Consider the following 56,860-nt stretch of genomic DNA (forward strand, 5'->3'; position numbering starts at 1 on the left):
ACTGAAACGTAATACCGGAACTTCAATTCAAACTCGACAAGGGCCTTGCCGGTGCACTCAACGATCAGCATCACGTAGTGAGCCTTGTGAACATTGTTGATTGCGTAGGCCAGTTGACGACGGCCCCAGTCTTCCAGGCGGTGGATCTTGCCACCATCTTCTTCGATCAGCTTGGTGTAACGCTCAACCATGCCGCCGACTTGTTCGCTCTGGTCCGGGTGAACCAGGAAGATGATTTCGTAATGACGCATGAATGCTCCTTACGGGTTAGTAGTCTGCCAGTGAATCTGGTCAGACAAGGAGTGAATGACACTGTATGTCTTGCACGGAGGGGAGGCACATGAGCGCCTGCCAGCTCGGCAAGGGGCGCAATTGTAGAGAAGCCGGGGCGTACAAGCAAGGTGATTGGTGAATATTTGAACAGCCTGAAACATATTCACAAGCTGATGGCCTCTTCGCGGGTAAACCCGCTCCTACAGGGGAACGCAATCCCTTGTAGGAGCGGGTTTACCCGCGAAGAGGCCGGTACAAGCTGAAGATCAGCGCTTGGCCTGCCGCTGACGCACGGCTTCAAACAGGCAAACCCCGGTCGCCACCGACACGTTCAGACTGCTGACACTACCGCCCATCGGCAATTTCACCAGGAAATCGCAATGGTCGCGGGTCAGCCGGCGCATGCCCTTGCCTTCCGCGCCCATGATCATCACCAGCGGACCGGTCAGGTCCTGCTGGTAAATCTCCTGCTCGGCTTCGCCGGCAGTACCGACCACCCACAGGCCACGCTGCTGCAACTTCTCCAGGGTGCGCGCCAGGTTGGTCACCGCCACCAGCGGGATCACCTCGGCGGCGCCGCAAGCAACCTTGCGCACCACCGGGGTGAGGGTGGCCGACTTGTCCTTGGGCACGACCACTGCCGTGGCGCCGGCCGCATCGGCGGTACGCAGGCAGGCACCGAGGTTGTGCGGGTCGGTCACACCGTCCAGCACCAGGATCAGCGGCGGCGTTTCAGTGCGTTCGAGCAGTTCTTCGAGCATCAGCTCGCCCCACACCTGGCTCGGGCTGATCTCGGCGACCACGCCCTGGTGCACGCCTTCGACCCAGGCATCCATCTCGCGGCGCTCGGCCTGGCCAACCGCCACGCGGTTTTCTGCGGCCAGGGCCAGCAGCGCCTGCAGGCGTGGCTCGCTGCGCCCTTCCGACAGCCAGATCTGCTTGACCCGTTTCGGATGGTGCTGCAGCAACGCCTGCACGGCGTGCACGCCGTAGATCTTTTCCAGCTGACTCATGACTTGCTCTTGCTCTTGCGTGGCGCACCGGACTTCGGCGGGCCTTTACGATGCTTGGTCGGCTTGCCGGAGCCGGACGACTTGCCGCCTTTCTCCGACTTGCTGCCGGCGCTGCTGCGCGCGTCGGTCATCAACGCCTTCTTCATTTCGCGGCTTTTACGCACCTCGGCGTTACGCTGCACAGCATCTTTCGGGAAGTACGCCTCGGACGCTTCGCTCTTGCGGCTGCGCGGTTTGGGCGTGGCCTTCGCTTCGGTTACCGGCTGTTGCTCAACCTTGTCGGCTGCAGGCGCGGCACCGCGCTGCTTGCGACCGATCGGTGCGGCCAGGGTCTTGTCAGCCACCTCGAAGTCGATCTTGCGCTCGTCCAGGTCGACGCGCATGACCTTGACTTCGATGGTGTCGCCCAGGCGGAAGCTGCGCCCGGTTCGCTCGCCGGACAGGCGGTGGTGCACCGGGTCGAAGTGGTAGTAGTCACCCGGCAGCGCACTGACGTGCACCAGGCCTTCCACATAGATGTCGGTCAGTTCGACGAACAGGCCGAAACCGGTCACCGCGGTAATTACGCCAGGGAAGGTCTCGCCCACGCGGTCCTTCATGAACTCGCACTTGAGCCAGTTGACCACGTCACGGGTGGCTTCATCGGCGCGGCGCTCGGTCATCGAGCACTGCTCGCCGAGTTGCTCGAGGGTGTTCTCGTCGTACGGGTAGATACGCGCCTTGGGGATGCTCATGGCGCCGGCACGCTTGACGTGCGGGGTATCGACCTTGGAACGGATGACACTGCGGATGGCGCGGTGCACCAGCAAGTCCGGGTAACGACGGATCGGCGAGGTGAAGTGGGTGTACGCCTCGTAGTTCAGGCCGAAGTGGCCGTTGTTCTCGGTGCTGTACACGGCCTGGCTCAGCGAGCGCAGCATCACCGTCTGGATCAGGTGGAAGTCCGGGCGCCCGGCGATGCTCGCCAGCAGGGCTTGGTAGTCCTTCGGCGACGGGTCCTTGCCCTTGTGCAGGCTCAGGCCCAGCTCGCCGAGGAAGGCGCGCAGTTTTTCCAGGCGCTCCGGCGGCGGGCCGTCGTGCACGCGGTACAGGGCTGGCACGCCGTGCTTCTGCAGGAACTCGGCAGTGGCGACGTTGGCCGCCAGCATGCATTCCTCGATCAGCTTGTGGGCATCGTTGCGCACGGTCGGGCGGATTTCCGCGATCTTGCGCTGGTCGCCGAAGATTATGCGGGTTTCCTGGGTTTCGAAGTCGATGGCACCACGGGTGTGACGCGCATCCACCAGCACCTTGTACAGGTTGTACAGGTTCTTCAGGTCCGGCACGACCTCTTTGTACTCTTCGCGCAGCGCCTTGCCCTCACGGGTACGTGCGTGCTCGAGCATGCTGCTGACCTTGTTGTAGGTCAGGCGAGCGTGGGAGTGGATCACGCCTTCGTAGAACTGGTAGTCGACCATCTGGCCGGCTTTGTTCATGGTCATCTCACAGACCATGGCCAGGCGATCGACGTGCGGGTTCAGCGAGCACAGGCCGTTGGACAGCTCTTCGGGGAGCATCGGCACCACGCGCTCGGGGAAGTACACCGAGTTGCCGCGCTGCTGGGCTTCGACGTCCAGGGCCGAGCCCAGGCGCACGTAGCTGGACACGTCGGCGATGGCCACATACAGGCGCCAGCCACCGGAGAACAGGCGCAGCTTGCCCAGCGGTTCGCAATAGACGGCATCGTCGAAGTCGCGGGCGTCCTCACCGTCGATGGTGACGAACGGCAGGTGGCGCAGGTCGACGCGCTTCTCTTTGTCCTTCTCTTCTACCTCAGAGCGGAACTTGCGCGCTTCCTTGACCACATCGTTTGGCCAGACGTGCGGAATGTCGTAGCTGCGCAGGGCAACGTCGATTTCCATGCCCGGCGCCATGTAGTTGCCGATGACCTCGACCACGTCGCCTTGCGGCTGGAAGCGCGGGGTTGGCCAGTGGGTGATCTTGATCTCGACGAACTGGCCGATCTTCGCGCCACCGTTGCGCCCGGCAGTGACCAGCACTTCCTGCTGGATCTTCGGGTTGTCCGGGGTCACGTAGCCGATGCCGCCTTCTTCGAAGTAGCGGCCGACCACGCTTTCGTGGGCGCGGGAAATGACCTCGACGATCACGCCTTCACGGCGGCCACGGCGGTCGGTGCCGGAAACCCGCGCCAACGCACGGTCACCATCGAAGGCCAGGCGCATTTGCGACGGGCTCAGGAACAGGTCGTCGCTGCCATCATCGGGGATGAGGAAGCCAAAGCCATCGCGGTGGCCGGAGATACGGCCACAGATCAGGTCCAGCTTGTCTACCGGGGCATAAGTGCCGCGCCGGGTATAGATGAGCTGGCCGTCGCGCTCCATGGCACGCAGGCGGCGGCGCAGGGCTTCGATCTGGTCTTCTTCATACAGACCAAACTCTTTCGCCAGCTCCTCGCGCGCAGCGGGTTCGCCACGGTCGGCAAGGCGCTGCAGGATCAGCTCACGGCTGGGAATGGGGTTGTCGTATTTTTCCGCTTCGCGAGCGGCCTCGGGATCGAGGGATTGCCAATCGGCCATCAGAAGGGGTTCACCTTGGGGTATATAGATATGAATTCTGGCATAGGCGTATTGAAACCGGAAATGTCGGCCTTGGACAGCCCCTGCTGCAGTGCATAAACAGCAGGAATAGGCCTGTGGAATCAACAAGTTGAATTTTTTGAAATTTTTTTTGCTCGAGGGGTTTACAGCCCCCCGGACCGTCCGTATAGTGCGCACCACAACGACGGACAAGCCCGAAGTTGTAGTAGAGATTAGCGACGCTGTAAAGCATCAAATAATCTCGAATGTGTGCCCAGGTGGCGGAATTGGTAGACGCGCTGGTTTCAGGTATCAGTGACCGCAAGGTCGTGGAAGTTCGAGTCTTCTCCTGGGCACCAAATATTTTTAAGTAACAGATGACCAAGGATCTGTTACTGCTGTGTGAAAGCGAACGTTTTTCGCCTTCATCAGATGATTCAAAGCTTTGCCCAGGTGGCGGAATTGGTAGACGCGCTGGTTTCAGGTATCAGTGACCGCAAGGTCGTGGAAGTTCGAGTCTTCTCCTGGGCACCATACAAAAAACCCACTAGCTTGCTAGTGGGTTTTTTCTTGCCTGCGATTTTGTCTCGCCCTCCTCGTCTGCCGGGAATGCTCTGGCGCCTAGGAGATCGAGCGCCGCCCGCGCGGCGCATCGCGGATAAATCCGCTCCTACATTTGTTGCAACGTGGCCATGCCTGTGAGGCCATGGTTGTCAGCCGGTTTGCAAGACTCAAGACATGCATCAGGGCAGGCAACCATGGCGTCACAGGTTCGGCACGTTGCAACAAATGTAGGAGCGGATTTATCCGCGATGCGCCGCGCGGGCGGCGCTCGATCTCACAGGCGCAAAAAGGCCCAAGCCGATCTGACCATGAATTTCTCGTCACCCGGCCACTTGAGAAACGATTTCGTTTACCATTGTTTCCAAATATGTAGCCGTAAGCGAGGAAGTACCCGCATGACGATCCGCCCGCAACCGCTGATGCGCACTTTGGCTGCCGCCGTGCTAAGCCTGGTCATCGGCGCTCCGGCCGCCATGGCAGACGCACCGGTCACCCTGACCATGTACAACGGTCAGCACAAGGAAATCGGCGAAGCCATCGCCAAGGCCTATGAGGCCAAGACAGGTATCCACATCAATATCCGCAAGGGCAGCAGCAACCAGCTGGCCAGCCAGATCATCGAGGAAGGCGACCGCTCGCCGGCCGACATCATCTACACCGAAGAGTCGCCACCGCTGAACAACCTTGGCGAGCTGGGCCTGCTGGCGAAGATCGACGACGCCACGCTGAATATGCTGCCCAAGCAATACGTAGGCGCCAACGGCACCTGGATGGGCGTTACCGCACGTACCCGCGTAGTGGTCTACAACCCGAAGAAGATCGACGAAAAAGACCTGCCGACCACCGTCATGGATTTCGCCGACCCCGAGTGGGAAGGCCGCGTCGGTTACGTGCCGACCAGCGGCGCCTTCCAGGAACAGGCGGTGGCCATCCTGAAAATGCACGGCCGCGAAGCCACCGAAGAATGGCTGACCGGCCTGAAAGCCTTCGGCAAGACCTACACCAACAACATGGTCGCGCTGAAGGCCGTGGAAAAAGGCGAAGTTGCCGCGGTGCTGGTGAACAACTACTACTGGTACGCCCTGGAGCGTGAGCGCGGCAAGCTCGACTCCAAGCTGTACTACCTGGCCGACGGTGACGCCGGCAACCTGGTAACCATCTCTGGTGCTGCCGCGGTCAAGGCCAGCAAACACCCGAAAGAAGCCCAGGCCCTGCTCAACTGGATGGCCAGCGAAGAAGGCCAGCGCGTGATCACCCAGACCACCGCCGAATACCCGCTGCACAAGGGCATGGTTTCCGACCGCGGCCTGAAGCCGTTCGAAGAGCTGCGTCCGCCACAGATCTCGCCGGCCGACCTGGGCAATGCCGAGGAAGCCATCGAGCTTGAGCGCGAGGTCGGCCTGCTCTAATGACCGCCGCCCTGTCCCAGCCTGCGCCGGTACGCTTCGTACCGCGCCGCAAGCGCCCTTCCATCTGGGTGCTGCTGCCCGTACTGTTCCTGGTGGCGATGAGCTTGCTGCCGCTGGCCTACGTCGCCATCAAAGCCTGGGAAGCCGGCTGGCGCGAAGCCTTGCACCTGCTATGGCGGCCCTTTGTCTGGGGGCTGATGCGCAACACCCTGCTGCTGATGGTCGGGGTGACGCTGACCTGCATGGTGGTCGGCCTGGCGCTGGCCTGGCTGCTGGAGCGCAGCAACCTCGCGGGCCGCCGATTGTGGGGCGTGGTGTTGTGCCTGCCGTTTGCGGTGCCATCGTTCGTCAGCAGCTTCACCTGGGTGTCGCTTAGCTCCGACTTTGAAGGGCTTGGCGGGGCGATCATGGTCATGGCGCTGTCCAAATACCCACTGGTGTTCCTGCCGGTGGCCGCTACCCTGCGCAACCTCGACACCTCGCTGGAGGAGTCGGCGCGCACCTTGGGCTGCAGCCGCTGGGGGGTATTCGTCAAAGTCACCCTGCCGCTGCTGTGGCCGTCGATGCTCGGCGGCGCGCTGCTGATTGCCCTGCACATGCTGGTGGAGTTCGGCGCACTGTCGATTCTCGGCCTGCAAACCTTCACCACGGCGATCTACCAGCAGTTCGAACTGGAGTTCAGCAACGCCAACGCGGCGATGCTGTCTGCCGTGCTGTTGGCGATGTGCCTGGTGATGCTGTGGCTGGAATTGCGCGTACGCGGCAAGGCCCGCCATGTACGCATCGGCCAAGGCGTGGCACGCCGTGCACAACCAGTGCGGCTGCGTGGCTGGGCGGTGCTGGCGCAACTGTTCTGCGTGGGCCTGGCGGTGCTGGGCAGCGGTATTCCGCTGGCCATGCTCGGTTACTGGCTGAGCGTTGGCTCGTCGGCGGCATTCCCGGTGGCGGCCATCTCCAAGGCGCTGTTCACTTCGCTGTCGGTGTCGCTGGGTGGTGCTGGCTTCTGTGTGCTGCTGGCACTGCCAATCAGCTTCCTGGTGGTGCGCTACAAGGGCCGCCTGGCAATCTGGGCCGAGCGCCTGCCGTACCTGCTGCACGCCCTGCCCGGCCTGGTGATTGCCTTGACCTTGGTGTTCTTCGCCCTGCACTACGTGCCCGCGCTGTACCAGACCACGGCCTTGCTGCTGCTGGCCTATGCGCTGCTGTTCCTGCCGCTGGCGCAGTCGCCAGTGCGCACTGCGCTGAACAAGGCCTCGCCAACGCTGGAAGAGGCCGCTCGAACGCTGGGTGCAAGCAGCTTTGCGGCGTTCTGCCGGGTGACCCTGCCGATCATATTCCCGGCCATGGCCGCGGCTTTCGCACTGGTATTCCTGGATGCCATGAAGGAGCTGACTGCCACGCTGCTGCTAAGCCCGACCGGGATGACCACGCTGGCCACCGAGGTGTGGGCGCACACGGCCAACGTCGAGTTCGCGGCAGCGGCGCCTTACGCGGCGTTGCTCATCGTGGTGTCGGGGTTGCCGGTTTATCTGCTGACTACGCGGATGTATCTGAACAAAGCTTGAGGTGCATGCCTTGGGCTTTGAGGTGGAGCAGAAATCGAGCGCCGCCCGCGCGGCGCTTCGCGGCACAAGGCCGCTCCCACATCTGTTTAAGGCCAGTTACTCCTCCCTCCTTCGCACTCGCACCCTAGGTGCATGGCTGGAAATTGACAAAGAGCAACTTTGTCACCTTCGATATCAAAGGGAACAAACAAGGCGGCCAGAGGTGACCTCAAAGGAAGGACTGGCCCGAAACAGATGTGGGAGCGGCCTTGTGCCGCGAAGCGCCGCGCGGGCGGCGCTCGATCTCACAGGCGCCAGAAAACCCACGACAAACACCCCACCCCAACTCAGGCTCTGAACTGACCTAAGCTGGCCCGCAACTGCGCGGCCAGATCATCCAGTACCTTGCTGCTGGCCGTAGTCTGCATCACCACCTCCGCCGAGCGCTCAGCCTGGGCATGAATGGTTTCTACCCGTCCCCGCACCGCCTGCGCACCGCTCGCCTGCTGCTCGGCGGCGCGGGTAGCCAGGCCAATGGCCGCGTGCACCTGCTCCACGGCCGCTTGCACTGACTGCTGTCGGCGCTCGTTGTCACGCAGCACCAGCAACCCTTCGCCAGCTTTGAGCCCAGCCTGGCTGATGGTGGCCACGGCTTCCTTGGCGCCCTTCTGCAGCGCGGCAATATGCGCCTGGATATCCCCGGTGGAGCTTTGCGTCTTGCTCGCCAGCGCCCGCACCTCATCCGCCACCACAGCAAAGCCACGCCCGGTTTCACCCGCACGGGCCGCTTCGATGGCGGCGTTCAGGGCCAGCAGGTTGGTCTGCTCGGCAATGCCGTGAATCACCGTCAACACCACTTCGATCTGCTCGCTCTGCTTGGCCAAGCGCTCGATCACCTGGGAGCCAGCATCCACCTGCCCAGCCAGGTTCTCGATCAAACCAGCCAGTTGGGTCGAGGTGCGGCTGTTCTCGTCCGTGGCTTGGCGGATATCCACCACTTGCTGCAATGCCGCTTGCATCGCGTGGCTTTCGGCCTGCGCCTCATCGGCCATGCTCGACAGGTCACGCAGGCTGGCTGCCACTTCATCTCGCTGCAGCGCAGCGGCGGCATCGGCACCGGCATTACGCTTGGCCATGGCGCCAATCTCCACGCCCGTGCGCTGCGCCACTTCGCCCGCCTCACGCACGATTGGCTGCAACTTGTCGACAAAGCGGTTCACTGCCGAGGCCATGTCGCCAATTTCATCGCGGCTGTCGAGCGGCACGCGCTTGGTCAGGTCACCCTCGCCCGCCGCAAGGTCATTCAGGGCAGTGATCAACAGGCGCAGCTTGCTCAGTACCCGGCGGCCGAGCACCACGGCCACGACCAGCAGCACACCGAGCCCTACCACCACCAGCCCCAGGCCGATGCGCCAGCGCAACTCGGCAGCGGCCTCGCGCACGGTCTGGGCGGTGTTGGCCTGCATTGCCGCGGCGCTGCCCTGTGCTTTTTCCAGGCGTTCGCGAAGGGTTTTGCCACTGTCGGCGGCAGCACCGACCAGGCTATCGCCAACCAACTGCTCACCACTGGCAATCAACGCCGAAAAGCGTTGGTCGAGGGCCTTGAGCTCCTGTTCGATGCCAGCGGTGGAAACACCCATTACCACCTTGCCGATTTCCGCACCATTGGGGTTGATCGGCGCTTCGACGAAGTACACCGCCGGATCACGGCGGGCTGCGTCAATCACCTTGTCCAGCGCACGCTCGCCCTGGCCTTTCTCCATCAAAGCCTGGTTGATCGGGTTTTGCCGATTCAGGTAGCGGGTCAGGTGCTGGCCCTGAGCATCGTCGTAGACCACGAACAGCACGTTGGGGTTACGCTGGGCGCGACGGGCGAAGTCGGAGAGCACCGGCACGTCGTTGTCCCAGATCGCCCGCGGGGCGACCGAGGCCAGCAGTTCGGCCATGTCGTTGGCGGAATCCTTGAGGTTCTTCTCCAGGGTGCTGCGCAATTGCTGCTGCTCGCTTTGCAGGCGCGTAGACAAACCCGCGCTGAGGCGCTGGCGAGTGCTATTGGACAGGCCGTCAAGGCCCGAGCGTACATCTTGCCCAGCTTGCTCCAGGTCGTTGGCGAGTTGGCGGCTGTCATTACCCAGGCGCTCGCCCAAGTCGGCCTCCAGGGCGGTGACCGTGCTGCGGGTGAGCGCAACGGCAACCAGCACCTGCACCAAAAGAGCGATACCAAGGGCAACAAATACAGGCCGCAAAAGGCGGCTTCGTAACAGTGAGAGGATGGCAGACACGGTGTAACCCTCGTGTTTTCTGGCGCCACTATTTTGATGGCATCGTCAGACGTTTCTTACAGCAAGGGTTGTGCCGGGGGTGGCGGGGATAAGTGCCAAGATTGAGCAATGGGGTTGCCTGTGCTGGCCTCTTCGCGGGTAAACCCGCTCCTACAGGGGATCGCACTCCCTTGTAGGAGCGGGTTTACCCGCGAAGAGGCCAGCACAGGAGAACACAAACAAAAACGCCGCAGCCCCTTTCAGGGCCACGGCGTCAGATCAGCCTGGAGGGCAGATCAGGCGAACGGGTGACGCAGCACGATGGTCTCGTTGCGGTCAGGGCCGGTCGAAATGATGTCGATCGGCGCGCCTACCAGCTCTTCGATGCGCTTGATGTAAGCACGAGCAGCTTCTGGCAGCGCTTCCAGGGTCTTGGCACCCAGGGTCGACTCGCTCCAGCCTGGCATCTCTTCGTACACCGGCTCCAGGCCGATGTAGCTGTCGGCATCGGAAGGTGCGTCGATCACAGCACCGTTCTCGTTCTTGTAGCCAACGCAGATGTTGATGGTTTCCAGGCCGTCCAGTACGTCCAGCTTGGTCAGGCAAATGCCCGAGATGCTGTTGACGTCGATGGCACGACGCAGAATGACGGCATCGAACCAGCCGCAACGACGGGCACGGCCGGTGGTGGAACCGAACTCATGGCCACGCTTGGCCAGGGTAGCGCCAGTCTCGTCAAACAGTTCGGTCGGGAACGGACCGGAACCGACACGGGTGGTGTAGGCCTTGGTGATACCCAGGATGTAGTCGAGGTACATCGGGCCAACGCCGGAACCGGTGGAGATACCGCCAGCCGTGGTGTTGGAGCTGGTGACGTACGGGTAGGTACCGTGGTCGATGTCCAGCAGCGAACCTTGGGCGCCTTCGAACATGATGTCCTTGCCGGCGCGGCGCAGGTTGTGCAGCTCGGCGGTGACGTCGAGCATCATCGGCTTGAGCTGCTCGGCGTAGGCCATGCACTCGTCCAGGGTCTGCTGGAAGTCGATGGCCGGCTCTTTGTAGTAATTCACCAGCTGGAAGTTGTGGTAGTCCAGCAGCTCACCCAGCTTGGCGGCGAAACGCTCGCGGTGGAACAGGTCGCCCACGCGCAGGCCGCGGCGTGCAACCTTGTCTTCGTAGGCTGGGCCGATGCCACGGCCGGTGGTGCCGATCTTGGCTTCGCCACGGGCTTTTTCGCGGGCCTGGTCCAGGGCCACGTGGTACGACAGGATCAGCGGCGCAGCCGGGGAAATGCGCAGGCGCTCGCGCACCGGTACGCCCTTCTCTTCCAGCTTGGTGATTTCACGCATCAGTGCATCCGGGGCAACGACCACGCCGTTGCCGATCAGGCACTGTACGCCTTCACGCAGGATGCCGGACGGAATCAGGTGCAGAACGGTCTTTTCACCGTTGATCACCAGGGTGTGGCCCGCGTTGTGGCCACCTTGGTAGCGCACTACGGCGGCAGCATGTTCGGTCAGCAGATCGACGATCTTGCCTTTGCCCTCATCACCCCACTGGGTGCCCAGGACGACGACATTCTTACCCATTACATTGGTCCTCATTCACGCAAACTTGGTTGCCGGCCTTTGCCGACGCAGAAACTCACTGGGCCAGCGGCAGAACCTGCCAGCGCCCGTCTTGCTGAATCAATTGCCGATCACAATCCGCCTCGAGAGCAGCACTCAACGGCTGGCCAGGCAAAGCCTGGACCACACGCTGGCCCTCGTTGCGCAACTGGCAGACTTGCTGCCAGAGGGCCGCGTCGCCACTGTCCGGCATCCAGATGCCGCCAGTTGGCAATACGACCTCCGCTCGCCCCAGTGTGACCAGGGTCTTCAAATCCGTGGAGAAACCGGTAGCCGGGCGCGCCCGGCCGAAGTCGGCGCCGATGTCGTCATAGCGCCCGCCCTGGGCGATCGATTGACCTTCGCCCGGCACGAACACGGCGAACACCACGCCGGTGTGGTAGTGGTAACCGCGCAGCTCACCGAGGTCGAAGTACAGCGGCAGCTCCGGGTAGCGCGACGCCAGGCGGTCAGCGATCGCCAGCAGGTCGTCCAGCGCGGCCAGCACGCTGGCCGGGGCACGGCCCAGGCGCACGCGGGCTTCGTTCAGCACTTCGCGGCCGCCGCACAGTTCGACCAGCGCACGCAGCATGTTGCCCAGGTCTTTCGGCAGGTCGGCAGTCAGTGCTTGCACTTCGTCGACCGACTTGCGCTGCAGGGCGTCGAACAGCTGCTGCTCGACCGCACCGGACAGGCCGGCAGCACGGGCCAGGCCGCGGTAGATACCGACGTGACCGAGGTCCATGTGCACGTCCGGCACATCGGCCAGTTGCAGCGTGGCGAGCATCAGGCTGATGACTTCGACGTCGCTGGTAGGGCTGGCATCGCCGTACAACTCGGCACCCAGCTGGATCGGGCTGCGCGAGGTGGACAGTGCACGCGGCTGGGCGTGCAGCACGCTGCCGGCGTAGCACAGGCGGCTTGGGCCTTCACGGCGCAGGGTGTGGGCGTCGATACGCGCCACCTGCGGGGTGAAGTCGGCGCGGAAGCCCATCAGGCGGCCGGACTGCGGGTCCACCACCTTGAAGGTGCGCTGATCCAGGTCCTGGCCGGCGCCGGTCAACAGCGACTCCAGGTACTCGATATGCGGGGTAACGACCAGTTCGTAGCCCCAACTCTGGAACAGGTCCAACACCTGGCGGCGCGCAATCTCGATGCGCGCAGCCTCAGGTGGCAGTACTTCCTCGATGCCATCTGGCAGCAGCCAGCGGTCTACCGTTGCCATTACGCCATTTCCCCTCTGGTCCGGGCGGCTTGCCAGCAGGCGAGCCGTCAGTAAAGCCGGTATCGCGCACAGCAGCGGGCAGCACTGATCCCAGCGCAGCCACCGTACCCGACACCCTCGAATTGCCTTGCGAGCTGACCAAACGGTCAATTGGCGCTGTGCCAATCAACCTTGCAGACGCAAAAAAGCCGGGAAATTTCCCGGCTGCCTCATCATACACCCCTTTTCATTCAGGATGCACCCCGCCTGGCGTTTTAGCTGCCAGGCGGGGCGCCGCTGCATGAAAATCAGGGCCTGAGCATCACGGCCTGCTCTTGTCCAGGTAGCGGAAGAACTCGTTCTTCGGGTCCAGGACCAGCACGTCGCTCTTGCTCGAGAAGCTCTCGCGGTACGCCTGCAGGCTACGGTAGAACGCATAGAAATCAGCGTCCTGGGTGTAGGCCTTGGAGTAGATGGCAGCCGACTGGGCGTCGCCGTCACCGCGGGTTTCTTCTGCTTCGCGATAGGCTTCGGCCAGCAGCACACGGCGCTGACGGTCGGCATCGGCACGAATACCTTCAGCCAGCTCGTTACCCTTGGCACGGTGTTCGCGCGCTTCACGCTCACGCTCGGTGCTCATGCGGTCGAATACGCTGCGGTTGACTTCCTTCGGCAGGTCGATGGCCTTGACGCGTACGTCGACCACCTCGATACCCAGCTCCTTGTTGGCCATGCGGTTCAGCGATGCAGTGATGTCAGCCATCAGCGCGTCACGTTCACCGGATACCACTTCGTGCAGGGTACGTTTACCGAACTGGTCACGCAGGCCGCTTTCCAGGCGACGCGACAGACGCTCGTCGGCGATCTGCTTCATGCCGGAGGTGGCAGTGTAGAAGCGTTCGGCATCCTTGACGCGCCACTTGGCGTAGGCGTCGACCATCACCGCTTTCTTCTCCAGGGTCAGGAACCGCTGGGTCGGGGCGTCGAGGGTCATGAGGCGGGCGTCGAACTTGCGCACCTGGTTCACGTACGGAATCTTCACGTGCAGGCCAGGCTGGACATCTGCCTGGACCACCTTACCAAAGCGCAGCATGACTGCACGCTCGGTCTGGGACACGATGTAGAAGCTGTTCCAGGCCACGATGGCCAGGACCACGGCGGCGATCAGGGCGATCAGCGATCTATTGCTCATCAGCGGCTCTCCCTAGTACGCAGCTGCTGCTGTTGCTGTTGCAGGTCCTGCGCGGCACGCGCGGCGGCATCGTTGGCCGATGGCGACACACTGGTGGCTGGCGCGGACGTATTGCGGCTGCCTTCGACCATCTTGTCCAGTGGCAGGTAGAGCAGGTTGTTCTGCCCGTCCTTGGTCGCCACCATGACTTTGCTCGAGTTGCTGTAAACCTCTTGCATGGTTTCGAGGTACAGGCGCTGACGGGTCACGTCAGGTGCCTTGCGGTACTCACCCAGCAGTTTGGTGAAGCGGTCAGCCTCACCCTTGGCACGGGCGATGACCTCGTCGCGGTAACCGTTGGCGTCCTCGATGATGCGCTGCGCCTGACCACGGGCTTCGGGCACCACGCCATTGGCGTAGGACTCGGCCTGGTTGCGGGCGCGCTGCTCGTCTTCGCGGGCACGGATCACGTCGTCGAAGGCTTCCTGCACTTCACGCGGGGCTGCCGCGCTCTGTACGTTGACCTGGGTCACGGTGATACCGGTACGGTAGTTGTCGAGGAAGCGCTGCAGGCGTTCGCGGATATCCACGGCCATCTGCTCACGGCCTTCGGTCAGCACCTGGTCCATCGAGGTGGAACCCACCACGTGGCGCAGGGCACTGTCGGTCGCGTGTTGCAGGCTCACCTCAGGCTGGTCGACGTTGAGCACGAAGTCCTGCAGGTTGCTGATCTTGTACTGGACGGTCAGCGGCACCTCGACGATGTTCTCGTCTTCGGTCAGCATCTGGCCCTGCTTGGTGTAGGCACGCTCACGCGTGACGTTTTCCATGTACTTGCGATCGAACGGCGGGAAGTAGATGTTCAGGCCGGGACCGACCGTCTCATAGTACTTGCCGAAGCGCAGCACCACGGCCTGCTCCTGCTCGTCGACCACGTACACGGCGCTGTACAGCCAGATGGCAGCCAGCACCGCCAGGCCAATGCCCAGCAGGCCAAGGCCACCGCCCTTGCCGACATTGCGGTCACCGCCGCCACGTTTCTTTTTACCGCCGAACATGCCGTTCAGGCTGTCCTGCAGTTTGCGGAAGGCCTCGTCCAGATCCGGCGGACCTTTCTTGTCACCACCACCGCCACCGCCACCACGGCGGCCGCCCCAGGGATCCTGATTGTTCGAGTTGCCACCCGGCTCGTTCCAAGCCATAGCGCTCTCCATCTGATAAAGCAAAGACGCGCCCACGGCGCGCCGTCCAATGCTACAGAATGCCTGTCACTGCTGCCCGGCGACCTCGACGGGCATTTATTGCAAAGTGTGTTGCTCGACAAACACTTGCGGCTCCATGCCTTCGCGGCTGACCAGGCGATTCAGTTCGACCATGGGCAGTCGCACGCTCAGCAGGCTGCGCCCTTCTTCATCATGCTCTTCACCCTGCACCGCCCCCAGGGCAAAGAATTGCGCGCGCAAGCGGGCAAAACGCTGCTCCAGGCAAAGGGTACCGACAAACAGATCTTCCCCCAGCAATTCGGCAATCGCCTGGCCAACCAGCTCCAGGCCACGCCCATCGCGTGCCGATACCCAGACCCGTTCCGGCTTGCCATCGGCATTGCGCTGGATCTGGGGCTCGACATCTTCAAGCAGGTCGAGTTTGTTATACACCTCGAGGATCGGCAAGCCTTCGGCGCCAATCTCGCCCAACACCGCCAATACTTGCTCGATCTGTTCCATGCGCTCAGGCTCATGGGCGTCGATCACATGCACCAGCAAGTCGGAGTTGCTCGACTCTTCGAGCGTAGCCCGAAATGCCTCGACCAGCTTGTGCGGCAGGTGGCGGATGAAACCCACCGTGTCGGCCAGCACGATTGGCCCCAGGTCGTTGAGTTCGAGCCGGCGCAGGGTCGGGTCGAGGGTAGCGAACAACTGGTCCGCGGCGTACACCTCGGATTCGGTCAGGGCATTGAACAGCGTGGACTTGCCGGCGTTGGTATAACCCACCAGCGACACTGACGGGATGTCCGCGCGCTTGCGCCCGCGACGCGCCTGCTCGCGCTGGCTGCGCACTTTCTCGAGGCGTGACTTGATCTGGCGTATGCGCACCCGCAACAGGCGGCGGTCGGTTTCCAGCTGGGTTTCACCCGGGCCGCGCAGGCCGATACCGCCTTTTTGTCGCTCAAGGTGAGTCCAGCCGCGCACCAGCCGCGTGCTCATGTGGTCCAGCTGGGCCAGTTCGACCTGCAGCTTGCCTTCATGGGTACGCGCCCGCTGGGCGAAGATATCGAGGATCAGCCCGGTACGGTCAAGCACACGACACTCGAACACACGCTCGAGGTTGCGCTCCTGACTGGGCGTGAGGGTGTGATTGAAAATCACCAGGTCTACCTGTTCGGCATGGACCAGGTCGTGCAGCTCTTCGACCTTGCCGCTGCCAATCAGGTATTTGGCGGAAGGCTGATGCCTTGTCACCGTGACCAGCGAAACGATGTCGGCACCGGCCGACAATGCCAACTCCTGAAACTCCTGCGGGTCTTCGCGCGCCTCAGGGTTGTGACCTTCCAAGTGAACGAGCAACGCCCGCTCACCACCACCGTGGCGCTCAAAGAACAATGCAGGCTCCTATCAGGCGTTGCCTGGCTCGCTGTCGCCATGTTCGCCGTCGGTCGGGCTTGGCAGGCGGACTGGACGGGCCGGCACCACGGTCGAAATGGCGTGTTTGTAGACCATCTGACTTACGGTGTTCTTCAGCAGCACTACGAACTGGTCGAACGATTCGATCGAGCCCTGCAGTTTGATGCCGTTGACCAGGTAGATGGAAACCGGGACCTTTTCTTTTCTCAAGGTGTTCAAGTAAGGGTCTTGTAGCGAATGCCCTTTTGACATATGCCGCACTCCTGTAAGGATAAATAATAGAAAATCAATAAAATCGATAAATTAGGCCGCCCCTTCGCAAGAATAGACGGCAATCAGCAGGGACTCAGCTCAATATGGAGATGGCCCCAAGGTATTTCAAGGTGCGGGACAGATTGTCGCAGGCCATGCTGTCAAGCCAGTGTACGCCAGGCCAGCCACGCAACCAGGTGAACTGCCGCTTGGCCAGCTGCCTGGTTGCAATGATACCGCGTTCACGCATCTCATTCTCAGTCAGCTTGCCGTCCAGGTAATCCCAGACTTGCCGATAACCCACTGCCCGTATAGACGGTAGCCCGGCGTGCAAGTCACTTCTGGCTCGCAGCGATCGGACCTCGTCAACGAAGCCCTGTTCCAGCATCTGCGAAAATCGTAACGCAATTCGCTGATGCAAAATGTGACGATCTGTAGGAGCAATCGCCAAACTGGCGACAGTATAGGGCAAATGCCCGTCAGCGCCTGCGTCTGCGCCGCGACTTTCCGCGAATTGACGTTGACGATGCGCTGTCATGCTCTCGCCACTCACCCGGTACACCTCCAGCGCCCGGATCAGCCGCTGCGGGTCGTTGGGGTGGATGCGCGCCGCCGACACCGGGTCGACCTCGGCCAGTTGCCGGTGCAGCTCGGCCAGGCCCAGCGCTTCGGCCTGGGCCTCCAGCTCGGCGCGCACCGCGACATCGGCCGCCGGCATGTCGGCCAGGCCATCGATCAAGGCCTTGTAGTAAAGCATGGTACCGCCGACCAGCAGCGGGATCTTGCCGCGCGCAGTGATCTCGGCCATGGCCTCCAGGGCATCGGTGCGGAACTGCGCGGCCGAATAGCTCTCGGCCGGGTCACGAATGTCGATCAGCCGGTGCGGGTGGGCGGCGAGGATTTCTTTCGATGGTTTGGCCGAACCGATGTCCATGCCGCGGTAGACCAGCGCCGAGTCGACGCTGATCAGCTCGCACGGCAGCACGTTGGTCAGTTCGATGGCGAGGTCGGTCTTGCCGGCCGCCGTCGGGCCCATCAGGAATATTGCAGGGGGCTTGCCACTCATTTCATCGACCGCGCAGGAAAAGTTTGTCCAGGTCGTCCAGGCCCATCTGGGTCCATGTAGGACGGCCGTGGTTGCACTGGCCGCTGCGCTCGGTGTTTTCCATGTCGCGCAGCAGGGCATTCATCTCGGGAATGGCCAGGCGCCGGTTGGCGCGCACGGCGCCGTGGCAGGCCATGGTCCCGAGCAGCTCGTTGAGGTGCGCCTGGATACGGTCACTGGTGCCGTATTCCATCAGGTCGGCAAGCACATCCTGCACCAGGCGGTTGGCCTCGGCCTGCTTGAGCAAGGCCGGGATCTGGCGGATTGCCAAAGTCTCCGGGCCCAGGCGCTGCAGTTCGAAGCCCAGGCGCTGGAACCACTGCGCGTGCTCTTCGGCGCAATCGGCTTCGCGCTGGCTCAGGGCCAGGGTTTCCGGCACCAACAGCGGCTGGCCGCTAAGGCCTTCGCTGGCCATGGCCACCTTCAGCCGCTCGTACATGATGCGCTCGTGGGCGGCGTGCATGTCCACCAGCACCAGCCCGACAGCATTCTCAGCCAGGATGTAGATACCCTTGAGCTGGGCCATGGCATAGCCCAGCGGCGGGATGTCGCCCTGGCTTTCGGGTAACGCCGAAGGCGCAGCCACGCCATCGTCCATGGGTTTGTAGAATTCGCGGTAGACCGCCTGCGCTTCGGCTGCTGGCAGCGGCTGGGACGGCCGCGGGCTGTACTGGGACTGATAACCCGCGCCACTGCCACCATTGGAAATGGAAAACTGTGGTGCCCGGGGCTGCTCCAGCACCGGTGAAGCCAGGCGCATTTCACCCTGCGGGCCAAACTCGCCGGCCTGCTGGCCTGTCGGGCGGATCGCCTCAGGCAGAGCAGCAGGCGCGGCCAACTGGTCTTCCGGGCGCACATCGGCCAGGGCACGGTGCAAGGTGCCGTACAGGAAGTCGTGTACCGAGCGCCCCTCGCGGAAACGCACTTCATGCTTGGTCGGGTGCACGTTGACGTCGACGCCGTTGGGCTCCAGCTCCAGGAACAGCACGAAAGTCGGGTGCCGGCCATTGAACAGCACGTCACGGTAGGCCTGGCGCACGGCGTGGGCGACCAGCTTGTCGCGCACCGCACGGCCATTGACGAAGAAGTACTGCAGGTCGGCCTGGCTGCGCGAGAACGTCGGCAAACCTACCCAGCCCCACAGGCGCAGGCCGTTGCGCTCGACATCGATCGGTAGCGCCTGCTCCATGAAGCCCGGGCCGCAGATGGCGCCCACGCGCCGCGCACGGGCGGTTTCGTCGTGAGCTTCGTGCAGGCTGAGGATGCTCTTGCCGTTGTGACGCAGGTGGAAGCCGACATCGAAACGCGCCAGCGCCAGCCGGCGGATCACTTCCTGCAGGTGATCGAACTCGGTTTTCTCGGCCTTGAGGAACTTGCGCCGTGCCGGGGTATTGAAGAACAGGTCGCGGACTTCCACCGAAGTGCCAACCGGGTGCGCCGCCGGCTGCACCCGCGGGAGCATGTCGCGACCCTCGGTTTCCACCTGCCAGGCTTCGCTGGCACTGGCAGTGCGCGAAGTCAGGGTCAGGCGTGCCACCGAGCTGATCGAGGCCAGGGCCTCGCCACGAAAGCCCAGGCTCAATACGCCTTCAAGGTCTTCCAGCTCCCGGATCTTGCTAGTGGCGTGACGGGCCAGGGCCAATGGCAGGTCGTCGGCAGAAATACCGCTGCCATCGTCCCGCACCTTCAGCAGCTTGACGCCGCCCTGCTCCACGTCCACATCGATGCGCCGGGCGCCGGAGTCCAGGCTGTTTTCCAGCAGCTCCTTGGCCACAGATGCTGGCCGCTCGACCACTTCGCCGGCGGCAATCTGGTTGGCCAGCCGCGGGCTGAGCAACTGAATGCGCGAACCACCAGTCATTATTGCGAGGCCAGGGTGGTGGCGGGTACATCGAGGCGCTGGCCAACCTTCAGCTCATCGGTCTTGAGGCTGTTGGTGCTGCGCAGGCTGGCCACGCTGACCTGGTAGCGCACGGCGAGCATCGCCAGGGTTTCGCCAGGGCGAACCGTGTGTTCGCGCGGGCCAGCGGCAATCTTGCCGGTGTCACGCAGCCAGGCGATGTAGGTGCCTGGTGGCGGGTTCTGCTGGAAGAACTGACGCACACCGGTATGGATCGAGCGGGCCAGCGCCTGTTGATGGCTGCGCGTGGCCAGCTTGGCCGCCTCGTTGGCATTCGAGATAAACCCGGTTTCGACCAGGATCGATGGGATATCCGGCGATTTCAGCACCATGAAGCCTGCCTGCTCCACGCGCTGCTTGTGCAGCGAGGTGATGCGACCCATGTTGCCCAGCACCTTTTGCCCGACGTTCAGGCTGGAGCTGAGCGTGGCGGTCATCGACAGGTCGAGCAGCACGCCCGCAAGCATGCGGTCCTTGTCGTCGAGGCTGACGTTGCCGGCACCACCGATCAAGTCGGAACGGTTTTCCGTGTCTGCCAGCCAGCGCGCTGTCTCGGAGGTGGCCCCGCGGTCGGACAGGGCGAACACCGAAGCACCAAATGCAGCTTTCGATGGCGCTGCGTCGGCGTGGATCGAGACGAACAGGTCGGCGCCCTTCTTGCGGGCAATCTCGGTGCGTTTGCGCAGCGGGATGAAGTAGTCACCGGTACGGGTCAGCTCGGCGCGGAAGCCCTTTTCGCTGTTGATCTGGCGCTGCAGTTCCTGGGCAATCTGCAGCACGATGTCTTTTTCATGCTGGCCGCGCGAGCCGGACGCCCCCGGGTCTTCACCACCGTGACCGGCATCGATGGCGACAACGATGTCACGCTTGCCGCTTGGCACCGGTGGCAGCTTGATGGCTGGCTGGGCCGGCGACACAGGCACGGCAGGCGTGGTCGCGGGCGTTTGCACCGGGGCCGGCGCCGGAGCAGGCGCAGTGGCCGCGATTGCATCGGCCTCCTGATCGTACAGGTCGACCACCAGGCGGTTGCCGTACTGGGCGTTGGGCGCCAGCGTGAAGCTTTTCGGGGTGACCGACTTTTTCAGGTCGACCACCACGCGCAGGTCGGTCGGCGTGCGCTGTGCCGAACGCACGCTGCTGATCGGCGTGTTGGAGGTGGCCACGTTCAGCGGCGCGGCCAAGGTCGCACCATTGATGTCGATGACCAGGCGATCGGGCGCGCTCAAGGTGAAGACGCTGTGCTGCACGGGGCCAGACAGGTCGAAGACCAGCCGCGTGTTGTCTGGCGCGCGCCACAGGCGCATGCTCTTGACTTGAGTGACGGCCAGAGCGTCAACGGTCACCGTTGTCAGCAGCAGCCCAACGATCGCGACCAGTGCGCGTATGCGCATACCTACCCCACTTACTGTTTATAGTGTTCGGCCAGTGCCACGCACCAGGCCTCGCCGCGAGCCCCCTGCGGCGAAAGGTTCAGCGAGCGTCCGCCCGCTTGGGGGCTTATGGTAATGGTCAGGTCAGGCTTTGGCAAAACGCCCGCACCGTTTTGTGGCCACTCGAACAGGCACAACGGGTCGCCCTCGAAATAGTCACGAATGCCCATGTACTCCAGCTCCTCCGGATCGACCAGGCGATACAGGTCGAAGTGAAAAGCTCGGACCTCGCCAATCTCGTAGGGTTCGACCACGGTGAAGGTCGGGCTTTTCACTGCACCAGTATGGCCCAGGCCGCGGATCAGGCCACGCGACAGCGTGGTTTTGCCTGCCCCCAGGTCGCCTTCAAGAAAAATCACACCGCGACCGCCGGTCACCTCGGCCATTTTTGCACCGAAGGCAACCGTGGCCGCTTCATCGGCCAGAAACAGATTTAAGCCAGACACGCAGAATGCTCCTCCAACAACTCACGAATGACCGGCGCCAGATCACTGGCTGCCAGGCCTCTACCTTTTACCCCCAGGCGCTCACCGGCACAGGCGTGCAGCCAGGTGCCCAGGCAGCCAGCATTCCAGGCGTCCAGCCCCTGGGCCAATAGTGCCGCCAGCAGGCCGGTCAGCACATCGCCCAGGCCGGCGCCGGCCATCGCTGGGTGGCCGCGCTCGCACAGCATCAACTGGCCGCCCGGGTCTGCCACCAGCGTACCCGCGCCCTTGAGCACGCAGACACTGTTGTAACGGCGCGCCAGCTTACGTGCCGCCCCCGGGCGGTCGGCCTGCACCGCCTCGGTGGAAATGCCCAGCAGCCGCGCCGCCTCGCCCGGGTGCGGGGTAAGGATGCTGCCACTGGGCAGGGCCAACGGGGTACGCGCCAGCAGGTTCAGGGCATCGGCGTCCCACACCTGCGGCCGCTCGGCGTTGGCCACTGCCGACAACAGGCTACGGCCCCACGCCGCCTGCCCAAGGCCGGGGCCTACCACCAGCACCGTGGCGCGTTCGAGCACGCCCATCAGCTGGTTGGCCGAACTGGCACCCAGGCACATGACCTCGGGCAACCGCGCCAGGCTGGCGGCCACGTGCTCGGGCCGGGTTGCCACGCTTACCAGCCCGGCACCGCAACGCAGGGCGGCTTCGGCGCTGAGCAGCACAGCGCCGCCGGTGCCGAGATCGCCACCGACCACCAGCACGTGGCCAAAGTCGCCTTTATGGGCATGCGCATGCCGTGCCGGCAGGTGCGCGACGGTCACGCTGCTGAGCAGTTGCGGGGCATTGCCGGGGTGTTTGGTCTGCGGCATAGGTCAAAGGCTCCAATGTCTGGCAGAATTATACGCACCTGAGCCCGTATTGCCTTGCCCATCCATGTCCGCCTCAACGCCTGACCTCGCCCAACTGGCCCAATCGATCAAGATCTGGGGCCAGGAACTCGGTTTTGCCCACGTTGGCATCGCCGGGGTCGACCTTGGCGAACACGAACACCACCTGCAGCGCTGGCTCGACGCCGGCTACCAGGGCGAAATGGAGTACCTGGGCGCCCACGGCAGCAAACGCTCGCACCCCGACCAGTTGATCCCCGGTACGGTGCGCGTTGTCTCGCTGCGCATGGACTACCTGCCCGGCGACACGCAAATGGCCCAACGCCTGGCGCAGCCAGAAAAAGCCTATGTGTCGCGCTACGCCCTGGGCCGCGACTACCACAAGCTGGTGCGCAAGCGCGTGCAGTTCCTGGCCGACCGTATTCAGGAAGCCATCGGCCCGTTCGGTTACCGCGCCTTCGTCGACAGTGCCCCGGTACTGGAAAAGGCCCTGGCCGAGCAGGCCGGGCTGGGCTGGATCGGCAAGAACACCCTGCTGCTTAACCGCAAGGCCGGCAGCTACTTCTTCCTGGCCGAACTGTTTGTCGACCTGCCGTTGCCGGTGGACGAAGCCGCCACCCGTGAACATTGCGGGCGTTGCACCGCGTGCCTGGACATCTGCCCGACACAGGCGTTTGTCGGGCCTTATGTGTTGGACGCGCGGCGCTGCATCTCGTACCTGACCATCGAACTGCGCGGCCCGATCCCCGTCGAATTGCGCTCAATGATGGGCAACCGGGTTTTCGGCTGTGATGACTGCCAGATCGTCTGCCCGTGGAACCGCTTTGCCAAACACAGCCAGGAGCAGGACTTCCAGCCACGGCACGGGCTGGAGAATGCCGAGCTGGCCGAGATGTTCCTGTGGGATGAGCGCACGTTCCTGCGCAAGACCGAAGGCGGGCCGTTGCGCCGGGCGGGGTATGAGCGATGGTTGCGCAACCTGGCAGTGGGGCTGGGCAATGCGCCGTCGACCATTCCGGTGATCGAGGCGCTGAAGGCGCGGCGCGAGGATGCGTCGGAGCTGGTGCGCGAGCATGTGGAGTGGGCGCTGGCCCGGCACGGCATTGGAGTGGATGAAGGCCACTAGGTGCCTGTCTTGGCTCTTGTAGGGGCCGTGAGATCGAGCGCCGCCCGCGCGGCGCTTCGCGGGGCAAGCCCGCTCCCACATCTGTTCCGGGCCAGTCCCTCCTGTGAAGTCTCCTCTGTCCGCCTTGTTTGTTCCCTTCAAAATCGAAGGTGACACAGTTGCTTTTTATCAATCGCCAGCCAGGCACCTAGGGTGCGAGTGCGGAGGAGGCAGAAGTAACTGGCCCGAAACAGATGTGGGAGCGGGCTTGCCCCGCGAAGCGCCGCGCGGGCGGCGCTCGATCTCACAGGCGCTGCACCCCTCAAGGCGAGCGCACTTACTGCTGATCGTTATAGTGAAACTTGGGCATTTCCCAGTGGAAACGAATCGCCAGCAAGCGCACCAAAAACCCGCCAAACAAGGTCAGCAGCATGGCCTGCTCCGCCGGCACCTTGAAATACACGCAGCCCAGATAAAACCACGCGGCCGCGAACGACACGCTGGCGTACAGCTCACGGCGAAATACCAGTGGGATGTCGTTGCAGAAAATATCGCGCAAGATCCCGCCAAACACGCCGGTGATCACCCCGCTGATCGATGCCACCAGCATGCCCTGCCCCATCTCCAGCGCGGTCATGCAGCCAATCAGGGTAAACGCCACCAGCCCCAGGGCATCCAGCACCAGGAACAGTGAGCGCAGGCGGCGCATCATCGGCGCGATGAAAATGGTCAGCAGCGCGGCAAAACTGGTGAGCACCAGGTATTCCGGGTGCTTTACCCAGGTCAGCGGGTAGTGCCCGAGCAGCACGTCGCGCACCGAGCCGCCGCCCAGGGCGGTGACGCAGGCGATCAGCACCACGCCGAACCAGTCCATGCCGCGACGCCCGGCAGACAGCGCGCCAGTCATGGCTTCGGCGGTGATAGCGATGAGGTAGAGCATCAACAACATGGTGCGGGTCCGTGCGAGAAAGGCGCGCAGTCTAACCAGTTGCCCAAGGCACCAAAAGGGGGCGCAGATACAATATCTGCGCCGTTCCGGCTCACACCTTGATGAAGTGCTCGCGATAGTGGCGCAGCTCGGCGATCGATTCGCGAATGTCGTCCAGTGCCAGGTGGGTATTGCCCTTCTTGAAGCTGTCACGCACGTCCGGTGCCCAGCGCGCAGCCAGCTCCTTCAAGGTGGAGACATCCAGGTTGCGATAGTGGAAGTAGTTTTCCAGGTTGCGCATGTGGCGGTACAGGAAGCGGCGGTCCTGGCAGATGCTGTTGCCGCAGATCGGCGACTTGCCCTTTGGCACCCATTGCTCGAGGAAGGCGATGGTCTGTGCCTCGGCTTCGGCCATGCCGACCTTGCTTTCACGCACGCGCTGGGTCAGGCCCGAAGCGCCATGGGTGCGGGTGTTCCACTCATCCATGCGCGCCAGCACTTCGTCACTGTGGTGAATGGCGATCACCGGGCCTTCGGCCAGGGTGTTCAGCTGGCTGTCGGTGACGATGGTCGCCATCTCGATGATGACGTCGCTGTCCGGATCCAGGCCGGTCATTTCCAGGTCGATCCAGATCAGGTTCTGTGGGTTTTGCATGCAGGCACTCCTCATATAGGCCCTCATAGTAGCCTAGGCTCTGCGTGAAAAGCCCGGCGTGCTAAACTGCGTGCCGTTTTCAATGCCCCGCCCGGGCCACTCTCACGGTACTTTCATGGCCAAACGCCAGCTCAATCGCCGCCAGAACTGGCGGATCGAAAAAATCCAGGGTGAACGCGCCGCTCGCGCCGCCAAACGGGAGCAGCACGCGCTGCAGGAACTGGAAGGTGGTGACCTGGGGCCGGAGCAGTTGGGCCTGGTCATTGCACACTTCGGCGTGCAGGTAGAGGTTGAAGCCCAGGACGGCGAAACAGCAGGCCAGGTGTTCCGTTGCCACTTGCGCGCCAACCTGCCAGCGCTGGTTACCGGCGACCGTGTAGTGTGGCGCGCGGGTAACCAGGGCATCGGCGTAATTGTCGCGCAAATGCCGCGCAGCACCGAACTGTGCCGGCCGAACAACCATGGCCAGTTGAAGCCGGTGGCCGCCAACGTCGACCTGATCGTGATCGTCTTCGCACCGGCCCCAGAGCCGCACCCGAACCTGATCGACCGCTATCTGGTAGCAGCCGAGCACGCCGGCCTGCGCCCACTGCTGCTGCTGAACAAAGCCGACCTGATCAACGACGAAAACGGCCCTGGCCTGCATGCGCTGCTGGAGGTCTACCGCGAACTGGGCTACCCGCTGCTGGAAGTTTCGGCGCACCACGGTGACGGCATGCAACGCCTGCAGCAACAGCTGGATGGCCACATCAGCGTGTTCGTCGGCCAGTCGGGGGTGGGCAAGTCGTCGCTGGTCAACAGCTTGCTGCCAGACGCCGGCACCCGCGTCGGCGACCTGTCGGAATGGTCGGGCCAGGGCACGCACACCACCACCACAGCGCGCCTGTACCACTTCCCCAATGGCGGCGACCTGATCGACTCGCCGGGCATCCGCGAGTTCGGCCTGGGCCACGTCAGCCGCGATGACGTGGAAGACGGCTTCATCGAGTTCCGCGACCTGTTCGGCACCTGCCGCTTCCGCGACTGCAAGCATGACCGCGAACCCGGCTGTGCATTGCTCAAGGCACTGGAAGATGGCCGGATCAAGCCGCAACGCATGAACAGTTACCGTTCGATCATCGCCAGCCTGACGGAAGACAGCTACTGATTGTGCTGTAGGAATTTTTACCGAGCGGTGTAGGGCGCTTCTGGTTTTGCCGTCATCTATTGCCCGCGCCGCTCCTTTCCCTGATGGTCAGGACTTCTATCAGGGAGGGTAACCGCCATGCCGGTTCTTATCAGCTACCGCCACGAAACGCGGCTCGACGCCTTCATCATCAACGAGCGGCTGTTGCTCGAAGGCATTAGCACCCAGCTGGTACAGCTCGACTGCGACGGGCAGACCCACGACGACCTATACGGCAGTTTCTGCCAACAAATGAACGATGCCACCCACTGGATCGGGGTGCTGCCGGCCGACACCGGTGATGGCTGGTGGACCGCCTGGCTGCTGGGTACGGCGGCCATGACCTGCCGACGGGTCAGCTTCTTTTGCAAAGGGGCAGGCGAGTTGCCGGAAGGCCTGGGCCGCTGGCCGATCATGCGTGAGCGTGCGCATATCGACCTGTTCGTGCGGGGCTACCATGACGAGCGCACATTCGCGCGGGCCATGCAGCTGCCGCTGGGGCGTAGATCAAGTACAGACAGGGATAATGCAGACTTCTTTCATGCTGATCTCAAGGCCAAGATCAGGCGGGGGTTCTGAGGCAGACGCGGTCATCATGTGGCAACTGTCTTGCCTATCTCTCTTGGCCAGCACTGGTCCTTGTAGGAGCGGCCTTGTGTCGCGATGGGCTGCGCAGCAGCCCCAAGGTTTGCGCGCAGTTGCACAAATTGCCGGGGCTGCTGCGCAGCCCATCGCGACGCAAGGCCGCTCCTACAAGGGGACCGCGCGAGGCTTACTGTTCCTTGGCCTCATCCATCTTCAACGTCCCCTCCTCGAAGATGTTCAGCTTCTGGCGCAGCTCACGCGGCTGCATCGGCGCCTGATCAGCCCCGGCCGCCGGGGCTGCTGGCGCAGCGGGTGCCGCAGCCCCCGGCGCACCACCACTGGCCGGCGGTGCAGCAGGCTCGTTGGCCGGCGCCTCCGGCGTACCCTGCTCACCCTCGATGTTGCGCTGGGCCTTCTTGGTCAGCACGATGATGTCGATACGACGGTTGACCGGGTTGAACGGGTTCTTGCGGTCGAACAGCGACGACGAGGCGTAACCCACCACCCGCGCCACCTGGCCATCCGGGTAACCACCGGCTACCAGCGCACGGCGCGCGGCGTTGGCGCGGTTGGCTGACAGCTCCCAGTTGCCGAACTCGCCCGTGCCGGCATACGGCTTGGCATCGGTGTGGCCGCTGACGCTGATCTTGTTCGGCACAGCCTTGATGGTGTCGGCCATGGCCAGCAGGATATCCTCGAAGTACGGCTGCAGGCGTGCACTGCCAATGTCGAACATCGGCCGGTTCTCGGCATCCATGATCTGGATACGCAAGCCGTCCTGAGTGATCTCGAACAGGATCTGGTCCTTGAACTTCTGCAGCTGCGGGTTTTCTTCCACCTTGTTCTGCAGCTCTTGCAGCAACAACTCCAGGCGCTCACGCTCGACCTGCTCGGCCATGGTCTCGACCTGGTCCTTGTTCAGCTGCGTGGGGGACTGCTGCGTCGGCTCGGTCTTCACTTCCGGATTGATGGTTTTATCTGGCGCCATCTCCGGCGAACCGCCCAGGTCGATGACATAAGGCGTGCCACTCTCGGAAAAACCGATCGGGTCCTGGAAGTAGCCGGCAATGGCGATCTTCTGCTCTGGCGTGGCCGTGGACAACAGCCACAGCACCAGGAAGAACGCCATCATCGCCGTGGCGAAGTCGGCAAAGGCGATTTTCCAGGCGCCACCATGGTGGCCGCCGCCAAAGCGCTTTACGCGCTTGACGATAATGGGCTGGTTGTTCTCCATGACTCAGCGACCGCGAACCGCTTGTTCCAGCTCGGCGAAGCTTGGGCGGTGCTTGGGGTACAGCACCTTGCGCCCGAACTCGACCGCCAGCGAAGGCGGCATGCCCGAAGCCGAGGCCACCAGCGAGGCCTTGATCGACTCGTACAGGTTCAGCTCTTCCTTGGCGTCGTGCTCCAGGCACTTGGCCAACGGGCCGAAGAAACCGTAGGCCGCCAGGATACCGAAGAAGGTGCCGACCAGTGCCGCACCCACGTGCATGCCGATGGCCGCCTGGTCACCATCGCCCAGCGATGCCATGGTCACCACGATACCCAGCACCGCCGCGACGATACCGAAGCCGGGCATGCCGTCGGCAATGCCGGTCACCGCATGGGACGGGTGCTCAAGCTCTTCCTTCATGCTCAGCAGTTCCATGTCGAACAGGCCTTCGAGCTCGTGCGGGGCCATGTTGCCGGTGGACATGATGCGCAGGTAGTCGCAGACGAACGCGGTCATGCGCTCATCGGCCAGTACCGTCGGGTACTTGGCGAAGATCGGGCTGGCTGCAGCGTCTTCGATGTCGGCCTCGATGGCCATCATGCCTTCGCGACGGCTCTTGTTGAGGATCTCGTACACCAGGCCCAGCACTTCCAGGTAAAAGCCATGACTGAAGCGCGAGCCGAACATCTTCATCGACTTTTTGATGACGTGCATGGTCATGTAGCCAGGGTTGGCCTGCAGGAATGCACCGAAGGCCGCACCGCCGATAATCAGTACTTCGAACGGCTGGATCAGCGCCGCGATCTTGCCGTGGGAAAGCACGTAGCCGCCGAGCACGCTCGCGAATACGACGATGATGCCGATAATTTTAGCCATAGGTTCAAAGCACTTGCTGTCGTGGTCAGGGGATGAGACGAGAGCTTTAAAACTCTTCTTCTACTTATCGGCAGAACTGCGCCAGACTATAGCCACATAATGCGAAAAGCCAGTTCGGACTGATGTCAAAATGCCAATTGAAACCAAGGTGCCCGCTCAGGCTCCGCGTACGCTAGAGGCCTGGGTCAAGCTGCTCGAGAGTGTTCGCATCCCCGTTCCGAAGCACAGCTACGACCGGGTCATGGCCGCCATCCACGATAGCCGCCGCTCGCTGCGTGACATCGCCGAACTGATGCAGGATAGCCCGGCCCTGGTGCTGTCGGTGATGCGCGAAGCCAATCACCCCACCAATGCCAGCCTGGCCGAGCCGGCCGAAAGCCTGGAGGTTGCCCTCAACCGCCTGGGCCTGGAGCGCAGCGAACAGCTGCTCAAGCGCCTGCCAGCGTTGCCCGCCGACGAAATTCCGCCGGTACTCAGCCAGTTCCAGCTGATCAGCCAGCATGCCTCGCAGCAGGCCAGCGGCCTGTTCGCCAGCCGCCTGGCGCGGCTGTGGCAGGAGATTCACTGGGGCAGCCTGCTGTTCCTGTCGCCACTCTGGCCACTGGCCCTCGCCTACCCCAAGCTGCTCGATACGTGGGAATTGCGGGTTATCCACAAGGGTGAAGATGCCGCCCAGGTCGAGGAAGAACTGTTTGGCGTGCGCATCATGGCGCTGTGCCAGACCATGGCCGAGTACTGGCGCCTGCCGCAATGGGTCACCCAGGGTTACCGCCTGCTGCTGGAAGAGCGCGAGCAACTGGCCCAGGTGCTGAGCATCGCCCGTGACGAAGACCTGCTTAGCCAGCAACACCGCCTGGATGCCGAACCCGGCCTGCGCCGCTGGTTCAACCAGCCGGCCAATACCGTGCTACTGGCCAACAACCTGGCCCTGGCGGCGCAGGTTGGCTGGGACAACCCGCACTTGCTGCGCTGGCAACTGCTGACCGCACTGTACCTGCAGACTTCGCTGGAAGATGTGCAGCAACAGATGCACCAGCAGGCTGCGGCCAGCGCCCGTCGCCATGCCCGACATGCCCTGTTCCACCCGGCCGAGGCGTTGATCTGGCCGTGGCACCAACGCCGCCCGCACCCGGACATGCTGGCCCCGCCACCACCCAGCAGCGATGAGCTGGCACGCTGGCGCACGCTGTGCCAGGACCTGCTGGCGCAACCCAGCCCGTTCACTAACACCGTGCACTTGGCTACCCAGGCCCGTGAGGCCCTGCTGGCCTGCGGCATGCAACGCATCATGCTGCTGAGCCTGGACAAGGCCAGTGACTACCTGCGCGTACAGCAGGTCGCCGGCCTGCCCAAGGAAGCCGGAGCCCTGGCCCTGCAGGTGTCGCAGAACAAACTGCTGCAAAAGCTGCTGAGCCAGGCCGGGCAACTGCGCATCACCCCGGAAAACCACAGCCAGTTTTCGGCCCTGCTGCCCGCCCCGCTCCGCGCGCTGTTCCGCAGCGAACATGTGCTGCTACGCTCGCTGGCAGTGAACGACCAGGTGCTGATGGTGCTGGTGGCCGACCAGGGCTGCCGGCCGTTGGCCGAAATCAGCGTGCAGGCTTTCGGCAAGACCGCGCAGTGCATCGAGCGGGCCCTGTCAGTGTTTGCCAACCGCAAGGGCTGAGCCTTGCGCTACAATCGCCCCTCTTTCCACACTGGAGACCGTGGATGACTGACTTTTCCGGCCTGCCGCTGGTGATCGAAGCCGCAGACCTGCTGCCACGCCTGGATTCACCGCAGCTGATCCTGGTCGACCTGAGCAGTGCCAACCGCTATGTCAGCGGGCATATTCCCGGCGCGCACTTTGTCGAAGGCAAGCGTACCCAGCTCGGTCAGCCCCCCGCCCCCGGCCTGCTGCCGGCCCTGGGCGAGCTGGAAAAACTGTTCAGCGAACTCGGCCACCGCGATGATGCCGTGTACGTGGTGTACGACGATGAAGGCGGCGGCTGGGCCGGGCGCTTCATCTGGCTGCTCGACGTGATTGGCCACAAGCACTATCACTACCTCAATGGCGGCATCCAGGCCTGGCCGGCCGACAAGCTGGCCACCGAAGTACCTGCCAGCGGCAGCGCCCCGGTGTACCTGCACATCGACAGCGCCCCCACGGCCACCCGCGAGTACCTGCAAAGCCGCCTGGGCGCCGATGACCTGGTCATCTGGGACGCCCGTGGCCCGCAGGAATTCAACGGCGAGAAAGTGCTGGCAGCCAAAGGCGGCCACATCCCCGGCGCAGTCAACTTCGAGTGGACCGCCGGCATGGACCTCAACGACCACCTGCGCATTCGCCAGGACATCGCCGAAGTCCTGCAGAAACTGGGCATCACCCCCGACAAGGAAGTGATCACCCACTGCCAGACCCATCGCCGCTCCGGTTTCACTTACCTGGTGGCCAAAGCCCTCGGCTACCCACGCGTCAAGGCCTACGCCGGCTCGTGGAGCGAATGGGGCAACCACCCGGACACGCCTGTAGAAGTCTAAGGAACCCGCATGAAATCCCGTCTGTTCATCATCAGTCAGTACCTGCTGCCGCACCACCTGCTGTCGCGGCTGGCCGGCTGCGTCGCCGAGTGCCGTGTGCGCTGGTTCAAGAATGCCTTCACCGCCTGGTTCGCCAAGCGCTACCAGGTGAACATGAGCGAAGCACTGGTCGAAGACCTGAGCGCCTATGAACACTTCAACGCGTTCTTCACTCGCGCCCTGAAGCCAGGTGCCCGCCCGCTGGACGAAACCCCGGGCGCCATCCTGTGCCCCGCCGACGGTGCCGTCAGCCAGCTCGGCCCGATTGAGCACGGCCGCATCTTCCAGGCCAAAGGCCACGGCTACAGCGCGCAGGAACTGCTGGGTGGTGACCCGGCCATGGCTGCGCCGTTCATGGGCGGCGAATTCGCCACCATCTACCTGTCGCCCAAGGACTACCACCGCGTGCACATGCCGCTGGCCGGTACCCTGCGTGAAATGGTCTACGTGCCGGGCCGGCTGTTCTCGGTCAACCAGACCACTGCAGAGAACGTTCCCGAGCTGTTCGCCCGTAACGAGCGCGTGGTCTGCCTGTTTGATACCGAGCGCGGGCCGATGGCCGTGGTGCTGGTGGGTGCCATGATCGTTGCTTCGATCGAGACCGTGTGGGCCGGCCTGGTGACGCCGCCCAAGCGTGAGCTGAAGACCTTCCGTTACGACGAAGCCAGCCGTACGCCGATCCACCTGGAGAAAGGTGCCGAGCTGGGCCGCTTCAAGCTGGGTTCGACGGCTATCGTGCTGTTCGGACCGGAGCAGGTTAAGTGGGCTGAAAGCCTGGGTGCCGGGTCTGCGGTGCGCATGGGGCAGCAACTGGCGGCGCCTGTGCAGGCTTGATTGCCTGATAGAACTTGGGGCCGCTTTGCGGCCCTATCGCGACACAAGGCCGCTCCTACAGGACAGCGCAGTATTTGAAACTGCGAAAATCCTGTAGGAGCGGCCTTGTGTCGCGATGGGCTGCAAAGCAGCCCCAGATTCCCGAATCAGCCGCGCGCGTCGCGGTCACGCAGGCCCAGCAGGTACAGCACGCCATCCAGCCCCAGGGTGGAAATCGCCTGCTTGGCCGATTGACGCACCAGCGGCTTGGCACGGAACGCCACACCCAGGCCGGCCAGCGACAGCATCGGCAGGTCGTTGGCACCATCACCTACGGCAATGGTCTGTTCCAGCTGCAAGCCTTCTTCGCTGGCCAGCTTCTGCAACAGTTCGGCCTTGCGCTGCGCGTCGACGATCGGCTCTACCGCCACGCCGGTCACCTTGCCATCGACCACTTCCAGCTCGTTGGCGAACACGTAGTCGATACCCAGGCGCGCCTGCACCTGGCGGGCAAAATAGGTAAAGCCACCCGACAGGATCGCGGTCTTGTAACCCAGGCGCTTGAGTTCGGCGAACAGGTTTTCGGCGCCCTCGGTCAGGCGCAGCGAGGCGCCGATCTCGTCCAGCACGCCAACATCCAGGCCCTTGAGCAGCGCCATGCGCTCCTTGAAGCTGGCGCGGAAGTCCAGCTCGCCACGCATCGCACGCTCGGTGATCGCCGCCACCTGCTCACCCACGCCAGCCGCCTTGGCCAGCTCGTCGATGACTTCGGCCTCGATCAGCGTCGAGTCCATGTCGAACACCGCCAGGCGGCGGTTGCGGCGGAACAGATCGTCCTTCTGGAAGGCAATGTCCACGCTCAGTTCTTCAGCCAAGGCGAAGAAATCGGCACGCAGCGCCTGGGCATCGCTTGGCAGGCCACGCACGGAGATCTCGACCGCCGCCTTGCCCTTGTCGATTTCGGCGCCCAGCGCCACCCGGGCCGACAGCCGCTCGATACGCTCGATGGTCAGGCCATACTGGCTGATCACCGCACTCACCCGCTGCAGTTGCACAGGGGTGATCTTGCGGCTCAGCAGGGTGACGATATGGCGCGCCTCGCCGTGGCCATCAGCCCAGTGCTGGTAGTCTGCCTCGGAAATCGGCGTATAACGGGCCTGCAGGTTCAGTTCGTGGGCCTTGGCCTGCACGCTTTGCAGCAGCGCGGTGGCCACTTCGTTGTCCGGGATATCGACCAGGATGCCGAACGACAAGGTGCCGTGCATGACCGCCAGGCCAATGTCGAGGATACTCACACCGCCCTGCAGCAGGACGCCGGTGATAGCCGCAGTGAGACCGGGACGGTCCTCACCGGTGATGTTGATCAGGACGATTTCGCGCACAACCTGGCTCCGACTTCGATGAAAAATGCGCATTCTACCGATTTTCCATGACCATCGGGCGCCAACGATACTTTGCCGACAAAACCCGGGTCGCTATACTCCCCCCACTTTCTTGCCATTAAGAGCCGAGCTCAGTGAACCGGCCCACGCCCGTCAAACCAGACAACTTCTTCCTGATGATCTATCGTGCCCTGAGTCAACGTCGCGTGCCGCTGGCACTGCGCATCGCCTGCACCAACATCTTCCTGGTGGCGCTGGCACTGGTCATCTATGCCTGTGTAATGGGCCTGCAGTTCAAGCAGGCCATGCACGAGCAGGCCGATGCCCTGGGGCAGAGCCTGACCACCCAGACCGCCACCTCGGCGACCGAGCTGCTGGTGTCCAACGACATCCTCAGCCTCAACGTACTGCTGGGCAACCTGGTGAAAAACCCGCTGGTGGCCCATGCGGCGATCTACAGCGTGGACAACCGCATCCTCGCCGAGGCTGGCCAGCGGCCGCGCAACAGCCTGCTGGGCGAGGCTGAAGGCCTGTACCAGACCAAGATCACCTTCCAGGACGTGACCGCCGGGCAACTGCGCATCAGCCTGGACATGAGCCAGTTCCAGCAGCCGATGCTGATCAGCCTGCAGAGCATGGGCATCCTCGCCGCCATCCTGCTGGCGCTGGCCTTGGCCCTCAGCTTGCGTCAGGGCCGCTATATCACCCTGCCGCTGCTGCAACTGCGGGTATGGCTGCGCGACCCGCAGTACTACACCCCGGCCACCGACCGCCAGGACGAGATCGGCGACATTGCCCGCCAGCTGCATGCACGCCTGGCACCACCGCCGCCACCGGAACCGGAGCCCGAGGAAGACGACGACGAGCCGTTCGACGACTTGCACGAAGCCGCCCCGGCCCCCAAGGCCGCGCCGCGTGCCAAGGTGGCCGCGCTGGAAGACGAGGATGACGACGAAGCCTTCGCCGGCCTGCTGGACGACGACAGCGCCCCGAAAGCCGCCGCCGTGGCCGAGCCCGACGAACCGCAATACAGCGCCATCCTTGCCGTGCAACTGGGCTCGCAGGAGCAGCTGCGCCGCCTGCCGCGCACGCGCCTGGCCGAGCTGACCGAGCGTTACGGTGACTGCCTGGAGCACGCGGCCTCGCTTTACGACGGCGAAACACACACGCTCAACGACGGCAGCACGCTGGTGCTGTTCCACAGCCGCGAGTGTGGCGAGGACTACCTGACCAACGCCATTTGCTGCGGTGAGTTGTTACGCGCCCTGGGCCATGCCCTGCAGATCGAAGTCGCCGACAGCGGCATCACCTTGCAGCTGCAACTGGGCCTGGTGTTGGGCAACGACCTGCATGGGCTGGAACTGGTTGATCTGCTGATGGCCGAGAAGGCCCAGGATGCCCTGGCGCTGTCACAACACAGCCGCAACCTGTTGCTGGTGGAGCGGCAGATCAGCGATGACGCGCTGATTCGCCAGCGCGCGCGCATTCGCCCGATTGCCAGCCCGGAGGGTGCTTGCTGTGTCGAGCGGCTGATGGAGCCCTACCCGTCGATGCTGGAACGCCAGTTGGCGCGGATGCACGAGCGGCGGGCCTGACAGGCATACGCTGCCCCTGTAGGAGCGGCCTTGTGTCGCGATGGGCCGCGAAGCGGCCCCAACAATATGAGCCGCACCGCTAAACCCTGGGGCTGCTTCGCAGCCCATCGCGACACAAGGCCGCTCCTACAGAGACCGCGCCAAGCTTCCGACAGGTTTATTGCAGATACAAAAAAGCCCGCAACAATGCGGGCTTTTTTATGGCTGGCTGTTCGATCAGAACCGATAAACTTCCATGTCGGTACGAATCGGCGAGGCCATCGGGATCTTGGACTTCTCCGGTGCCTTCTTCACCTGTACCGGCGCAGCAGGCTTTTTAGGCGACTCCTCGGCAATTGCCGGCTGGTTGGCCAGCGGCTTCACCGCAGTGCTCAGCTGTTCGGCCAGTTTCTGCAGCAATTGGCCCTGAGCCTGAACCTGCGACGACTCGCTGCCCTCGTGCGGCTGCTCGAGGTGAACGATACGGTTGTCCCGCACACGGCCGCGGCGGTCCAGCAAGCGCCACTGGGCATCCAGGATGGCTGGCTGGTCCTTGCCCGAGTCCAGGCGAGTGATAGACAGCAGCACTTGCACGTCCGGGCTGAAACCGGTGGTTGCCGGGGCCAGCACCACACGCTGGCTGTCCAGGCGCCACGCCAATTGACGCACCAGCAGCTGGTCAATGTCCGATGAAAGGCTACCCGCCCAACGACCGTCGGTCGCCGCGCTCAGGCTGCCATCGGCCTGACGTTGCAGGAACGTCTCGCGCTGCAGGTAATCGGCCACCGAGACCGGGCCGAGCACCACGGCCATGCCCGCACTCTGCGAAGGCTGGCCAGGATCACCGCTGTCGAGCTGGTACAAGGCGACCGGCTGATGCATGGTGCACCCGCCAAGGCCCAGCAGGCCAGTCATCAACAGCGCAAATGGAAGGCGCAGAAATTTCATCATCCCATCCAGGCGGTCGCCTACAGGCACACCGCAGTGATACATAAAAATTCAAACGGGCACACGGCCACGCCGGCACCGCAAGGGCCATATCATCCGCGAAATAACCGTCCGACTCCAGTGTTTCTGCCCGGAACGGCGCTGAAATTGCCGTTCCAGACATTTCTACCGGTTACGCCGGCACTTCCACCTGCAAGCTATCGACACGCTGGAAGCCGCGTGGCAGCTTGCTACCGCGCCGTCCGCGCTCGCCCTTGTAATGCTCCAGATCGTCCGCCTTCAGAGACAGGGTACGCTTGCCAGCCTGCAAAACAAGGGTCGCGCCTTCGGGAATGACTGCCAGATCGGTGACATATTCTTCACGGCTGGCCACCCGGTCGCCCGGCACACCGATGATCTTGTTGCCCTTGCCTTTACCCAGCTGTGGCAAGTCGCTGACCTTGAACACCAGCAGTCGGCCTTCGGTGGTGACGGCCGCCAGCCAGTCCTGCTCACGGCTGGCCACCGGGCGCGGGGTCATGACCTTGGCGCCGTTGGGCAGGCTGAGCAAGCCCTTGCCGGCCTTGTTCTTGGCCTGCAGGTCTTCACCCTTGACCACGAAGCCGTAGCCGGCATCCGAAGCCACCACGTACAGCGCATCGTCCTCGGGCAGCAGCACACAATCGAAGGTGGCCCCAGGCGGAGGCGTCAGGCGCCCCGTCAGCGGCTCACCCTGGCCACGCGCCGAAGGCAGGCTGTGGGCAGCAAGCGAGTAGCTGCGCCCGGTCGAGTCGATCAGCACGGCAAACTGGTTGGAACGCCCGGCCGCAGCGGCCTTGAAGCCGTCGCCTGCCTTGTACGACAGGCCGGTCGCGTCAATGTCGTGGCCCTTGGCACAGCGTATCCAGCCTTTTTCCGACAGCACCACAGTAACCGGCTCGGTCGGCATCAGCTCGTTTTCCGACAGGGCCTTGGCTTCGGCGCGCTCGACGATTGGCGAGCGGCGGTCGTCGCCATAGGTTTCGGCATCCTTGATCAGCTCGCTGCGCACCAGCTTGCGCAGCTTGGCCTCGCTACCCAGCAGCGCCTGCAGCTTGGCCTGCTCCTTGAGCAGCTCGTCCTGCTCGCCACGGATCTTCATCTCTTCCAGGCGCGCCAGTTGCCGCAGGCGGGTCTCGAGGATGTAGTCGGCCTGGATTTCGGTCAGGTCGAAGCGTGCGATCAGCGCCTGCTTGGGGTGTTCCTCGGTGCGGATGATGTGGATCACTTCATCCAGGTTGAGGAACGCGGTGAGCAAACCGTCCAACAGGTGCAGGCGCTTCTCGACCTTGTCCAGGCGGTGCTGCAGCCGGCGACGAACGGTGTTGGTGCGGAACTCCAGCCACTCCACCAGGATCGTGCGCAGGTTCTTCAGCTGCGGCCGGCCGTCGAGGCCGATGATGTTGACGTTGACCCGGTAGCTGCTTTCCAGGTCGGTGGTGGCGAACAGGTGCTGCATCAGTTCGTCGGCATCCACGCGGTTGGAGCGCGGGATGATCACGATGCGGCACGGGTTCTCATGGTCCGACTCGTCGCGCAGGTCGGCCACCATCGGCAGCTTCTTGGCCTGCATTTGCGCCGCGATCTGCTCCAGCACCTTGGCCCCGGAGACCTGGTGTGGCAACGCGGTAACCACGATGTCGCCATCCTCGACGCGGTACACGGCGCGCATGCGGATCGAGCCGCGGCCGCTTTCGTACATCTTGAGGATTTCAGCCCGCGGCGTAACGATCTCGGCCTCGGTCGGGTAATCCGGGCCTTGAATGTGCTCGCACAACTGCTCGATGGTGGCCTTGGGCTCGTCGAGCAGGCGCACGCAGGCGCTGGCTACTTCACGCAGGTTGTGTGGCGGTACGTCGGTGGCCATGCCCACGGCGATACCGGTGGTGCCGTTGAGCAGGATGTTGGGCAGGCGCGCCGGCAACACGGCCGGTTCCTGCAAGGTGCCGTCAAAGTTCGGCACCCAGTCGACGGTACCCTGGCCAACCTCGCTGAGCAGCACTTCTGCGTAGCGTGACAGCCGCGCCTCGGTGTAACGCATGGCGGCGAACGACTTCGGATCGTCCGGCGCACCCCAGTTGCCCTGCCCGTCGACCAGGGTGTAGCGGTAGCTGAACGGCTGCGCCATCAGCACCATGGCCTCGTAGCAGGCCGAGTCGCCGTGGGGGTGGAACTTGCCGAGCACGTCACCGACGGTACGCGCCGACTTCTTGTGCTTGGCATCGGCATCGAGCCCCAACTCGCTCATGGCGTAGACGATGCGGCGCTGCACCGGCTTCAGGCCATCGCCGATGTGCGGCAGGGCGCGGTCCATGATCACGTACATGGAGTAGTTGAGGTAGGCCTGTTCGGTGAAGTCAGCCAGCGAGCGGCGTTCTACGCCGTCCAGGCTGAGTTCCAGTGAGTCGCTCATGCGGGCCTCGTCATTTCAGGTTCTGGCGCAGCAGCATAGTGCCGCCACGCTGGGTAAATTCAAGTTGTTGCAGGGCACTCATGCCCAGTAATACGGTGGGCCCGTCCAGGCCCGGCACGACGATGGCGCGTACACCCTGCAGGCGGATATCGCCCAGTTGCAGGCTGGCCAGGCGCGTGCGGTAGCCTTCGGTGCGACCGTTGGCGGTGCTCAGCAGCACCGGGCTGCCTCGCTCCAGGTTCAGATCGCGGGCCACTCCCTCGGGGATCGCCACGTCGGTGGCACCGGTGTCGAGCATGAAATGCACCACCTGGCCATTGATCGCGCCATCCACCACGAAATGGCCCTGGCCATTGCCCAGCAGGCGCACTTCGACAAAACCCTCGCCATGCGCGGACTGCACCTGGCTATTGGGGTTGCGCTGGCTGTCTTCCCACTGGCCGAAAAAGCGCGTGGCCAGAAATAGCGCCGCGGCCCAGGCGAGGACCATCAGCACCCTGCCCGCACGCTTGCCCGGCGCCTGGCTCATGGCTTGGCGCTCCAGCCGCCTTGCGGCGCGTCGAAGCGCCAGACGATCGGCCGGGTATCGCCATCGGCACGGGCGCCGTTGTTGTTGTCCAGGCCGATCCACGCGCCCTTGGCATCGATCACCAGCGCTTCGGCCAGGCCAAACGGCTGCGCGTAGCGGCGTGACTCGACCAGCGCATCGGCAGCGAACGACCAGCACCGCTCGACCGTGCCGCTGTCGGCGTCACGCCGGCATACCCGGTAGGCGTTGCGTTCCAGGGTAAACAGCTTGCCCTCGAACCAGGCCAGGTCGGCGAAGTCACGCGACAAAGCCCGGGCATCAGGCATTTGCGCCGGTTGCATCTCGGCCCCGGCCTCGCTCAACAGCACGCAACTGCGCCCGCAGGTCCACACCGACTGCTGGCGCTCGATGGCCACCAGGCCACGGCGCTCGCGCTCGGCGGCCAGCCACAGGCGGTCACCCGCCGGGTTGATCGCCAGGCCTTCGAACAGGGCGTTGAAGTTCAGCAGCATGCCGCTGGCCCGGGCCTGGCGCACCATGGCCGGGTCGATCTTCAGCCAGTCCGGCTCGCCGCCCAGCGGCAGTTGCAGCACCGCGGCATGGGCTTCGCTGACCAGGTACAGGTTGCCCGCCTGGTCACAGGTGATGCCCTCGAAATCCAGTTCGCCACCGCGAATGTACGACGCTGCCCAGTTGCGCGACTTCAGCCCCCACGGCAGGCCGCTTTCCGGCACCGGTGGCGGGCTGAAGGTAAGCGGCTGGGCGCGCCAGGTGGCGTTCTGCTGCTCGAAGCGATAGATGCGGTCGTCGTCGCGGTCGGACACGCCCCACAGCGCGCCCCGGCACTGCGCAAGGCCAGACAGGTTGCCACCGCGCATGCCGTCGATCGGGTGTTCGGCACTCATCTTCAGCTCCGGCCAGTTGCCCGCCAGACTTGGCAGGGCAACCAGCGCCAGGCAGGCCGCCAGGAGCTGACGAATCAAACCATGACCTCGGCCAGGTTGCCTTTGGTTTCCAGCCAGCTCTTGCGGTCACCGGCACGTTTCTTGGCCAGCAGCTTGTCCATCAGCTCGCACGTCGCCTCGACGTCGTCCAGGGTCAACTGCACCAGGCGACGGGTGTTCGGGTCCATGGTGGTTTCGCGCAGCTGCGGCGGGTTCATTTCGCCCAGCCCCTTGAAGCGGGTCACCTGCGGCTTGCCGCGTTTCTTCTCGGCTACCAGGCGGTCGAGGATGCCATCACGCTCGGCTTCGTCGAGGGCGTAGTAGATTTCCTTGCCCAGGTCGATGCGGTACAGCGGTGGCATGGCCACGTACACATGCCCGGCCTCGACCAGCGCGCGGAAATGCTGGACGAACAGCGCGCACAGCAGCGTGGCGATGTGCAGGCCGTCGGAGTCGGCGTCGGCGAGGATGCAGATCTTGCCGTAACGCAGTTGCGTCAGGTCGGTAGCACCCGGGTCGACACCGATGGCCACGGCAATGTTGTGCACTTCCTGGCTGGCGAGCACTTCGCCGCCGTCCACTTCCCAGGTGTTGAGGATCTTGCCGCGCAGCGGCAGGATAGCCTGGAATTCCTTGTCCCGCGCCTGCTTGGCCGAACCACCGGCCGAGTCACCCTCGACCAGGAACAGCTCGGCACGCATCGGGTCCTGGCCGGCGCAGTCGGCCAGCTTGCCGGGGAGTGCCGGGCCTTGGGTGATGCGCTTGCGCTCGACCTTCTTGCTGGCCTTGAGGCGGCGGCCGGCGTTGCTGATGGCCAGCTCGGCCAGTTGCATGCCCAGCTCGGGGTGGGCGTTGAGCCACAGGCTGAAGGCATCCTTGACCACGCCGGAGACGAACGCCGCCGCCTCGCGCGAGGACAGGCGCTCTTTGGTCTGCCCAGAGAATTGCGGCTCCTGCATTTTCATCGAGAGGACGAAGGAAATGCGCTCCCAGATATCCTCCGGCGCCAGCTTCACGCCGCGCGGCAGCAGGTTGCGGAACTCGCAGAACTCGCGCATGGCATCGAGCAGGCCTTGGCGCAAACCGTTTACATGCGTACCGCCCTGTGCGGTGGGGATCAGGTTGACGTAACTTTCCTGAACGCTGTCGCCACCTTCAGGCAGCCACAATAATGCCCAGTCTGCGGCTTCCTTGTTACCCGCCAGGCTGCCGCAGAACGGCTCATCCGGCAGGCGCTGGAACTCGCTTACGGCATCGACCAGGTAGGAGCGCAGGCCATCTTCGTAATGCCATTCGACCTTCTCGCCGCTGGCCTTGTCCTCGAAGCTGACCAGCAGCCCCGGGCACAGGACCGCCTTGGCCTTGAGCACGTGCTTGAGGCGGCTGATGGAGAACTTGGCCGAGTCGAAGTATTTCGGGTCGGGGCTGAAGTACACGCTGGTGCCGGTGTTGCGCTTGCCGACCGAGCCGACCACTTCCAGCTCGCTGGCCTTGAAACCATCGGCGAAAGTCATCTGGTATTCGTTGCCGTCACGCTTGACGCGCACGCGCACCTGGGTCGACAGGGCGTTGACCACCGAAATGCCGACGCCGTGCAGGCCGCCGGAGAACTGGTAGTTCTTGTTGGAGAACTTGCCACCGGCGTGCAGTTTGGTAAGGATCAGCTCGACCCCGGACACGCCCTCTTCAGGGTGGATGTCCACCGGCATCCCGCGGCCGTCGTCGCTGACTTCCAGCGAGTGGTCGGCATGCAGGATGACCTGTACCGAACGGGCATGGCCGGCCAGGGCTTCGTCGACACTGTTGTCGATGACTTCCTGGGCCAGGTGATTGGGGCGGCTGGTATCGGTGTACATGCCCGGCCGCTTGCGGACCGGGTCAAGGCCCGAGAGGACTTCGATGGCGTCTGCGTTATAGGCGCTAGCGCTGGGATTGGCCATAGGGTCTCGTCGTCAGTCTGGTGAGTGCAAAAAAAGTCAAAATACAGAAAAATCGAGCGCCGCATACTGCCCACGGGCAATGCCTGCGAAGGCCAGCAGGGCCGGCAGGCGCTCGGCAAAGCCCTGGAAGCTGTGGTCGCCACCGGCCTGGATACGCAGGGCGCATGCGCGGTAATAGCGCTCGGCGTGGCGATAGTCTAGGGTTTCATCGGCGGTTTGCAGCCACACTTGATAGCGGCTGGCATCTGCCGGGGCCGCTACTTCCAGCTCGGCCAGGGCCTGCACGTGATCGTGGGTCAGCGCCCAGGTTTCATCGGTGTAGTGGTTGCGCTGGGTACCCAGGTAGCCGTCAAAATGCTTGTGCGGGGTTACCGCCGGGTTGACCAGCAAGGCCTTGAGACCATGGCGCTCGGCCAGATAGGTGGCATAGTAGCCGCCGAGCGAACTGCCCACCAGTAATGGCGCACCGAGCTGGGCGATGGCTGCCTCAAGCTGGGTGATGGCCTGGCGCGGGTGGTGGTGCAAGGCGGGTACGCGCAACTGCTCGGTTAGGCCGAGCTGCTGCATGACGGCTTCGAGTTGGCGCGCCTTGGTTGAAAGCGGCGAGCTGTTGAAGCCGTGGATATAGAGGATGGAACCCGACATGCTGCCCCCGGAATCTGTGGCTTCGCGCCTGATGATGCGGGCGCAGGGACGCGCAGTGTAGCGCGTTCGCCGGGTTTTGACGCAGTGTCACGGGTTTCGCAACAATTTCTTCACGTGCCCTGTGGGAGCGGGTTCACCCGCGAAGAACGCAACGCGGTGCATGGCACGGGCTTCGCCCGTGTTCGCGGGTGAACCCGCTCCCACAGGGATGGGGCGGCCTCTGGCACTCAATACCCCGGGCTATCGAAGTCGAGCTTCACTTCAAAGTCCAGCGCCCGCTCTATGCCGGTCTCCAGCCGCCCGTCTGCATGCAGGCGCAGCCAGCGGTAGCCCGGCTGCTCTTCGCTCACCTGAAAGTCCTCGCTACGCGCCGCGAACTGGATGCAGGTCGATGGCGTAGCCAGCAAACGCCGGCCATCACGCAGTTCATCCCACTCCTGATGCACATGCCCCCACAGCAGCGCCCGCACCTGTGGATAACCTTCGACGATATCGAACAGCGCCTGGGCATTGCGCAAACCAATCGGCGCGATCCAGGCGCAGCCGATGTCCACCGGCTGATGGTGGAAACACACCAGGCAATGCCGCTCGCCCGCACCTTTCAGTGCTGCTTCCAACACTGCCAGCTGGTCATTCTCCAGTAAGCCATGGGTCGCACCGTGCACGGCCGTGTCGAGCATGACGATGCGCCACCCGCCAATGTCGGTCACCGCCTGCACCAGCTCCGGCGCAACCTGTGCCATCACCTGGGCCTCATCGTGGTTGCCCGGCAACCAGCGAGTCGGCACGGCAAACGGCGCAGTCAGCTCACGGAACGCTTCATAAGAGGCAACACTGGCATCCTGGGACAGGTCGCCAGTGCATAACAGCAGGTCGACCCGCGGTTGCTCGCGCCGCACCTGGGCCACCACATGGCGCAGGCTGTTGCGCGTATTGAGGCCGAGCATGCTGCCGGCCGGGTCCGCGAACAGGTGGGCATCGGTCAGTTGCACCACATGCACGGGGCGCGATGGTTCCGAGTATGGCAACGGCCGTCTCCTTTCAGCGAACGCTGGCCAGTTCGTGACCGCAGGCCAGGCAGTGGCTCAGCCATTCACCGAGGAACAGGTTGAGCTGGGCTTTTTCGTCCGGTTGGTGCATGGCGTCGTTCGGGTACGGGTAGATGCTGCGCAGGCGCCGGGTGTGTTCGGCGCTGACCACTTCGGCCATGCGCGCATCGTGGTACACCTGCACTTCCAGGTGCGGCACCGGCAGCCACGGAAGGCTGTGCTCCTGGCGCACATGCAAGGTGGTGGTGTACGGGCAGGCCAGCACCACGTCCAGCACCAGCACGCCGAGCATCTGGTCGCCCTGGGTCATGCCGATGCGGCGCGAGCTCTGGGTGGTGCGCATGTCGGGTAACAGGCGCATCAGCCGGGCGTAGTTGGCCTCGCAGGCTGCTTGCAGCCCGACCAGGTCGACTCGATAGCGCTCGCGCAGCAGGTTCACTTCCACATACCTCGTACTTCGTCACGGTTCAGCGCCAGCCATTGCAGGCCAATGATGGTCGCCGCATTGCAGATGCGCCCATCGCGCACCGCCTGCAAGGCATCCTCGAACGACCACACGCGCACGCGAATGTCTTCACCTTCTTCTTCCAGGCCGTGCAGGCCGCCCGCACCCTCGCTGCTGCAACGCCCAAGGAACAGGTGAACGTATTCGTCACTGCCGCCGGGCGACGGGAAGTAACGGGTCATCGGCCACAGGGCACTGAAGGTCAGGCCGGCTTCTTCTTCGGCTTCGCGATGAGCAACTTCTTCCGGTTGCTCATCCTTGTCGATCAGCCCGGCAACCATTTCAATCAGCCAAGGGTTGTCGGCCTTGCCCATGGCCCCGACGCGGAACTGCTCGATCAGCACCACTTCATCGCGCAACGGGTCGTAGGGCAACACGCACACGGCATCGTGACGCACAAACAGCTCACGGCTGATCTCGCGGCCCATCCCCCCGGCGAACAGCTCGTGACGCAGGTGCACCCTGTCGAGCTTGTAGAAGCCCTGGAAGCAATTGGCCCGCTTGACGATCTCGACCGCCTTGGGTACCGAATTCAACGTGTCTGACATGGAAATCCTCGTTACCTCAATTACCGCATCGCGCCATCCTACTCTGCACGCTAGCGCGTTTCACCCCTTTCCGGTAACCGTTCGCCCACTCGGGACAGCACGCCTGCTCTCTGTTAGCTTAGTGGCGAACTGAAGGCCGCGCAGACGGTCAAAGGCCGACTTTTCCCTGTTCTGCAAGGATCATCATGACACTTGTCAAACTGACTTCCGTGGCCGTGCTGGCACTCGCTCTAGGTGCCTGCCAGAGCCTGTTCACGCCCAACTACCGGGCCCCGCTCGAGGTCAAGCGCGACGCCTGGGAGCATGTCAAACCCGGGTGCAGCGAAAGCGACTGCCCGTTGGTGAACATCGACATGGTGCATTTCCCGGACCTGCCCAAGCTCGACGGCATCGTCGAAAAGCGCTTGCTGCAACTGACCGAAGATAATCAGCATGGCACCGCACCGAGCACCCTGCAGGCCTACGAACAGCAATACCTGGCCACGGCCGACAAACGTAACAGCAGCTACCTGCAAGCCAAGGTACGCGAGCAGCATGACGGGCTGGTGATCATCGAGCTGTCCAGCTACCTGGACAGTGGCGGCGCCCACGGCATGCCAGGGCGTGGCTTCATCAACTATTCGCGCAAGCTGGACAAGGTGCTGACCCTGCAGGACATGCTGGTGCCTGGCCAGGAAGAGACCTTCTGGAAAACCGTCGAAGAATCGCACCGCGCCTGGCTGATGAGTGTGGGTATGGACAAGGACGCCGAGTTCGTCAAGACCTGGCCGTTCAAGAAGTCGCCGCACGTCGCCCTGACGTACGGCGCGGTGGTGGTCAAGTATGAGGTCTATGCCATTGCGCCCTACTCCATGGGCCACGTGGAATTGAAGATCCCCTACCCGCGCCTGAATGGCGTACTCAAGCCTGAACTGTTTCCCGGCCGCGGCTGAGGCTTAGCAAGGCATGCAGCACACCTGCCAGCAGCAACGCTGGCAGGGTGGCACCCAGCTCCGGTGCGTTGGCGGCAATCAGGTGATAGGCCGCCACCCCGGCAAACCAGGCCAGTAGGGCCTGCCAGTGCAAACCATCGACCTGTGCCGGCAGGCGGCGGCGACGGATCACGTAGTGGTCCATCAGCACCACGCCGAACAGCGGCGCAAAGACCGAACCAATGAGCAGCAGGAAATTCTCGTACTGGGCCAGCGGCGCCAGCAAGGCGATCAAGGTGCACAGCACGCCGATGGCCAGCGCCAGGTGCTCGACCTTCAACGGCAGCAGCACACCGGTGGAAACCGCCGCCGAGTGCATATCGGCGAAGGCCTTTTCCGACTCGTCGAGCAGAATCAGCAGCAGCGGGATACCCATGCCGGCACCAGCCAGGGCCAGCAACAGCGCATTGACTTCACCGCTGGCGGCGAAGGCCAGCGTGTAGGCCACGCCCAGGCTCATCAACCAGGTGTTGCCGATGAAGTAGCCCAGTACCGTACCGCCGAACACATGCTTGCCATTACGGGCGAAACGCGAGTAGTCGGCGATCAACGGCAACCACGACAACGGCATGGCAATGACGATGTCAAAGCCTACCGCCAGCGACATCGAGCCGTCCCCGGCGCGGCTCCACAAGTCAGCCAGGTCAGCCTTGGCGAACAAGTTCCAGGTCAGCCAGACGCAGGCGCCCAGCAGCAACCAGATACCCCAGGCGCGCAGCACCTTGCGCACGAACGCCAGAGGCCCACTCACCGCCAGCAAGGTCGCCAGGGCACCAAAGCACAGGGTCCACAGCATCGGGCTGTTCCAGGCACTGTCCTCACCAAAGGCGCGCGCGCCCAGCAGGCTGGCGGCATCGCGCATGACAATGATCTCGAACGCGCCCCAGCCCACCAATTGCAGCAGGTTGAGCAGCGCCGGCAAGCGCGCGCCGTGGCTGCCCAGGCTGAGTCTCAGAGTGCCCATGGCCGACAAGCCAGTGTCGCTGCCGATGACCCCGGCGGCGCCCAGCAACAGAACCCCGACACCGGTGCCCAGGGCAATGGCCAGCACTGCGCCGGCCAGGCCCAGGCCTGGCGCGAGCATGGCGCCGACCTGCAGCACCATCAGGCCGATGCCGAGGGAGAACCACAGCGAGAACAGGTCGCGGGCGCCGAAAATGCGCTGGTGGGTGGGGACCGGGTGGTCGGGGGAGAATTGGCTGGGGGTGGTCATGCTTGTTGATACTCGGCAAAGTATTTGAGTGGACGCGGTCGCTGTAGGAGCGGCCTTGTGTCGCGAAAGGGCCGCAAAGCGGCCCCGGGTCTCAGCTTCGCAGCTGAAATTACCGGGGCCGCTTCGCGGCCCATCGCGACGCAAGGCCGCTCCTACAGGGGGCAGTGTCGCGATTTAGACCTTGTGGTACAGCTGGCTGCCTTCCTGGCGGAACCGCTCGGCCTGCTCGCGCATGCCTGTTTCGACCGTAACGTCCACGGCCTCGATCTTGGCAGCGTACTCACGCACTTCCTGGGTGATCTTCATAGAGCAGAACTTCGGCCCGCACATCGAGCAGAAGTGCGCGACCTTGGCCGATTCCTTCGGCAGGGTTTCGTCGTGGTAGGCCCGCGCGGTGTCCGGGTCCAGGCCAAGGTTGAACTGGTCTTCCCAGCGGAACTCGAAACGCGCCTTGGACAAGGCGTTGTCGCGGATCTGCGCGCCCGGGTGGCCCTTGGCAAGGTCGGCCGCATGCGCGGCGATCTTGTAGGTGATGATGCCGGTCTTGACGTCGTCCTTGTTCGGCAGGCCCAGGTGTTCCTTGGGCGTGACGTAGCAGAGCATCGCGCAACCGAACCAGCCGATCATCGCCGCGCCAATGCCCGAGGTAATGTGGTCGTAGCCAGGGGCGATGTCGGTGGTCAGCGGGCCGAGGGTGTAGAACGGCGCCTCGTCGCAGCACTCCAGCTGCTTGTCCATGTTCTCCTTGATCAGCTGCATCGGCACGTGGCCAGGGCCTTCGATCATGCACTGCACGTCGTGCTTCCAGGCAATCTTGGTCAGCTCGCCGAGGGTTTCCAGCTCACCAAACTGCGCAGCGTCGTTGGCGTCGGCGATCGAGCCAGGGCGCAGGCCGTCACCCAGCGAGAAGCTGACGTCGTACGCCTTCATGATTTCGCAGATTTCGTCGAAGTGGGTGTACAGGAAGTTTTCCTTGTGGTGCGCCAGGCACCACTTGGCCATGATCGAGCCACCCCGGCTGACGATACCGGTAACGCGCTTGGCGGTCAGCGGCACATAGCGCAGCAGCACACCGGCGTGGATGGTGAAATAGTCCACGCCCTGCTCGGCCTGCTCGATCAGGGTGTCGCGGAACAGCTCCCAGGTCAGGTCCTCGGCCACGCCGTTGACCTTTTCCAGGGCCTGGTAGATCGGTACGGTACCGATCGGCACCGGCGAGTTGCGGATGATCCACTCGCGGGTTTCATGGATGTGCTTGCCGGTCGACAGGTCCATGACCGTGTCCGAACCCCAGCGGATGCCCCAGGTCAGCTTGGCCACTTCTTCCTCGATCGAGGAACCCAGGGCGCTGTTGCCGATGTTGCCGTTGATCTTCACCAGGAAGTTGCGCCCGATGATCATCGGCTCCACTTCCGGGTGGTTGATGTTGGCTGGGATGATCGCGCGGCCGCGGGCGACTTCCTCGCGGACGAACTCGGGGGTGATTTCTTTCGGGATGTTGGCGCCAAAGCTGTGGCCGGCGTGCTGCTCGTTCAGCAGGCCAGCAGCACGGGCCTCCTGCAGCTTCATGTTTTCGCGGATGGCCACGTACTCCATCTCGGCAGTGATGATGCCTTGGCGGGCATAGTGCATCTGCGAGACGTTGGCGCCGGGCTTGGCGCGGCGCGGGTTGCGCACGTGGGCAAAGCGCAGCTTGGCCAGTTCGGCATCGTTCAGGCGCTGCTGGCCAAAGTCCGAGCTCAGGCCGTCGAGGCGCTCGGTGTCACCGCGGGCTTCGATCCAGGCCGAGCGCACATCGCCCAGGCCCTTGCGCACGTCGATGATCACATCAGGGTCGGTGTACGGGCCGGAAGTGTCGTAGACCAGTACCGGGGCGTTGGTTTCGCCACCAAAGTCGGTCGGGGTATCGTCCAGGCTGATTTCGCGCATGGGTACGCGGATGTCCGGGCGCGAGCCTTCGACGTAGATCTTGCGTGAACGGCGGAACGGTTGCACGGACTGCTGATCGACTTGTGCCGATTCGCTGAGGTTGATCGCTTTTTCTTGTTTGGTCATCACAGGCTCTCCAGACGGCTTCCTAGCAGTGGAATGTCGGGGTGAACCTGAATGGCGCGGACGCACCCATTGATGAGTGCAGTGCCGGATAGGGGTGCCTGAAGCTGCATGCAGCTGTGACAATCCCGGACCTGGCACAAGAGGCTCCCCGGGAAGGTGAGCAATCTTGTTCCCTACGCAGGCGCTAACCTGATCAGGTTCAACGGGATCCGCACCTCTGCGATCTCAGCCTTTGCTTCAAGGCACCCCGACAAGAACACGCGCAGTCTAGACTGGAGTGGTCGGCAAAGCCAAGCGGGTAAATGCGTGGATGATGAAAGGCACACCCGGCGATTGTTGCCGGGGGCGCATGGCACTACACTGGCGCATCGCTCGATACTCAACAGTTCAGTAATTCAATTTCGTACAAGGATTGCCTCTATGCTGCGCAAACTCTCACTGGCGATAGCCGTGTCTTGTGCGTCCAACGGAGTGGTATGGGCAGCGGACGCGCCCCAAACAGTCAAGACAGACCTGGTCAGCGTCTACCAGGAAGCGGTCGACAACAACGCTGACCTGGCGGCAGCGCGTGCCGATTACGGCGCCCGTCGCGAAGTGGTACCGCAAGCCCGGGCCGGGTTGCTGCCTAATCTGTCGGCGGGTGCCGAGATGATGAACACGCGCACGAAGCTGGATGAGCCATCCATCACCTCCAACCGCAGCGGCAATTCCTGGAGTGCGACCCTGGCGCAGCCGATTTTCCGCGCAGACCGCTGGTTCCAGTTGCAGGCTGCCGAGGCGGTCAATGAACAGGCGGCACTTGAACTGTCGGCAACCGAACAGAACCTGATACTGCAAACCGCACAGAACTACTTCGCCGTGCTGCGGGCGCAGGACAACCTGGCCGCGACCAAGGCCGAGGAAGCGGCCTTCAAGCGCCAGCTCGACCAGTCCAACGAACGTTTCGACGTGGGCCTTTCCGACAAGACCGATGTGCTGCAATCCCAGGCCAGCTATGACACCGCCCGGGCCAACCGGATCATCGCCGAACGCCAGGTACAGGATGCCTTCGAGGCCCTGGTAACCCTGACCAACCGCGAGTACAGCTCGATTCAGGGCGTGGTCCACACCTTGCCGGTGCTGGTCCCTACGCCCAACGACGCCAAGGCCTGGGTCGAAACTGCCGGGCGCCAGAACCTCAACTTGCTGGCCACCAACTATGCGGTTTCCGCCGCCGAAGAGACGTTGCGCCAGCGCAAGGCGGGCCATGCACCGACCGTGGATGCGGTGGCCAAGTACCAGAAAGGCGACAACGACAGCCTCGGTTTCAGCAACCCTTCGCCCTTGGGTCAGCGCTATGGCGGTGATGTCGAGCAGACCAGCGTCGGCCTGCAACTGAACATCCCGATCTACAGCGGCGGCCTGACCAGCTCGCAGGTACGCGAAGCCTACCAGCGCCTGAGCCAGAGCGAGCAGCAGCGTGAAAGCCTGCGCCGCCAGGTGGTGGAAAACACCCGCAACCTGCACCGTGCAGTGAACACCGATGTGGAGCAGGTGCAGGCGCGCAAGCAGTCGATCATCTCCAACCAGAGCGCACTGGAAGCCACCGAAATCGGCTACCAGGTGGGTACCCGCAACATCGTCGACGTGCTCGATGCCCAGCGCCAGCTGTACACCTCGGTGCGCGACTACAACAACAGCCGCTACGACTACATCCTCGATAACCTGAGCCTGAAGCAGGCCGCCGGTACGCTGAGCCCGCAAGACCTGCAGGACCTCAAGCGCTACCTGAAACCGGACTACAACCCGGACAAGGACTTCCTGCCGCCGGACCTGGCAGCGGCGGCGGCCAAGAACTTCGAGCGCAGGCCTTGAGATAGGTGTCGCATTCTTCGCGGGTAAACCCGCTCCTACAGGTCATCAGCGCCCTCAGGCCTGCTGCGATCCCTGTGGGAGCGGGTTCACCCGCGAAGAAGCCAACACCGCATTCAGCGGATAAGCGCACCCAGCCCATCGAGCAAACGCTGCAACGCACCCTGATTGGCCTGCATCCCCCCCCTGCCCGCCTCGCCCATACGCTGGGCATCCTGCGGCAACTCGACCAGCCGCCGCACCGCCTCGGCCAGCCCGTCAGCATCGTCCACCTGCTGCAACGCCCCCGCCTCACGCAACATCGCGCTGATTTCGAGGAAATTGAACACGTGCGGCCCCATCAGCACCGGCAAGGCCAGTGCTGCCGGCTCCAGCGGGTTGTGCCCGCCGGTCGCCACCAGGCTGCCGCCGACAAAGGCGATGTCAGCCAGGGCATAGAGGAACAGCAGTTCGCCCATGGTATCGCCCAGCAAAACCCGCGTCTGCGCATCGACCGGTAGCCCGGCGGAACGGCGCACGGTGTTGAACTGTTCGCTGCACAGCGCATGCACCGCATTGAACCGCTCAGGGTGGCGCGGCACCAGGATCAGCAAGGCATCGCCATGCACCTGCAACAGCTGTTGGTGCGCCTGCAGAATCAGCGCGTCCTCACCCTCATGGGTACTGGCGGCAATCCACACGGGGCGCTGCACTGCCCCCCATTGCCCGCGCAACAACCGGGCACGCGGCAGCAACTGCTCGTCGACTTTCAGGTCGAACTTGATCGAGCCGGTCACCTGCACGCATTCAGGCCGTGCGCCCAGGTCGCGGAAGCGCTGGGCCTCGGTTTCGGTCTGCACGGCAATCAGGCTCATCTCGGCCAGCATCGGCCGGGTCAGCCTGGCAAAGCGCCCATAGCCACGGGCCGAGCGCACAGACAAACGCGCGTTGGCCAGCGCTACCGGAATGCCGCGCCGGGCACACTGGTGAATGTGGTTGGGCCACAACTCAGTTTCCATGATGATGCCCAGCTTCGGCTGCACATGATCGAGAAAACGCCCCGCCGCCCAAGGCAGGTCGTAGGGCAGGTAGCAGTGCTGCACGCGCGGTTCGTCGGCGAACATGGCGCGAATGCGCTCGGAACCGGTGGGCGTCATACAAGTGAGCGTGATCGGCAGTTCGGGGTAGGCCTTGAGCAAGGCACGCACCATCGGTGCAGCGGCGATGCTTTCGCCCACCGATACGGCATGCACCCAGATTCCGCCCTGGCGCATGGCCGGCAGCTTGAAGGCAAAACGCTCGGCGATGCGCTGGCCATAAGCCGGCGCCTTGCGCGCGCGCAGGTACAGGCGCAGCGCGACCAGCGGCAGGCCCAGGTGAAACAGCAAGGTGTAGAGGGTTCTGTTCATGGCAGCGGAGTTTACCCGATCGCGCGCAGGTGCACCGCAAAGCGCTCGGCCAACCATTGCGCGGCTGGGCCCAGGGGCTCATCGCGGCGCCAGGCCAGCTCCGCTACCAGCGCAGGCGGGCGCCATTCGCTGTCCAGTTCGACCATGTGCGCCTGATAGGTCGGGTACTGCACCACGTGGCGTGGCAACCAGGCCCAGCCCAGGCCGCGCATCAGCAGTTCGGCCATGGCGTAGAAACTGTCGGCACGCCATACCTGCGGGCTGACGGCTTCGCCCCCGGGATAGCCACTTTGCTGTGGCGTGATCAACAATTGCCGGTGGCGTGCCAGTTGCTGCCGGGTTACCCGGCCTTCAGCCGCCAGCGGGTGGCCAATTGCGCACACCGTGACCATTTCCACACTGCCCAAGGCACGCCGTTCCAGCGATGCCGGCATACTTTCGTGGTGAAAAAACAGGCCCAGGTCGGCGCGCCGCTCGACCAGCTTGCGCGCCACATCGCCCTGGGCACCACTGGCCAGCTGCACCTCCAGGTACGGGTAGTGGCTGGCCAACTCGTCAAGGCTGTCGATGACCGGCTGGTAGGGCATGGCTTCGTCCTGGGCCACCCGTAACAAAGCTTCCTGCCCGCGCATTAACGCCAGCGCGCGGCCATCCAGGCGTTCGCACTGGCGCAACAGTTCACGGGCATCCTCCAGCAGCGCGCTACCGTTTTCGGTCAGTTTCGGCTGCCGGCCACTGCTGCGCTCGAACAGGGTAACGCCCAGGTCGGTTTCCAGCAGGGCAATGGCGCTGCTGATCGCCGACTGCGCCTTGCGCTGCTCGCGGGCCACGGCAGAGAACGAGCGCAATTCTGCAACCCGCAGAAAGGTGCGCAGCTGTTCAAGGTTCCACTGCTCGGCCATCAGCCTATCTCCACTATTGATAGGTAATGACTTTACCCCATCCAGGTTAGGTCTAGAATGCCCGGCCAGTATCCGGAGGATCCCGCCATGAATGCCTATACCTATCTCGCCATTGCCATCTGCGCCGAAGTCATCGCCACTGCCTCGATGAAAGCGGTAAAAGGCCTGAGCACGCCATTGCCGCTGCTGCTGATGGTGGTGGGTTATGGCATTGCGTTCTGGATGCTGACCCTGGTGGTGCGCAGCATTCCGGTGGGGATTGCCTATGCCATCTGGTCGGGGCTGGGGATTGTGCTGATCAGCGTGGCAGCGCTGGTGGTCTACGGGCAGAAGCTGGATGTGCCGGCGATGCTGGGGATGGCGATGATTGTGGGTGGGGTGGTGGTGATTCAGCTGTTCTCGAAGACGGCTGGGCATTGAGTTGGCCTGAAGATTTTGGGGCCGCTATGCGGCCCATCGCGACGCAAGGCCGCTCCTACAGGGACCACACAAGTCCCAAGAGATGCGCGGTCGCTGTAGGAGCGGCCTTGCGTCGCGATGGGCTGCGCAGCAGCCCCAAGGATCGCAAAACCCACACAGGCCCGACCCTGTATACTTGCCAGCTGTCCCAGTCTTCGAGGTACCGCCATGCCATCTGCCATTTCCACTGACGTACTGATCGTCGGCGCCGGGGTCGCAGGCCTCTGGCTCAATGCCCGCTTGCGTCGCCTGGGCTACTCGACGGTGCTGGTTGAGCGCGCCAGCCTTGGCGGCGAGCAGACGATCAAGTCGCAAGGCATCATCCATGGTGGTACCAAGTACGCCCTGCACGGCGCGCTGACCGGTGCCTCGGAAGCCATCGCCGACATGCCGCGCCGCTGGCGCGAGGCATTGAGCGGCAAGGGTGAGCTGGAACTTACCCGCACCCGCCTGCTGTCCGATGCGCACTACCTGTGGTCCCCTGGCACCCTCGCCGGCAACCTCACCAGCTTCTTCGCCAGCAAGGCCGTACGCGGCCGGGTTGACCAGGTGAAAGGCGAGCAACTGCCTCCCGCCCTGCAAGACCGCGCCTTCAAGGGCAAGGTCTATCGCCTGGCCGAACTGGTCATCGACGTACCCAGCCTGCTGGCCAACTTGGCCGAACTGGCCGGCGACAGCCTGTTGGCCGGTGAACACATCGAGCCGCTGCGCGAAGGCGACGAACTGGTCGGCCTGCGGGTCGATGGCCGCGACATCCGTGCCCAGCGCATCGTCCTCAGCGCTGGTGCCGGCACCGCTGACCTGCTGCATGCCCTGGGCCTGAACCAGCCGGCCATGCAAACCCGCCCGCTGCACATGGTGCTGGCCAAGGGCGCCAACCTCAAGCCGCTATACGCGCACTGCCTGGGCGGCGGGCCGAAACCGCGGGTCACCATTACCACCCACCCGGCCGCCGATGGCCAATGGGTCTGGTACCTGGGCGGCGACCTGGCCGAAGCCGATGGCGTAGCCCGCGAACCGGCGGCGCAGATTGCTGCAGCACAGAAAGAAATTGCCAGCCTGCTGCCGTGGGTCGACCAGAGCCAGATACATTGGGCGACCTTGCGGGTCGACCGTGCCGAGCCTGCGCAGTCGGGCCTGGTGCGCCCGGACAACGCCTTCCTTGCCGACCAGCAACGGCTGCTGGTTGGCTGGCCGACCAAACTGGCACTGGCACCGGACTTCAGCGACCGGGTGGTCAGCCACCTGGAGCGCGACGGCATCCGCCCGCAGGCACACACCGAGCTGGCCGGCCTGCCACGCCCGCCACTGGGCGTACCGGCCTGGGAGCAACTGTTGCCATGAGCCTGCCGACCCTGCACGATTTCCACCGCCCGCTGGGCAGCACCGGCTTCAAGGTTTCGCCGCTGGGCCTGGGCACCGTGAAACTGGGCCGCGACCAAGGCGTCAAATACCCTAACGGCTTCACCATCCCCGACGATGACGAGGCCCGCCTGCTACTGGCCCAGGCCCGCGAACTGGGTATCAACCTGATCGACACCGCCCCGGCCTACGGCCGCAGCGAAGAGCGCCTGGGCCCGCTGCTGCGCGGGCAGCGCGACGAATGGGTAATCGTCAGCAAGGTCGGTGAAGAGTTCGACAATGGCCTGTCGCACTTCGATTTCAGTGCCGCCCACACCCGCCGGTCGGTGGAGCGCAGCCTGCGCAGGCTGGAAACCGACCGCATCGAGTTGGTGCTGGTGCACTCCGACGGCAACGACCTGGCAATCCTCGAACAGCAGGAGGTGTACCAGACCCTGGCCGAACTCAAGCAGGAGGGCAAGATTCTCGGCTTCGGGCTGTCTGGCAAGACTGTCGCCGGCGGCCTCAAGGCGCTGGAGCAAGGCGACTGCGCCATGGTCACCTACAACCTCAATGAGCAGGCAGAACGCCCGGTGCTGGACTACGCTGCCGAGCACGGCAAGGCCATTCTGGTGAAAAAGGCCCTGGCCAGTGGGCATATCTGCCTGGCCCCGGGCGTTGACCCGGTACAGGCCAGCTTCGAGTTGCTGTTCGCCCACCCGGGCGTCAGCAGTGCTATCGTCGGCACCATCAACCCGCTGCACCTGGCCCACAACGTGGCCACTGTCGCCCGCATCCTGGGCCGGCACTGAGTTACCCCTGGCCCGAGGGCCAGGAAACTGACCCGACGCAAGGAGGAGCCTCGTGGCGCGAACGCTGATCCGCAAGAACCCGAGCAACTTCAAGACACTGCCCCTGCATGTCGAGGCCACGCCCGAGGGGCTTATCTACCAAAGTATCGGCATGCCGCTGAACTTTGCACAGACACAGCAGCGGCGCAAAGCCATCCAGCTGCCCGACGCGCAGCGTTTCGTGGTCGAACTGGCCAACCTGGGCGTATCGGTGCGCCTGACGCTGAATTGGCAGAACCGCGACTACTGGGTGCTGGTCCGCCAGCGCCGGCAAGACCGCGGCGATGTGGTGCTGAAACTGATTTCCGGGTATGTACCGGCGCAGGAGCTGAACCTGCCGTTGCACACCGCCGTGCAGGAAGTGGCTGAAGAGTGCCTGCTGGAAACCCCGGAAGGCTGGTTGGGCGGCCGCTTCAACGACACCTGGCTGCCGGTGCCGTACGCCGCTGCCCTGCACTATCGCGAAACCCCGCATTTCGTGCTGGCCCCGGAGTCCGGCGCCGCACGCCCCGTGCACTGCGGCAAGCTGATGCTGCTGGAGCGGCCACGCGCTTATGTGCATTTGCCCACCGCTTCATTGCAACTGATCTACGACATGCGCCTGCAGGTGCCGCGAGAAGCCAAGAAGCTCAGCCTGTTTCACGTTGATGAGCGGCTGGAGGGCGACCAACTGGTGGCACGGCTCAACCGCAAGCGGCCTGACCTGTATCTGATGCCGTTGAAGGACGGCCAGCCATTGGCAGAGCTATATACGCTGAAGAAGGACGAGCTGGTGCCGGCGAGTACGCGGGGGCTGTACCTGGCCGAAAGCTTTGCCGGGCAGGAAGGTTGGGTGGTAACGGACGAGCGGGTACGCTGGAAGGACTGGGTGAAACAGCAGGGGTTGGTGGAGAGCAAGCCGGTGCGGGCGTCGCACTTGCAGCGGTTTGGCGACAAGGCGCGGGCGTTGCTGGAGCGGGCGCGGACTTCACTGCACAAATAACATTCCGGGGCCTGCTCGACACCCTGTAGGAGCGGGTTCACCCGCGAAGAATGCAATTCGGTGCATGGCACCGGCATAGCCGGTGTTCGCGGCTAAAGCCGCTCCTACAGGTATTGCGTAAACCCGAAGCCAACACAGCACTTGTAGGAGCGGGTTCACCCGCGAAGAATGCAACTCGGTGCATGGCACCGGCATAGCCGGTGTTCGGGGC

General features: G+C 63.7%; 48 protein-coding genes, 2 tRNA genes, 1 pseudogene and 1 riboswitch. Of the genes and pseudogenes, 17 read left to right on the top strand and 34 right to left on the bottom strand.

Translation table 11 applies throughout. From position 1 onward, the window contains the following. From rpsF to rnr, 3 genes are all read right to left on the bottom strand, one after another. Window positions 1-251: 30S ribosomal protein S6 (rpsF, locus tag ACIP02_RS00245; protein ID WP_400612098.1), on the bottom strand; the 251-nt coding region annotated here is incomplete at its 3' end. 288 nt (window positions 252-539) lie between these two features. Continuing rightward, window positions 540-1,286, bottom strand: coding sequence for a 23S rRNA (guanosine(2251)-2'-O)-methyltransferase RlmB (rlmB, locus tag ACIP02_RS00250; protein WP_400612100.1), 747 nt, complete (start codon window positions 1,284-1,286; stop codon window positions 540-542). Continuing rightward, window positions 1,283-3,862, bottom strand: a complete 2,580-nt coding sequence (rnr, locus tag ACIP02_RS00255) for a ribonuclease R (protein ID WP_400612102.1) — start codon at window positions 3,860-3,862, stop codon at window positions 1,283-1,285. Before rnr ends, rlmB begins: the two co-directional genes overlap by 4 nt. 272 nt (window positions 3,863-4,134) lie before the next feature. Between rnr and ACIP02_RS00260 the strand changes: the two genes are divergently transcribed. From ACIP02_RS00260 to ACIP02_RS00275, 4 genes are all read left to right on the top strand, one after another. After that, window positions 4,135-4,221, top strand: a tRNA-Leu gene (locus ACIP02_RS00260). Between the two features lie 88 nt (window positions 4,222-4,309). Next, window positions 4,310-4,396: transfer RNA gene (locus ACIP02_RS00265), tRNA-Leu, on the top strand. 425 nt (window positions 4,397-4,821) lie between these two features. Beyond that, entirely contained in the window at window positions 4,822-5,835 is a 1,014-nt protein-coding gene (locus ACIP02_RS00270) for an extracellular solute-binding protein (protein WP_400612104.1), read from the top strand. Further along, on the top strand, window positions 5,835-7,400 hold the full coding sequence (locus ACIP02_RS00275) for an ABC transporter permease (RefSeq protein WP_400612106.1): 1,566 nt from the start codon (window positions 5,835-5,837) through the stop codon (window positions 7,398-7,400). Before ACIP02_RS00270 ends, ACIP02_RS00275 begins: the two co-directional genes overlap by 1 nt. Before the next feature lie 326 nt (window positions 7,401-7,726). Here ACIP02_RS00275 and ACIP02_RS00280 read toward each other — a convergent pair whose 3' ends face one another. The 13 genes and pseudogenes from ACIP02_RS00280 to ACIP02_RS00340 form a co-directional block, all read right to left on the bottom strand. Next, window positions 7,727-8,611: a methyl-accepting chemotaxis protein gene (locus ACIP02_RS00280; protein ID WP_400613218.1), complete on the bottom strand. Its 885-nt coding sequence runs from the start codon at window positions 8,609-8,611 to the stop codon at window positions 7,727-7,729. Beyond that, window positions 8,585-9,325: pseudogene (locus tag ACIP02_RS00285) on the bottom strand (HAMP domain-containing protein); the annotation flags it as partial. The gene ACIP02_RS00280 and the pseudogene ACIP02_RS00285, both read right to left, overlap by 27 nt. Window positions 9,326-9,936: 611 nt before the next feature. Continuing rightward, the gene (locus ACIP02_RS00290) at window positions 9,937-11,229 is read right to left on the bottom strand and encodes an adenylosuccinate synthase (RefSeq protein ID WP_027592535.1); all 1,293 of its coding nucleotides are present in this window, start codon (window positions 11,227-11,229) and stop codon (window positions 9,937-9,939) included. 55 nt (window positions 11,230-11,284) lie between these two features. Next, window positions 11,285-12,472: an ATP phosphoribosyltransferase regulatory subunit gene (locus ACIP02_RS00295; protein ID WP_400612108.1), complete on the bottom strand. Its 1,188-nt coding sequence runs from the start codon at window positions 12,470-12,472 to the stop codon at window positions 11,285-11,287. A 301-nt stretch (window positions 12,473-12,773) separates the two neighbouring features. Next, window positions 12,774-13,643, bottom strand: a complete 870-nt coding sequence (gene hflC, locus ACIP02_RS00300) for a protease modulator HflC (protein ID WP_400612110.1) — start codon at window positions 13,641-13,643, stop codon at window positions 12,774-12,776. After that, a complete protein-coding gene (gene hflK, locus ACIP02_RS00305; RefSeq protein ID WP_201202868.1) occupies window positions 13,643-14,824 on the bottom strand; it encodes an FtsH protease activity modulator HflK in 1,182 nt (393 codons plus the stop codon). The genes hflC and hflK overlap by 1 nt, the downstream gene beginning before the upstream one ends. A gap of 96 nt (window positions 14,825-14,920) precedes the next feature. Next, window positions 14,921-16,222 (bottom strand): ribosome rescue GTPase HflX, encoded by a 1,302-nt coding sequence (gene hflX, locus ACIP02_RS00310; RefSeq protein WP_201202865.1) that lies wholly within the window; start codon window positions 16,220-16,222, stop codon window positions 14,921-14,923. A 12-nt stretch (window positions 16,223-16,234) separates the two neighbouring features. Further along, on the bottom strand, window positions 16,235-16,495 hold the full coding sequence (gene hfq, locus ACIP02_RS00315; RefSeq protein WP_012274457.1) for an RNA chaperone Hfq: 261 nt from the start codon (window positions 16,493-16,495) through the stop codon (window positions 16,235-16,237). A 94-nt stretch (window positions 16,496-16,589) separates the two neighbouring features. Next, a complete protein-coding gene (gene miaA / locus ACIP02_RS00320; protein WP_400612113.1) occupies window positions 16,590-17,561 on the bottom strand; it encodes a tRNA (adenosine(37)-N6)-dimethylallyltransferase MiaA in 972 nt (323 codons plus the stop codon). Window position 17,562: 1 nt separating this feature from the next. After that, window positions 17,563-19,461 (bottom strand): DNA mismatch repair endonuclease MutL, encoded by a 1,899-nt coding sequence (gene mutL / locus ACIP02_RS00325; protein WP_400612115.1) that lies wholly within the window; start codon window positions 19,459-19,461, stop codon window positions 17,563-17,565. Continuing rightward, window positions 19,461-20,891, bottom strand: a complete 1,431-nt coding sequence (locus ACIP02_RS00330) for an N-acetylmuramoyl-L-alanine amidase (protein WP_400612117.1) — start codon at window positions 20,889-20,891, stop codon at window positions 19,461-19,463. Before ACIP02_RS00330 ends, mutL begins: the two co-directional genes overlap by 1 nt. A gap of 11 nt (window positions 20,892-20,902) precedes the next feature. Continuing rightward, window positions 20,903-21,376: a tRNA (adenosine(37)-N6)-threonylcarbamoyltransferase complex ATPase subunit type 1 TsaE gene (gene tsaE / locus ACIP02_RS00335; RefSeq protein WP_400612119.1), complete on the bottom strand. Its 474-nt coding sequence runs from the start codon at window positions 21,374-21,376 to the stop codon at window positions 20,903-20,905. Then, window positions 21,364-22,224, bottom strand: coding sequence for an NAD(P)H-hydrate dehydratase (locus tag ACIP02_RS00340; RefSeq protein WP_400612121.1), 861 nt, complete (start codon window positions 22,222-22,224; stop codon window positions 21,364-21,366). The genes tsaE and ACIP02_RS00340 overlap by 13 nt, the downstream gene beginning before the upstream one ends. A 64-nt stretch (window positions 22,225-22,288) precedes the next feature. Between ACIP02_RS00340 and queG the strand changes: the two genes are divergently transcribed. Further along, the gene (queG, locus tag ACIP02_RS00345) at window positions 22,289-23,368 is read left to right on the top strand and encodes a tRNA epoxyqueuosine(34) reductase QueG (protein WP_400612123.1); all 1,080 of its coding nucleotides are present in this window, start codon (window positions 22,289-22,291) and stop codon (window positions 23,366-23,368) included. Between the two features lie 316 nt (window positions 23,369-23,684). On the opposite strand, the gene ACIP02_RS00350 is transcribed toward queG, so the two are convergent. Both ACIP02_RS00350 and orn read right to left on the bottom strand, forming a co-directional pair. Beyond that, a complete protein-coding gene (locus ACIP02_RS00350; protein ID WP_003249516.1) occupies window positions 23,685-24,296 on the bottom strand; it encodes a trimeric intracellular cation channel family protein in 612 nt (203 codons plus the stop codon). Between the two features lie 91 nt (window positions 24,297-24,387). Further along, window positions 24,388-24,930, bottom strand: a complete 543-nt coding sequence (gene orn / locus ACIP02_RS00355; RefSeq protein WP_114170571.1) for an oligoribonuclease — start codon at window positions 24,928-24,930, stop codon at window positions 24,388-24,390. A 115-nt stretch (window positions 24,931-25,045) separates the two neighbouring features. Between orn and rsgA the strand changes: the two genes are divergently transcribed. Together rsgA and ACIP02_RS00365 are read left to right on the top strand one after the other, a co-directional pair. After that, window positions 25,046-26,077, top strand: coding sequence for a small ribosomal subunit biogenesis GTPase RsgA (rsgA, locus tag ACIP02_RS00360; RefSeq protein ID WP_400612126.1), 1,032 nt, complete (start codon window positions 25,046-25,048; stop codon window positions 26,075-26,077). 117 nt (window positions 26,078-26,194) lie between these two features. Then, a complete protein-coding gene (locus ACIP02_RS00365) occupies window positions 26,195-26,674 on the top strand; it encodes a molecular chaperone Tir (protein ID WP_400612128.1) in 480 nt (159 codons plus the stop codon). Window positions 26,675-26,867: 193 nt separating this feature from the next. Here ACIP02_RS00365 and motB read toward each other — a convergent pair whose 3' ends face one another. Next, window positions 26,868-27,914 (bottom strand): flagellar motor protein MotB, encoded by a 1,047-nt coding sequence (gene motB / locus ACIP02_RS00370; protein WP_400612130.1) that lies wholly within the window; start codon window positions 27,912-27,914, stop codon window positions 26,868-26,870. Between the two features lie 3 nt (window positions 27,915-27,917). Then, complete coding sequence (motA, locus tag ACIP02_RS00375; RefSeq protein ID WP_400612132.1) at window positions 27,918-28,769, bottom strand: flagellar motor stator protein MotA; 852 nt, start codon at window positions 28,767-28,769, stop codon at window positions 27,918-27,920. A 130-nt stretch (window positions 28,770-28,899) separates the two neighbouring features. Here motA and ACIP02_RS00380 point away from each other — a divergent pair, with 130 nt between their 5' ends. Genes ACIP02_RS00380 through asd form a run of 3 tightly spaced genes read left to right on the top strand, consistent with a single transcriptional unit; the run spans window position 28,900 to window position 32,162 of the window. Beyond that, complete coding sequence (locus ACIP02_RS00380; RefSeq protein ID WP_400612134.1) at window positions 28,900-30,435, top strand: HDOD domain-containing protein; 1,536 nt, start codon at window positions 28,900-28,902, stop codon at window positions 30,433-30,435. Window positions 30,436-30,479: 44 nt separating this feature from the next. Beyond that, entirely contained in the window at window positions 30,480-31,289 is an 810-nt protein-coding gene (locus ACIP02_RS00385; protein ID WP_400612136.1) for a rhodanese-like domain-containing protein, read from the top strand. A 9-nt stretch (window positions 31,290-31,298) separates the two neighbouring features. After that, window positions 31,299-32,162 (top strand): archaetidylserine decarboxylase, encoded by an 864-nt coding sequence (gene asd / locus ACIP02_RS00390; protein WP_400612138.1) that lies wholly within the window; start codon window positions 31,299-31,301, stop codon window positions 32,160-32,162. Between the two features lie 146 nt (window positions 32,163-32,308). Here asd and serB read toward each other — a convergent pair whose 3' ends face one another. Then, complete coding sequence (gene serB, locus ACIP02_RS00395) at window positions 32,309-33,523, bottom strand: phosphoserine phosphatase SerB (RefSeq protein ID WP_400612140.1); 1,215 nt, start codon at window positions 33,521-33,523, stop codon at window positions 32,309-32,311. 134 nt (window positions 33,524-33,657) lie between these two features. On the opposite strand from serB, the gene ACIP02_RS00400 reads away from it, so the two are divergent. Beyond that, window positions 33,658-35,118, top strand: a complete 1,461-nt coding sequence (locus ACIP02_RS00400) for a histidine kinase (RefSeq protein WP_400612142.1) — start codon at window positions 33,658-33,660, stop codon at window positions 35,116-35,118. A 216-nt stretch (window positions 35,119-35,334) separates the two neighbouring features. On the opposite strand, the gene ACIP02_RS00405 is transcribed toward ACIP02_RS00400, so the two are convergent. The 9 genes from ACIP02_RS00405 to ACIP02_RS00445 form a co-directional block, all read right to left on the bottom strand. Then, a complete protein-coding gene (locus ACIP02_RS00405) occupies window positions 35,335-36,045 on the bottom strand; it encodes a membrane integrity-associated transporter subunit PqiC (protein WP_400612144.1) in 711 nt (236 codons plus the stop codon). 172 nt (window positions 36,046-36,217) lie between these two features. After that, window positions 36,218-38,476: a DNA topoisomerase IV subunit A gene (gene parC, locus ACIP02_RS00410; RefSeq protein WP_400612146.1), complete on the bottom strand. Its 2,259-nt coding sequence runs from the start codon at window positions 38,474-38,476 to the stop codon at window positions 36,218-36,220. A 10-nt stretch (window positions 38,477-38,486) separates the two neighbouring features. Next, entirely contained in the window at window positions 38,487-39,005 is a 519-nt protein-coding gene (locus ACIP02_RS00415; protein ID WP_400612148.1) for a TIGR02281 family clan AA aspartic protease, read from the bottom strand. Then, window positions 39,002-39,988, bottom strand: coding sequence for an esterase-like activity of phytase family protein (locus ACIP02_RS00420; RefSeq protein ID WP_400612150.1), 987 nt, complete (start codon window positions 39,986-39,988; stop codon window positions 39,002-39,004). The genes ACIP02_RS00415 and ACIP02_RS00420 overlap by 4 nt, the downstream gene beginning before the upstream one ends. After that, window positions 39,985-41,889, bottom strand: coding sequence for a DNA topoisomerase IV subunit B (gene parE, locus ACIP02_RS00425; RefSeq protein ID WP_400612152.1), 1,905 nt, complete (start codon window positions 41,887-41,889; stop codon window positions 39,985-39,987). The genes ACIP02_RS00420 and parE overlap by 4 nt, the downstream gene beginning before the upstream one ends. Before the next feature lie 36 nt (window positions 41,890-41,925). Next, the gene (locus tag ACIP02_RS00430; RefSeq protein ID WP_400612154.1) at window positions 41,926-42,534 is read right to left on the bottom strand and encodes a YqiA/YcfP family alpha/beta fold hydrolase; all 609 of its coding nucleotides are present in this window, start codon (window positions 42,532-42,534) and stop codon (window positions 41,926-41,928) included. A gap of 227 nt (window positions 42,535-42,761) precedes the next feature. Continuing rightward, window positions 42,762-43,562: a 3',5'-cyclic-AMP phosphodiesterase gene (gene cpdA / locus ACIP02_RS00435; RefSeq protein WP_400612156.1), complete on the bottom strand. Its 801-nt coding sequence runs from the start codon at window positions 43,560-43,562 to the stop codon at window positions 42,762-42,764. A gap of 13 nt (window positions 43,563-43,575) precedes the next feature. Then, window positions 43,576-44,028 (bottom strand): DUF1249 domain-containing protein, encoded by a 453-nt coding sequence (locus ACIP02_RS00440; protein WP_003249480.1) that lies wholly within the window; start codon window positions 44,026-44,028, stop codon window positions 43,576-43,578. Further along, on the bottom strand, window positions 44,019-44,636 hold the full coding sequence (locus ACIP02_RS00445; protein WP_400612158.1) for an NUDIX domain-containing protein: 618 nt from the start codon (window positions 44,634-44,636) through the stop codon (window positions 44,019-44,021). The genes ACIP02_RS00440 and ACIP02_RS00445 overlap by 10 nt, the downstream gene beginning before the upstream one ends. Before the next feature lie 185 nt (window positions 44,637-44,821). Here ACIP02_RS00445 and ACIP02_RS00450 point away from each other — a divergent pair, with 185 nt between their 5' ends. Then, on the top strand, window positions 44,822-45,568 hold the full coding sequence (locus ACIP02_RS00450) for an RsiV family protein (protein ID WP_400612160.1): 747 nt from the start codon (window positions 44,822-44,824) through the stop codon (window positions 45,566-45,568). On the opposite strand, the gene cytX is transcribed toward ACIP02_RS00450, so the two are convergent. Together cytX and thiC are read right to left on the bottom strand one after the other, a co-directional pair. Next, on the bottom strand, window positions 45,537-46,820 hold the full coding sequence (gene cytX, locus ACIP02_RS00455; RefSeq protein ID WP_400612162.1) for a putative hydroxymethylpyrimidine transporter CytX: 1,284 nt from the start codon (window positions 46,818-46,820) through the stop codon (window positions 45,537-45,539). The two genes, ACIP02_RS00450 and cytX, sit on opposite strands and share 32 nt — an antisense overlap. A 174-nt stretch (window positions 46,821-46,994) precedes the next feature. Further along, window positions 46,995-48,875, bottom strand: coding sequence for a phosphomethylpyrimidine synthase ThiC (gene thiC / locus ACIP02_RS00460; RefSeq protein WP_400612164.1), 1,881 nt, complete (start codon window positions 48,873-48,875; stop codon window positions 46,995-46,997). A 153-nt stretch (window positions 48,876-49,028) separates the two neighbouring features. Beyond that, a riboswitch (TPP riboswitch) is annotated at window positions 49,029-49,135 on the bottom strand. 160 nt (window positions 49,136-49,295) lie between these two features. Between thiC and ACIP02_RS00465 the strand changes: the two genes are divergently transcribed. Continuing rightward, complete coding sequence (locus ACIP02_RS00465) at window positions 49,296-50,729, top strand: TolC family outer membrane protein (RefSeq protein WP_400612166.1); 1,434 nt, start codon at window positions 49,296-49,298, stop codon at window positions 50,727-50,729. Window positions 50,730-50,842: 113 nt separating this feature from the next. Here ACIP02_RS00465 and waaA read toward each other — a convergent pair whose 3' ends face one another. Next, window positions 50,843-52,114 carry a lipid IV(A) 3-deoxy-D-manno-octulosonic acid transferase gene (gene waaA, locus ACIP02_RS00470; RefSeq protein ID WP_400612168.1) on the bottom strand — a complete coding sequence of 424 codons (1,272 nt, stop codon included), beginning with the start codon at window positions 52,112-52,114 and terminating at the stop codon, window positions 50,843-50,845. Window positions 52,115-52,125: 11 nt separating this feature from the next. After that, entirely contained in the window at window positions 52,126-53,016 is an 891-nt protein-coding gene (locus tag ACIP02_RS00475; RefSeq protein WP_400612170.1) for a LysR family transcriptional regulator, read from the bottom strand. 87 nt (window positions 53,017-53,103) lie between these two features. On the opposite strand from ACIP02_RS00475, the gene ACIP02_RS00480 reads away from it, so the two are divergent. From ACIP02_RS00480 to ACIP02_RS00495, 4 genes are all read left to right on the top strand, one after another. Then, complete coding sequence (locus tag ACIP02_RS00480) at window positions 53,104-53,436, top strand: multidrug efflux SMR transporter (protein WP_054887895.1); 333 nt, start codon at window positions 53,104-53,106, stop codon at window positions 53,434-53,436. A gap of 207 nt (window positions 53,437-53,643) precedes the next feature. Beyond that, window positions 53,644-54,819, top strand: a complete 1,176-nt coding sequence (locus tag ACIP02_RS00485; RefSeq protein WP_400612173.1) for an NAD(P)/FAD-dependent oxidoreductase — start codon at window positions 53,644-53,646, stop codon at window positions 54,817-54,819. Continuing rightward, complete coding sequence (locus tag ACIP02_RS00490; RefSeq protein ID WP_400612175.1) at window positions 54,816-55,628, top strand: aldo/keto reductase; 813 nt, start codon at window positions 54,816-54,818, stop codon at window positions 55,626-55,628. Before ACIP02_RS00485 ends, ACIP02_RS00490 begins: the two co-directional genes overlap by 4 nt. Window positions 55,629-55,680: 52 nt before the next feature. Beyond that, complete coding sequence (locus ACIP02_RS00495) at window positions 55,681-56,649, top strand: metal ABC transporter ATPase (RefSeq protein ID WP_400612177.1); 969 nt, start codon at window positions 55,681-55,683, stop codon at window positions 56,647-56,649. Window positions 56,650-56,860: the final 211 nt, after the last annotated feature.

Source organism: Pseudomonas sp. NPDC089408 (assembly GCF_044749445.1).
GTDB lineage: Bacteria > Pseudomonadota > Gammaproteobacteria > Pseudomonadales > Pseudomonadaceae > Aquipseudomonas.

Excerpts from the sequence above, each read along its gene's own strand:
- rlmB (WP_400612100.1), bottom strand. The coding sequence starts at position 1,286 with ATGAGTCAGCTGGAAAAGATCTACGGCGTGCACGCCGTGCAGGCGTTG.
- rnr (WP_400612102.1), bottom strand. The coding sequence starts at position 3,862 with ATGGCCGATTGGCAATCCCTCGATCCCGAGGCCGCTCGCGAAGCGGAA.
- ACIP02_RS00270 (WP_400612104.1), top strand. The coding sequence starts at position 4,822 with ATGACGATCCGCCCGCAACCGCTGATGCGCACTTTGGCTGCCGCCGTG.
- ACIP02_RS00275 (WP_400612106.1), top strand. The coding sequence starts at position 5,835 with ATGACCGCCGCCCTGTCCCAGCCTGCGCCGGTACGCTTCGTACCGCGC.
- ACIP02_RS00280 (WP_400613218.1), bottom strand. The coding sequence starts at position 8,611 with ATGGCCTCGGCAGTGAACCGCTTTGTCGACAAGTTGCAGCCAATCGTG.
- ACIP02_RS00290 (WP_027592535.1), bottom strand. The coding sequence starts at position 11,229 with ATGGGTAAGAATGTCGTCGTCCTGGGCACCCAGTGGGGTGATGAGGGC.
- ACIP02_RS00295 (WP_400612108.1), bottom strand. The coding sequence starts at position 12,472 with ATGGCAACGGTAGACCGCTGGCTGCTGCCAGATGGCATCGAGGAAGTA.
- hflC (WP_400612110.1), bottom strand. The coding sequence starts at position 13,643 with ATGAGCAATAGATCGCTGATCGCCCTGATCGCCGCCGTGGTCCTGGCC.
- hflK (WP_201202868.1), bottom strand. The coding sequence starts at position 14,824 with ATGGCTTGGAACGAGCCGGGTGGCAACTCGAACAATCAGGATCCCTGG.
- hfq (WP_012274457.1), bottom strand. The coding sequence starts at position 16,495 with ATGTCAAAAGGGCATTCGCTACAAGACCCTTACTTGAACACCTTGAGA.
- miaA (WP_400612113.1), bottom strand. The coding sequence starts at position 17,561 with ATGAGTGGCAAGCCCCCTGCAATATTCCTGATGGGCCCGACGGCGGCC.
- mutL (WP_400612115.1), bottom strand. The coding sequence starts at position 19,461 with ATGACTGGTGGTTCGCGCATTCAGTTGCTCAGCCCGCGGCTGGCCAAC.
- ACIP02_RS00330 (WP_400612117.1), bottom strand. The coding sequence starts at position 20,891 with ATGCGCATACGCGCACTGGTCGCGATCGTTGGGCTGCTGCTGACAACG.
- ACIP02_RS00340 (WP_400612121.1), bottom strand. The coding sequence starts at position 22,224 with ATGCCGCAGACCAAACACCCCGGCAATGCCCCGCAACTGCTCAGCAGC.
- queG (WP_400612123.1), top strand. The coding sequence starts at position 22,289 with ATGTCCGCCTCAACGCCTGACCTCGCCCAACTGGCCCAATCGATCAAG.
- ACIP02_RS00350 (WP_003249516.1), bottom strand. The coding sequence starts at position 24,296 with ATGTTGTTGATGCTCTACCTCATCGCTATCACCGCCGAAGCCATGACT.
- orn (WP_114170571.1), bottom strand. The coding sequence starts at position 24,930 with ATGCAAAACCCACAGAACCTGATCTGGATCGACCTGGAAATGACCGGC.
- rsgA (WP_400612126.1), top strand. The coding sequence starts at position 25,046 with ATGGCCAAACGCCAGCTCAATCGCCGCCAGAACTGGCGGATCGAAAAA.
- ACIP02_RS00365 (WP_400612128.1), top strand. The coding sequence starts at position 26,195 with ATGCCGGTTCTTATCAGCTACCGCCACGAAACGCGGCTCGACGCCTTC.
- motB (WP_400612130.1), bottom strand. The coding sequence starts at position 27,914 with ATGGAGAACAACCAGCCCATTATCGTCAAGCGCGTAAAGCGCTTTGGC.
- motA (WP_400612132.1), bottom strand. The coding sequence starts at position 28,769 with ATGGCTAAAATTATCGGCATCATCGTCGTATTCGCGAGCGTGCTCGGC.
- ACIP02_RS00380 (WP_400612134.1), top strand. The coding sequence starts at position 28,900 with ATGCCAATTGAAACCAAGGTGCCCGCTCAGGCTCCGCGTACGCTAGAG.
- ACIP02_RS00385 (WP_400612136.1), top strand. The coding sequence starts at position 30,480 with ATGACTGACTTTTCCGGCCTGCCGCTGGTGATCGAAGCCGCAGACCTG.
- asd (WP_400612138.1), top strand. The coding sequence starts at position 31,299 with ATGAAATCCCGTCTGTTCATCATCAGTCAGTACCTGCTGCCGCACCAC.
- ACIP02_RS00405 (WP_400612144.1), bottom strand. The coding sequence starts at position 36,045 with ATGAAATTTCTGCGCCTTCCATTTGCGCTGTTGATGACTGGCCTGCTG.
- parC (WP_400612146.1), bottom strand. The coding sequence starts at position 38,476 with ATGAGCGACTCACTGGAACTCAGCCTGGACGGCGTAGAACGCCGCTCG.
- ACIP02_RS00415 (WP_400612148.1), bottom strand. The coding sequence starts at position 39,005 with ATGAGCCAGGCGCCGGGCAAGCGTGCGGGCAGGGTGCTGATGGTCCTC.
- parE (WP_400612152.1), bottom strand. The coding sequence starts at position 41,889 with ATGGCCAATCCCAGCGCTAGCGCCTATAACGCAGACGCCATCGAAGTC.
- ACIP02_RS00430 (WP_400612154.1), bottom strand. The coding sequence starts at position 42,534 with ATGTCGGGTTCCATCCTCTATATCCACGGCTTCAACAGCTCGCCGCTT.
- ACIP02_RS00445 (WP_400612158.1), bottom strand. The coding sequence starts at position 44,636 with ATGTCAGACACGTTGAATTCGGTACCCAAGGCGGTCGAGATCGTCAAG.
- ACIP02_RS00450 (WP_400612160.1), top strand. The coding sequence starts at position 44,822 with ATGACACTTGTCAAACTGACTTCCGTGGCCGTGCTGGCACTCGCTCTA.
- cytX (WP_400612162.1), bottom strand. The coding sequence starts at position 46,820 with ATGACCACCCCCAGCCAATTCTCCCCCGACCACCCGGTCCCCACCCAC.
- thiC (WP_400612164.1), bottom strand. The coding sequence starts at position 48,875 with ATGACCAAACAAGAAAAAGCGATCAACCTCAGCGAATCGGCACAAGTC.
- ACIP02_RS00465 (WP_400612166.1), top strand. The coding sequence starts at position 49,296 with ATGCTGCGCAAACTCTCACTGGCGATAGCCGTGTCTTGTGCGTCCAAC.
- waaA (WP_400612168.1), bottom strand. The coding sequence starts at position 52,114 with ATGAACAGAACCCTCTACACCTTGCTGTTTCACCTGGGCCTGCCGCTG.
- ACIP02_RS00475 (WP_400612170.1), bottom strand. The coding sequence starts at position 53,016 with ATGGCCGAGCAGTGGAACCTTGAACAGCTGCGCACCTTTCTGCGGGTT.
- ACIP02_RS00480 (WP_054887895.1), top strand. The coding sequence starts at position 53,104 with ATGAATGCCTATACCTATCTCGCCATTGCCATCTGCGCCGAAGTCATC.
- ACIP02_RS00485 (WP_400612173.1), top strand. The coding sequence starts at position 53,644 with ATGCCATCTGCCATTTCCACTGACGTACTGATCGTCGGCGCCGGGGTC.
- ACIP02_RS00490 (WP_400612175.1), top strand. The coding sequence starts at position 54,816 with ATGAGCCTGCCGACCCTGCACGATTTCCACCGCCCGCTGGGCAGCACC.